We start from the raw sequence: 57671 nt of genomic DNA, 5'->3' as shown, positions 1-57671 counted from the left end.
ATAACTAACTTGACAATGCTTTCGCGATCTGGAGCTATTGGTTGAACCTCCCCCGTTACAGGATAACTGTATCGTGCCGGTACCGCTATATACTTCCTTTAAGGCATTGTGAAATGGGCAAAAGGGCTTTTAACTAATTTATTAATTTTTTAAAAGCAAAAAAAAATGTTCACAAACAATCTTGGCTACCCGCGTATTGGTAGCAACAGAGAGCTCAAAAAAGCCTGCGAAAACTACTGGGCAGGCAACACCACCCAACAAGAGCTACTGCACACAGCCCAACAGCTAAGGCTGCAAAACCTAAACCTGCAAAAAGAGGCGGGAATCGACCTTATTCCGTCTAACGATTTTTCGCTGTACGACCAGGTATTAGACCTTTCCTTAACCCTTGGGGCCATACCTAAAAGGTATAATGCACTGGGTACAGATAGCCTTACCGACCTGTATTTTGCCATGGCGCGCGGCTATCAGCAAAACGGGCTCGACGTTACCGCTATGGAAATGACCAAGTGGTTCGACACCAACTACCATTATATAGTGCCTGAGTTTTATAAAGACCAGGAGTTTACCTTCTTCTCAAAAAAAATAACCAACGAGTTTTTAGAGGCCAAAGCAAACGGCATTATTACCAAGCCGGTTATTATTGGCCCGGTATCGTACCTGCTGTTGGGTAAAGAAAAAGAAGCCGGTTTTGAGAGGATCGACCTTATAAACAAGCTACTGCCGGTATACCTCGAAATTATTACAGAACTGGTTGCAAACGGCGCACAATGGATTCAGTTTGATGAGCCTTTCCTGGCGTTAGACCTTACCGATAAAGATAAAGCGGCGTTTACGCATGTATATAACGAGATAAAAAATGCTTTCCCTAACCTAAAGGTTTTGCTGGCCACGTATTTTGAGGGCTTACGCGATAACACGCAGTTAGCGGTTTCGTTACCGGTATGCGCCCTGCATTTAGATTTGGTGCGCTGCCCAGAGCAGTTAGACGATGTACTGGCTATTGTGCCCGAAGGGCTAAGCCTTTCGCTTGGTGTGGTAGACGGGCGTAACATCTGGAAGAACGATTTTACGGCATCGCTTAAAATTATAGACCGCGTGGCCAGGAAAATCGGCAAAAGCCGAATTATCATATCGCCATCGTGCTCGCTGCTGCATTCGCCATGCGACCTCGGCCTTGAAACCAACGAGGCTACATTAAGTGCCGAAATCAAGCAATGGATGGCATTTGCCAGACAAAAAATAAACGAGGTTGTTGTGCTTAAACAACTGGCCAATAGCGATAATATTACCAATGCTGCCAACAGCCTTAAAGAAAATATTACGGCAAATGCTGCGCGTAAAACATCGGCCCTAATACACAACACTGCCGTTAAAAACAGGGTGGCTGCCATTACAGAAGATGATGCCAAACGCAACAGCCCGTACAGCATCCGTAAAAATATACAGGCACTTGCGCTGCAATTGCCATTGTACCCCACCACAACTATTGGGTCGTTTCCGCAAACGGCAGAGGTGCGCAGCTGGAGGGCACAGCTTAAAAAAGGCAGCATTACGCAAAGTCATTACGAAGAACTGGTTAAAAAAGAAACCGAAGAAACCATCCGTTTCCAGGAGTCTATTGGCATGGATGTGTTGGTGCACGGCGAGTTTGAACGTAATGACATGGTAGAATATTTTGGCGAACAGCTGCAAGGCTTTGCCTTTACCAAAAATGGCTGGGTACAAAGCTATGGCAGCCGCTGCGTTAAGCCACCGGTTATTTATGGCAACGTTTCGAGGCCTAAGGGCATGACGGTTCAATGGTCGGCTTACGCGCAATCGCTTACCAATAAAATAGTAAAAGGTATGCTTACGGGCCCAGTTACCATACTGCAATGGTCTTTTGTACGCAACGACCAGCCCCGCAGCACTACCTGTACCGAGATTGCACTGGCCATTCGCGATGAGGTTTCCGACCTGGAAACTGCGGGCATCCGGGTAATCCAGATCGATGAGCCGGCCATACGCGAGGGGCTTCCGTTGCGCAAAAACCAGTGGCGCGAATACCTGGACTGGGCGGTTAAAGCCTTCAGGATATCGGCATCATCGGTTAGCGATGCAACGCAGATACATACGCACATGTGCTACTCTGAATTTAACGATATTATTCAGGATATTGCCAATATGGATGCCGATGTAATTACGATAGAATGCTCTCGCTCTCAGATGGAATTGCTGGATGCTTTTGCCGATTTTAAATACCCTAACCAGATAGGTCCCGGCGTATATGATATTCATTCGCCACGCGTACCATCTAAAAATGAGATGGTTGCCCTTATGGATAAGGCAGCATTGGTTATACCGCAGGAGCAGCTTTGGGTTAACCCGGACTGTGGGCTTAAGACCCGCCACTGGCCCGAAACTAAGGAAGCGCTTACACAAATGGTAGCCGCGGCTAAAGATTTAAGGGCGAAACAATTAGCCATTTCCTGATATTTTGTTAATTCTGCCTGTATAGATTAGGCTATATGCAGGCAGAATTATTATCTTTATCGTTTTGAATACAAGACCAAGAACATGACACTAACAAATGCAGTAATTACTGCCGTGGGCGGATATGTGCCTGATACTGTTTTAGATAACGCCGCTCTGGAAAAAATGGTGGAGACTTCTAACGAATGGATAATTGCGCGAACGGGTATTAAAGAAAGACGAATTGCGTCAGATCCGCGCATGGCAACAAGCGATATGGCGGTTTTAGCCATTAAAAACCTTCTCGAAAACTACAATATCCAACCGGAGGAAATAGATTGCCTTATCTTAGCTACCTCTACCCCCGATTATATATTAGCCCCAACAGCCGCGCTGGTTTGCCACAAAGCAGGCCTGCTTAACGCTTTTGGTTTAGACCTTAATGCCGCCTGCAGCGGCTTTTTATATGCCCTTTCAACCGGGGGTATGTTTATAGAAAGCGGCAGGTATAAAAAAGTGCTTGTAATTGGTGCCGATAAAATGAGCAGCATTGTAAATTACGAAGACCGTAACACCTGTATACTTTTTGGCGATGGCGCCGGGGTGGTGCTTTTAGAGCCTACCCAGGATACTGCTACAGGCATACAAAATAATATTTTTATGACCGATGGCCTTGGCGGAAGCATACTATCTGTACCGGCCGGAGGATCTGAATTTCCTGCTACGGCAGAAACAGTTGCCGGTAAAAAACATTTTGTACAACAGGATGGGCGCACCGTTTTTAAAAATGCTATTAAAGGTATGAGCAATGCCTGCAAACAGGTGTTAGAAAAAAACAACCTTACCGCACAGGATATCGACTGGGTTATACCGCACCAGGCCAACCTGCGTATTATAGATGCAGTAGGCGAGAGGCTGGATATACCCAAAGAAAAAATTAAAGTAAATATAGAACGCTACGGCAATACCACGGCCGGCACACTGCCGCTTTGCCTGTGGGATTTTAAGAACGACTTTAAGCCGGGCGATAAAATACTTCTTACTGCCTTTGGCGCCGGGTTTACCTGGGGTGCTACCTATATGGTTTGGGGCGATGTAAGAAATAACTAAACAATAATAAATGACTTTAGAAGAAAAAATATTAGCCGCCGAAACCCACATTTTTAAGGCGGTTTTTCCTAATACTACCAATCATTACGATACACTTTTTGGGGGCGCTGCCATGCATTTAATGGATGAGGTTGCCTTTATTACCGCTACCCGTTTTAGCCGCCAGCGTGTGGTTACGGTTAGCAGCGACCGTATCGACTTTAAAAAGCCGATACCTGCCGGTACTTTTGCCGAGTTTATTGGTAAAGTAGGCCATATTGGCAACACCAGTATGCAGGTGCACGTAGAGATTTTTGTAGAAGATATGTATTCCCTAAAGAGGGAAAAAGCCATAACGGGTAACTTTACCTTTGTGGCCATAAACGAAAATAAAGAGCCAATATCTATTAACAGATAGTTACTGCGCTACATTAAATTCTAATCCAAGGCCCCGGTATCCAGTAATGGTAATACCGGGGTCTTCGTTAAAATACTTACGCAAACGGCTAATAAAAACATCCATACTGCGGCCCGAGAAAAAATCATCGCTGCCCCAAATTTCCGTCAATATGTCTTCGCGTTTAAGCAGGCGGTTGCGGTTGTTGTTCAGGTAGCTTATAAGGTGTACCTCTTTTTCGGTAAGGCGGTGTACAATATTATTAAAGCTAAGGGTGTAGTTTGCCGTATTAAAGGTATACCCACCAATAGTAATTTGCTGTTTATTGTTAGCGCTTACCGGCGCTGATCGTTGCGTACGCCTAAGTATGTTATTAATGCGCAATATCAGCTCGTCGGCCTCAAAGGGCTTAACCACATAATCATCAGCGCCAAGCTTAAGCCCCTTAATTTTATCTTCTTTTAATCCTTTTGCGGTTAAAAACACAATAGGCGTTTCAGGATAATCGGTAATGATATTCTCAGCCAGCGTAAAGCCATCCATTTTGGGCATCATCACATCAAAAACACAAATATCGGGCTGGGTAGCAGCAAAAACAGCCAGGGCTTCGGCACCATCTTTAGCCCATGTAACCCTAAAGCCGGATATCTCCAGGTATTGTTTTAAAATACTGGCATAATCAAAATCGTCTTCGGCTAAAAGAATGTGTTTCATGCTAACGGTATAGATAGTGTAAAGGTGCTTCCGTGGCCTTCATCGCCGGTAACGGCAACGCTGCCTTTGTAGGCTTCGGTAATCTGGCGCACATAGTGCAGGCCTAACCCCAGGCCTTTAGTGTTGTGAATGTTGCCCTTTTGCACGCGGTAAAACTTATCAAATATAACCGTTTTTTCTTTTTGAGGAATGCCCATGCCATCATCGGTTACAGAGAGTACCGCATTACCATCAACATCCTCCAGAGCTATTGTAATGTTGCTGCCGCCATATTTAACGGCATTATCCAGAAGGTTAATTAGCAGGGTAGCAAGATGAAAACGGTCTATATAAATAGTGGCATTACCATTAGGGCAATGGATGGTTACGTTGGGGCCAGAGAGCATAAAATCGTGCACTATCTGCTTAATGTCGTTGCAGTTTAAAGCCTCTGCATGAGAGGTAGGTATAACATCGGTTGCAACCGATGCCTGTGTAACCTGGCTAAACAGCTTTTGCATGCGCTGGTTTTGCCTGCTTATAATAGAAAGGGTGTTGTTAAACTGATCTGGCGTTAGCTCCTGCTCTTTGCGTTGCAGAGTTTTAACGGCAATATCCATAGCGGCTATAGGCGTTTGGAACTCGTGGGTAATGTTGTTTACAAAGTCGGTCTTTATATCGGCGGTTTTCTTTTGGGTAATAAGGTTTTTAATCGAAAAATAAAACAGCACCACCACAAAAGCCAGTAAAGCACCTGTAAAAATAAGCAGGCCAACCATTTTTGCAGCTACCTCTGTTTGCCAGTTGGCAATACTATAGGAGCGTTTGGTAATAACTTCAAAATCCAGGCTTACATCATCGGGACTGGCCTGCGGAATACTGCCATGCCAGTTAGACTGCGATGCATCCAGCTCTTCGGCATTTTCGGTATTGTTGCCATACAGCAGTATTTTTTCAGAAAACAGGGTATCGCCCTCCTTCTGGCAATCTCTAAAAAGTATAACATTATCTATATAATTGCTGTAGCTAACATTGTAACCTTCAAAAAAACGCTCCTTGATTATAAACCGCGACATAACCTTAGATAGCGAATCGCTTATTTTAGCAATGTTCGTTTTATATTGCTCTTTGGTGCTTTGCCCGCGGTGGTATTCGTCCATAAACCGGGAGGTGTTTTCCATCCACACCGCATTTATAGTGTCGAATTTTCCGGTGGTTTCCAGCTTTAGGAGCTGTTGCCGTATGGCGCCATCGGCCTCTTTAGCGTACAGCTTGTAGGTGTTAAATATAAAATAGCCCTGTATGCAGGCAAGTGCTGCTACGGTTATAATGCATCCGGTAATTAAAAGGGCAATTTTACGTTTCATTATACAGGCAAAAACAATATACAAAGCTACTGTATTATGGCACATGCCCTTTAAAAAATAATGCGTTAACCCATCGTTAACTCACAAAAGTGTAACACGGTTAATTTGATTGGCGCAAAATGGTTTACCGCCTTATTTTGCCCTGCCTATTAACCTGTTATTAACCCAGCATTAACCGTGCAACCCAATGTATTTGCAGAGATTTGCAACAATCAATCAAAACAATCATCATGGGTTCATCATCAATCAAAATCATTTTGTTACTGCTCTTTAGCCTCAGGGCTATGGCACAAAGCCCGGGCGTTTCGGGCAACGTAAAAGACGCTGCTAAAAACCCGGTGGCTTTTGCCGATGTGGTATTACTGCAGGTGCAGGATTCCGCAGTATATAAAGCTACGTTAACCACCGAGGCCGGCCGCTTTGCGATAACCGGTATTACACCCGGCAACTACATTTTAAAGATAAGCGCTTTGGGTTTTGCCGATTATAAAAAGCCCATTGCTATTGAAGGTGCTACCGAAGTGTCCGATGTTATACTGAACGAAACCGCAAAAGAACTTAACGATGTGGTTATTAACTCTAAACGCCCGGTGGTGCGCCGTAAAATTGACCGGTTGGAATTTGACGTGGAGAATTCCATACTATCATCTGACAATGCGTGGGAAATACTTAAAAAGACCCCCGGTGTTACCGTTGGTATGAACGGACTATCGATAAGGGGAAGCAGCGGCATCCTGGTTACCATTAACGATAAGAAGGTGTACCTTACAGGAACAGAGCTTAAAAACCTGCTGGAAAACACCAACGGCGAAGACATAAAATCGGTGGAGGTTATAACCACGCCGCCTGCCAAATATGAGGCGCAGGGCAGTGCGGTGCTCAACATAAAAATGAAAAAGAACGGGTCTAAGGGCTACAAGGCATCGCTATCGGGGGCTTACGTGCAAACCATGTATCCTAAAGGTGTGGTCTCTACCAACCATTACTATAAAAACAACAAGTTTTCGGTTTACGGGGGCTATATGTTTGGCTCCGGGCATTACTACAACGAGAGCGATACCGAGGTGCGGTATTCTGATGCGGCGGGCAACACGCAATCTATCTGGAAGAGCAGGGAAGAGGCCAATTACAGGGCCACATCGCAAAACAGTTACAACCTTACGGCAGAATACCAGCTGGATACACTAAACACCGTTAATGTGGGTGTAAACGGATTTTTCAGCCTTAAAAGTACCGCCCATTTTGATGGCAATACGTCTATATATGGCGCAGGCGGGCAGCTGGATTCTATCTATACTACCCACAACCACCGTGATTATCCTCAAAAAAATAATACCATTAACGGCTCTTTTGAGCACAAGTTTACCGATAAGAACAAGCTAACCTTTTCGTCGGATTTTACACGCCACTACTTTAACCAGGACCAGGGGGTATTGGCGGCTTTTTCATTACCGGGCTTAGATCCGTACCGTATCAATAACATTATTAGTGGCGATACAAGGCGCATTAGCCTTTTTTCTGCCCAGGCCGATTTTAACGGCGAGAAAGAAGGATATACCATAGAAGCCGGCCTGCGCTACGGACTGGTTAATGCCAAAAACCAGTTTAGTTATTTAAACGATTCGCAGTCGGACATGGCTATGGATAACCGCTTTTTGTATGATGAGTCGGTTTTTGCGGGCTATACCAGCCTTAATAAAGAGTTTGGTAAATGGAGCCTACAGGCGGGGCTTAGGGGAGAGTATACCCACCTTAAAGGCAATTCGGTTACAACGGCCGAGGTTAATAAGCAAAACTATTTTAAGGTGTTTCCAACCCTGTATGCCATGTATAAGGCTAATGATAATAACCAGATAGGGCTGTCGTACGGCAAGCGCATTATCCGTCCGCAATATTCGGCGTTAAACCCTTTCAGGCTGTATGCCAATCCGTATGCTTATAGTACGGGCGACCCACGTTTACAGCCGGCTATATCGCATAATTTCAGTTTGCTGTACACTTTAAAAGAGAAATATAATTTTGATGTGTACTACAACTACGAGAAAAAACCATCTATGGAAATTACTTACCAGGATTATGCCACCAGTACATTAGTAACACAGTTTACCAATATTAAAGATAACAGGGCGCTGGGGCTTAGCTTTAATACCAACATAGATGTTTTTGCCTGGTGGCAGCAGGGCTGGCAGGCCGATGTTAGCTACCTTGAGAATACTTTTCAGGGGCCGGACGGCGGGTTTTACACCAACAAAAAGTGGAATGCCAGTACCAGCCTAAACAACCGCTTTAACCTGAGCAGGAAAAAAGACTGGCTGGCAGAGGCTAATTTTTTCTACCAGTCGGCATCGGTGCAGGGTACAAATAACTACGGGCAAATTTCCAGCCTTAGCATGAGCCTTAAAAAGATTTTTTGGGAAGGCAAAGCCGAACTGGCCGTTATATTTTCTGATATTTATAAAGGGCAGCGCCAAACCATTACTACCCGCTATGCCAACCAGTATAGCTATACCGATAATTATGCCGACACCCAAACCTTTAGGTTACAGTTTAGGTACCGTTTTGGCAACCAGAAACTGGAGGGCAAGACTGCAAGGCAGGACAGCGAAGAGAAAGGGCGCTTGTAGTTAATTTAGCCACGAATTACACAAATTCCACCAATTTTTAATTAGTGAGATTCGTGTAATTCGTGGCAAATTTTACTAATCCTTAAAATAAAATTGATGGAATTAATTTACCTACACCATGTGAAGCATTAATTAAAAATTGGTGGAATTTGTGTAATTCGTGGCAAAAAAAAAGTAATGTAAGCTGCCTACCGGCAGGCAGGTTCGTGGCAAAGCTTAACTCTAAATTTTAAAAAAAGTTATAACGTACCCCTAAAAACATACGCCTGCCTTGTAACGATGCGTAGTTGTAGGTAGTATCAAATGTGTAGCCATTAGGGTTGGCAACAGGGTCATCTGCTGTTTTATTGAACGGGTCAAACGGACGCATAAGCGCATATTTAGGCACAAAGTCGAACACGTTTTTCATGCCGCCGTAAATTTCCAGACCGTAATCAAACTTTTTGGTAAACTGAATGTTGGCAACACAAAACCACGGCGAATATTCGGGCCTGTAATCGTTAGGCAAAATGGGCAGGCGCATGGGGCCGTACCAGTTGCCGGTAACATCTACACTATAATTTTTATTAAAGGTATAGGTGCCAATAAAGTTACCGCTCCACTTAGGGGCATGCAATTGCTGTATCTTATCTACGCCACCACCTGCACGTTCTTCCTTCTGAAAGACATCCATATATGATATACCTGCCATTAGCTTTAGCGGAAAGTTAAACTGCAAATCGGTATTTACAGATACCCCCTGCGATATGGCATGGCCGTTAAGGTTATCGTAGATAATCTTGGTAGGGTCGGTATCAAAATCGCCCACAATTTTATTGGTAAAGTAAGAGTAAAAGCCCGTAACATCCATACCCAAAACAAAATATTGGGTAGGCACTTTAAGCACATAATTAAGGTTACCGTTGTAGGTGCGCTCCGGGTTCAGGGCCTCGGCAATAATAACATCGCGGGCACCGGTAAGGGCGGCGTGGTCTTCGGTAAACAGGTTAACCACCCTAAAGCCCGTACCAAAACTGGCCCTGAAGGTGTTGTGCATATTGGGGCTAAACTTATAGGCCACCCGTGGCGAATGCACACCGCCGTGGTTTTTATCATAATCAAAACGGTAGCCGCCCAATACCTTGTGTTTACTGTTAATGGCCCACTCATCCTGAATAAACAATCCCGGCAGGGGGGTAACCTGAGGTTCGTTACTCAGGTCGGGGTTGGCGGTTGCAGGGGTGTTATCATCATAAACGGTGTAGCGCATTGCCGCACCCAGTAAAAAAGTATGGTTGTCGCCAAACTGCTTATCCCAATAGGTTTGTATAAAGCCCACCTGCTGGGTAGCCATATATGGGGTATCGCCATAATAGGAGTTCTGGTCGTGCCAGTTGTAGGAGAATTGGGTAAAAATCCTCTCGGTTGTAGGCAGTTGGTACAAGCCTATCAGTTCGGCACGGCGGGTATAGATGCTCTCGCCATAAATGCTGTCGCTGCCGCGCCATTGCTTGGTCCAGTTAAGTTCTCCGCCCCAACGGTCTTCGTACACATAGCGTCCTGCAAGGCTAAAAATGCGGTTGTCTTTACGGTCAAAGCTCCATTTATTAAAGATAGAGATACGGTTTTGCTGGGTAACATCGGTAAAGTTGTCGTTGTTTTTATCGGCCTTTACATTGTAATTAAAATAGTTAACCCCCAGTAACGATGTTGCCTTGCCGGCCTTTAGCTTAACCGCGGCATCCAGGCTTTGCTCGCCCCAGCTGGTTAAAAAATAGTCGGCACTAACAACGGGAGCTTTGTACGGCGTTTTGGTAATTACGTTAATGATGCCCCCCATAGCCTCCGACCCGTACAACGATGATGCCGGGCCTTTAACCACCTCTATACGCTCTACAATACTGTTGGGTATGCCGCTAAGGCCATATACGGTAGACAGCGAACTAACAATAGGCATACCGTCTATCAATATCATGGTGTACGGGCCTTCCATACCATTTATATGGATGTCGCCCGTGTTGCATACATTGCAGTTAAGTTGAGGCTGAACGCCGTTTATCATGCCCACGGCCTCAAATAAGCTTGGGGTTGGATTTTTTTTAAACAATTTTGGAGTGATAATCTCTACCGGTATCGAACTTTCAGACCGGCTTACCTCTTTCATGGTACCGGTAATAACTACTTCATCTAACGCCTGGCTGTCTTCCTGTAAAGCAATGTTAAGTGTTACCGGAGTTGCGCTGTTTACCGTTACTTTTTTACGGGTTGTTTTAACGCCAATGGCACTAAAAATAATTTCGTAACTGCCGTTAGGTATATTTTTAAAGGAATAGTTACCATCGGCATCGGCAACGGTGGTGGTACCAAGCGGAGAGAGAATAACATTAACAGATGGTATGGCATCGCGGCCACCGGTAATTTTACCGCTAATACTCCCTGTCTGGGCAAACCCAAACGAACTAACAAACAACAGAATGTAAAGATATATTTTCATTAGGTTAATTTACTTTTTTATAATTGCAAAACTATAAATTTAGATTAACCTAAAATAATATTTTATGTAAACTTTAAAAAATTATTTTAATACCTGAATAATTTGTTGCTGCCATTTTGCAATTTTCTCAGGCGTAGCGCGGTCTGCGCCATCAAAAAATAAGTGACTGATGATATCAAATCCGCAATAGGTGTAAATGCCGGTATCCGACGTTAAGCTTAGCGCCTTATCCATACCCAGGGCCTCATATTCTTGTTGCGATTTACCGTGGGTGTTAATTATAATGGCTTTTTTGCCCTTCAATAATCCCATTTGTACGCCCTTATCGTATTTGTATGCAAAGCCATAAGAAAACACCCTATCTATATAGCCTTTTAAAATGGCGGGCAGGCCAGTCCACCATATAGGGTAGATAAACGTAATGCAGCCGGCCCATTGTATGTGCTGCTGTTCTGCGGCAACATCGGGTGCAACGGTGCCGGCACGCTGGCCTTCCAGGTCTTGTAAAGATAATACGGGGTTAAAATTCAGGGTGTTCAGGTCGCGCACCACAACGCTGTGTCCGGCTTGTGTCAGAGCGGCAACAACGGTTTCTTTAAGGGTATGGTTAATACTTGCCGGGTTGGGGTGGGCATAAATAACTAAATGGTTCATAACGTTTGTAGTTTAAAATTATACTACAAACGTACTTTAAGAGGCTGTGCTAAAATTGGAAGAAAACGAAACTACCCCTGAACCTCAGACCTGCAAAACTCCTGTTGCAGCTTTATGTAGTTTAGGGGAGATAGGCCAATGTAGTATTTAAAATCGGCAATAAGGTGGCTTTGGTCGTAGTAGCCAAAAGCCTCGATAAAATCGAACCAGTTAATTTTTTCGCCTTTTGGCAGTGGCAGCGCTATGCTATCAAGCACTTTTTGAAAACGCGAAAACCGGCCAATTTCTTTAGCACTATACCCCAATTGCTTTTTGTAATGCAGCTGTATGCTCCTTTCAGACAAACCACTTTTTTGGGCAATAACCTTTATGGGGTTAAAATAGTCTGTATCTGTGGTATCGGTTATCATGCTGTGGCTATCGGCAATGTAGGCTTTGGCGTAATTAAGCAGGTAATTGATTTTGGCCTCGGGTTCCGGCAGTAGCAGGAGTTGCTCATGCAGTACCGAAAAGCAGTGGCTGCCAATAAGCTTATCGGGGTGGGTAAATAAAAATCCGGCAGGCATGGCGGTGCCGAAAAACCTGTAAAAAGCATCGTCTTTAAAACTGGCAACCAGTATAGAGCTGCTCGGTGCCATGCTGTATTGCAGTACTTTTTTAAGCGGGGCGGTAACGGTAACATCGTCTACAACATGCTCGCTATCGCCGTTTACTTTAAGGGGCTTGCCGAAGTTAAAAACCATAAGGGGTTTAAAATCGGGCAGTAAAATTTTATTAATGTCAGTATTACCTGAGTTTACGCCGTAATAAAAGTGGGTAAAAACGGTGGCCCAATCGTCTGGCACGGCAAAACGGTTGCCATAATAGTCTGATTTATGCGTGTTTTTATCCAAAATTTTTAAATATTAAGGGCGTGTTTCTCAAATTTACTAAATATAACATTGGTAGGGCTATTTATTTTTAAGATACGCCTGTAATTGCTATTTTTACCGCAAGCCTAACCGCCTTAAAGCATTGAAAACAAAGGGGAATTTTATAACTATTAAACCGCAGGACGAGCTGGTAGCAAAGTACATTGAGTGCTATTATTTTCACACATCTGATGATCCCGGTTTTAACAGCAGGTTTACCTTTTATCCTAACTACAAGCACGGGCTTACCATCTACAAAGATTCGGATGTTCGCTTTAGCGATACCAGCAGTATAGTAACCCCGGCTGAAGCCGAAAAATATATAGCTTTATATTCGGTTAATACCAACCAAAGCTTTGATGTAAGCCTTACCGGACGTTTTAATAAAATAGGTGTGGTGTTTAATCCCGTTGGCATTAACCATTTTATGAGTAAGCCTGTTAGCGATGTTTTTACTCCGGCTTTTGCCGAATTTACCTACTTTGAACCCGGCTTGCAAACGGCTGCAAATGCTGCTTTTGCCGAAACTAACATTACCTTAAAAGGCAGTTACCTTGATGCTTTTTTTAAGAGTGCTTATTGCGGGTTTGACGAGCCTGTAATTAAAAAAGCCGTTCAGGAGATACTGAACAGCAACGGGTCTGTTAGGGTAGAAGAATTGTCAGATCATACCGGGGTAAACCGTAAAACGCTGCTCAGGCTTTTTAAAAAGCATTTATGCACATCTGTAGAAGAATACAAAAAGCTGGTAATGTTCAGGAATGCCTTAAACTACTCGCAGCATGCCGGCGAAGATGCCACCCTTACCGATGTTGCCCTGTACAGCCTGTATTACGACCAGGCCCATTATATAAAACACTTTAAGGCATTTACAAAACAGTCGCCTAAAGAGTTGTTGTCTAAACTTACGCAGTTAGACAACCGCGATATTTACTGGCGTTTTGAAGATTAATCGGTGTGTCCCAATTTTACAATTTTTACATTTATATCCTCTCTATATTTGTTGTACAGATTAACCAAATCGAAACATCATGAAAACATCAAAAGGCTTATTCGGAATCGGAACTTCATTACTTTTTGTAATGTTAGGCGTTTACTTATTTACGGTAAAGGCACATAACCCTGCTACAGAAAATCCTGAACTGGTAAAATGGGTAGGTATAGCCTGCACTGCTTTTTTTGGCCTTGTAGCTTTGGCGGGCATCAAAATGCTTATTACCGGTTCTGCCAAATAGTAATTATATTGCATCGCTAACTATAAAACCTCCTATTTTTATGAAACCTTACCTAAAATTTATACTCCTTTTTGCTATAATTATGCTAATGGCATTTGTAATAGGGTTTATTGTACAGTACTTTTTTCATTACAAAATATATGTACCCCTTGTAATAGGCAGCGTATTCCCTTTACTATTGTCATGGAAAAAAATCAACAGTACTCCTGCTAATAATCAATAGTATGGCAAAGCTACTTTTACTAATAATAGAAAGTGTAGTATACCTACTATGCAAGTAGTGCGCGTATACTAAATTGAGTTAGTTATAAATTAAGCCGGAAACACTGTTTCCGGTTTTTTTTATGGCTTATATAAAAAAGTAAGGCCCCCTCAGTATGGAGAAAGGGGGCCGTACAAAAATATAAAACACACAACTAAATTTTTTTTCGAACTGTTTATGGGGGTTAATCAGAACAGTGTAAACTTATAAATAGTTTGTACACCAAAAAATACCCAATAATGGGTATTTTATATTTTTTTATAATTCAAATTTTAATTAGCGAATGACGAATTCAATTCGTCATTCGCTAATTAATCTGTAAGAAAAATACTCCACAATGGTTTGTTAAATCGTTATAGGTACAAAAGTAATTGATTTAGCTTTGCTTTCTATTACACTTACTACTACACATGAAGGTTAAATACATAGTTTACACACTATTAATTGTGGGCATTGGTGCGCTCGTTTACTACAGGATATCCGAAAATAAAAAGCAAAAAGCCGAACAATCGGGCGGTGGGGGCGGTAAAAAACCACCCATGGCTGTAAACGGCATTGTGGTTAATCCGCAGGAATTCTCAAACATTTTATCGCTATCGGGGTCTATAGAGGCTAACGAGCAGGTACAAATTACCAGCGAGGTTTCGGGTATTGCGCAATCGATTTATTTTCAGGAAGGCACCACGGTAAGCAAAGGGCAGGTACTGCTTAAAATAAACGATATCGAATTGCGTGCCCAGGCCGGGCAAACCAAAACGGCACAAAACCTGGCATCCGAAAATGAGCGCAGGGCAAAACTGCTGTTGCAAAAAGAGGCCATTAGCCAGGAAGAGTACGATATTGCCAGCGCCGACTTTAAAACCGCACAGGCACAAACCCAGTTGCTAAATGCACAAATTGCCAAGACCTCTATAAGGGCGCCTTTCTCTGGCACCATAGGCTTACGCAATATATCGCCGGGTACGTATGTAACACCGCAAACGCTTATTACTACGCTGGTAAACAGCAGCAAGGTAAAAATTACGTTCTCGGTTCCGGAAAAGTACGCCTCGCAAATAAAAGTCAGCTCTAAAATTACCTTTACCGTTGCCGGCACGAATGAAAAATATAACGCTACCATTTATGCCTTAGAGCCTGCTGTTGAGGTAGCTACCCGAACCCTGCGCATACGTGCCATTGCAGATAATGCCAATGGCAAATTATTGCCCGGCACTTTTGCCAATGTAGACCTGCCGTTAGATAAAACCCTTGATGCTTTTGTAGTGCCTACAGAGGCTATTGTACCGGTACAAAACGGTAAAAAGGTGTTTGTATCCAGAAAAGGCAAGGCGCAGGAGGTTATGGTTACCACCGGTACCCGTACCGATAAAGATATTGTGGTGCTGGAAGGCCTTAAAGCCGGCGACACCGTGCTTACTACCGGAGTGCTTACCCTTAAGAACGATGCCGACGTTAAGGTATCTGTAACACCCGTAAAATAATTATGAGCCTTTCTACATTAAGCATAAAACGGCCGGTACTTACCATAGTAATGAATGTGGCCATTATCCTGTTTGGGTTTATTGGCTATACCTTTTTGGGGGTTAGGGAATTCCCGTCTATCGACCCGGCGCAAATATCAGTACGTACCAACTATGCCGGTGCGAACTCTGATATTATTGAGTCGCAAATTACAGAGCCGTTAGAAAAAGCCATTAACCAGATCGATGGTATACGTAACATAACATCGTCCAGCAACCAGGGGTCGAGCAATATTACCATTGAGTTTGAACTCGAAAAAAACCTTGAAGAAGCCGCTAACGATGTGCGCGATAAGGTATCTCAGGCCACAAGCAGCCTACCGCAGGATATAGATGCCCCACCGGTGGTGAGCAAGGCCGATGCCGACTCTGAGCCTATTATTACCATGACGGTACAAAGCGCACAGCGCAACCCGTTAGAGCTTAGCGATTATGCCGAAAATGTAATTGCCGAACGCCTGCAAACCATACCGGGCGTTAGTAGCGTACAGATATGGGGCCAGAAAAGATATGCCATGCGCCTTTGGGTAGACCCGGTTAAGCTGGCGTCTTACGGCGTAACGGTTAGCGATGTGCGCGATGCGCTCGATGCCCAGAATGTAGAGCTGCCTACCGGTAAACTTACGGGTGCCAATACAGAGCTTACGGTTAAAACTATGGGTAACCTTTCTACGGCAGAGCAATTCAACAATATTATAGTAAAATCAGAGGGCGAAAAAATTGTGCGCCTTAGCGATGTTGGCCGTGCCGAATTAGGCCCGGAAAACCTGGAGACTAAAATGAGCAACAACGGCCAGCAGCTTGTGGGCCTTGCCATTATTCCGCAGCCGGGTACCAATTACATCGAAATTTCGGATGCTTTTTATAAGCAGTACGACCAGATGAAAAAAGAGCTCCCCGCCGATTTAAAGCTTAACATTGCCATAGACAATACGGTATTTATTAAAAAATCAGTGTTAGAGGTGGTAGAAACACTGGGCATCTCCATCTTATTGGTAACGCTTATTATCTACCTTTTCTTTAGAGACTGGGCCATAGCTTTAAGGCCGTTGCTGGATATACCCGTGTCGCTTATTTTTACCTTTTTTATAATGTATGCGTGCGGTTTCTCAATCAATGTACTAACACTGTTGGCTATTGTACTGGCAACGGGGCTTGTGGTAGATGATGGTATCGTGGTAACCGAAAACATATTTAAAAAAGTAGAAGAGGGCATGACCCCCATAGAAGCCGCCCTTAAGGGCAGTAACGAAATATTTTTTGCTGTAATATCCATCTCTATAACGCTTGCAGCGGTATTTTTGCCGGTTATCTTTTTAGAAGGTTTTGTGGGCAGGCTCTTTAGGGAGTTTGGGGTGGTAATAGCCTCGGCGGTACTGGTCTCGGCATTTGTATCGCTTACGCTTACGCCCATGCTTAATGCATATCTTATTAAAGGAGACGTTCATAAAAAATCAAAGTTTTACGATCTTACCGAGCCGTATTTCCAGAAACTAAACTCGGGCTACGCCGGCATGCTTACCACGTTTATGAAACGTAAGTGGCTAAGCTTCCCAATCCTGGTGCTTTGTATAGGGCTTATTGTATTATTCTATACAACATTGCAAAAAGAAACGGCCCCGTACGACGACAGGAGCTTTATAGGGGTTAACATTACCGGGCCTGAAGGTGCATCGTATGATTATATGGACCGTTTTATGATCGAAATGGAACAGTTGATAAATGATTCTATACCTGAGAAAAAAGTAAGCCTTGTTATAACGTCGCCGGGCTTTGGGTCGGCATCAGTAAACAGCGGCCGTATCAGGATAGCGCTGGTGCAGTCGGATGAAAGAAAGCGTTCTCAAAAAGAAATTGCGGCCAACCTTACCAAATGGTCTAAGCGGTATGCCGAGGCAAGGGTATCGGTATCAGAGCAGCCTACTATTGCTGTAAACCGCAGGGGAGGTTTCCCGATACAATACATTATACAGGCGCCCAACTTTGAAAAGCTGCGCGAAAAAATTCCGGAATTTATGGATGAGGTAGGCAAAGACCCTACGTTTGCCATGACCGATGTTAACCTTAAATTCAACAAACCCGAAATTAACGTAACCATTAACCGCGAAAAGGCAGAGAGCCTTGGGGTGTCTTTATTAGATGTTGCACAAACGTTGCAATTGTCGTTAAGCGGACAGCGTTTTGGTTATTTTATGATGAACGGCAAGCAGTACCAGGTTATGGGCCAGTTTGATAAACCCGATCGTTCCAAACCGTTAGACCTAACATCGTTATACGTAAAAAGCAACACCGGGCAGCTTATACAGTTAGATAACCTTGTAAGTGTTGAGGAGCAAAGCAGCCCGCCGCAATTGTACCACAACAACAGGTACATGTCGGCCACGGTATCGGCAGGCCTTGCACCGGGAATGAGCATTAGCGATGGTATAGAAGCTATGGAACGCGCCAAAACCAAAGTGCTGGATGATACGTTTACAACCGATCTGGGTGGCGAGTCGCGCGACTTTGTAGAGAGCAGCTCTAACACATTGTTTGCTTTTGGGTTGGCATTGCTGCTTATCTACTTAATATTGGCAGGCCAGTTTGAGAGTTTTATAGATCCGTTCATCATCATATTAACCGTACCTATGGCAGTTGCGGGGGCATTACTGTCGCTGTGGCTGTTTGGGCAAACATGGAACATCTTTAGCCAGATAGGCACCATTATGCTTATTGGCCTCGTTACCAAAAACGGTATCTTAATAGTAGAATTTGCCAACCAGCTGCGCGAAGAAGGCAAAGAAAAGTACGAAGCCATTATGGAAGCTTCGGAAAGTCGTCTTCGCCCTATATTAATGACGAGCCTTGCCATTGCCCTTGGTGCATTGCCCATTGCCATGTCGTTAGGTGCCGCCTCTACCAGCCGTATAGGCATGGGGGTTGTAATTGTGGGGGGTACCATATTTTCGCTGGTGCTAACGCTGTTTGTAATACCGTCTATTTATTTTATGTGGTCGCGCCCTAAAAAGCACCGCCCGGAGTTTGATAACATCAAAGACCTATAATTGTATACCATGAGGTTTTATTTATATACATTTTTCTGTTTTTTTACAATACTGTGTTCTGCGCAAGAACTGCTAACGGTAGAAGACGCCGTGGCCACAGCCCTTAAAAACAACTACGACATTAAGCTTTCGGCAAACGACCTTAAGATAGACGAGCAAAACGTAAGCCTTGCCAACGCAGGCCTGCTGCCCAATCTATACGGGTCGCTTTCGCAGAATAACAACATACAAAACTCTAAACAGGTACGTACCGATGGTACCGTGCAGGAGCTGGAAAACGCCAAGAACAACAGCCTGAGCTATGGCGTTAACCTGGGGTGGACCATTTTTGACGGCTTTAGGATGTTTGCCCGCTACGACCAGCTAAAAACGCTGGAAAAACTGGGCGAAACCGAATTGAAATTTACCATACTAACACGCGTTAGCGATGTTATGGGCACCTACTTTGATTTGGTGCAGCAGCAGCAAATGCTTAAAGCGCTGGATACGGCCATTGTAATATCCAATCAGCGTGTTACCACGGCCGATAACCGTTTTAAAATTGGTAAGGCGGCAAAGCTGGAGGTGCTTAATGCCCAGGTAGACCTTAATACCGACCAGACTAATTTTCTTCGACAGAAAGAATTGTATCAAAATACGAAGACTTTTTTAAATGAGCTGATGGCGCGTGATCTGGCTACTGATTTTAAAGTGGCCGACTCGGTTGTTACCGATGATAATCTTAAACTGGTAGATTTAATGGGATTGGCAGAGCAGCAAAACCCGCAGATACAAATTGCCCTGATTAATAAACGGATTGCCGAGCTCAACCTCAAGCAGGTAAAATCGGCCCGGTACCCGCAAATTGGGGTTACAACCGGCTATGTTTTTACCGATAGCGAATCGAGCCTTGGCTTTGCACGAACCAATAACTCCCGCGGACTTAATTATGGCGTTACGGCGTCTATAAACATTTTTAACGGCTTTTTGCAAAAGCGCAACGAAAAGATTGCCAAGATACAGATAGAGAGTAACGATTTGCTTATAAAGCAGCAAACGCAAAGCATTAACTCCCAATTAATGGCGGCTTATCAAACCTATCTTACCAATATAGAACTGGTAGAACTGGAAGCCAGAAATGTACAGATAGCCGAGCAAAACCTTGATATTACGATGGAAAAATACCGCATTGGTACCATAACCACTTTAGAGGTGCGCACCGCCCAGCTTAACTTTGTAAATGCTGCGGCACGTAACTTTACAGCGCAATACAATGCCAAAATATCTGAAGTTACCCTGCGCGAACTTGCGGGTAACCTTACGTTTTAGGATATTATGGGGTTATCTTAATAGGTACAAATACCACTTTATATTTTCGTCTGAAAAAGCCGTTAAATAAGGGGTTTCAGACGATTTTGGCTGAAATTTGCAAAATTATTATTTGGCGAAAGATTATCATTTGGTACTATGCGCTACTATTATACTATTGGTACTACCATTAAACCGTTTAACTGCTATAAAAACACCATTTAAAAAGTCCTTACAAAAAAAGGCTTATATTTGTATGCGTAATACTATTTACTATTAGTTGCTCAGGTAGTAAATTGAAGATTATGAGTAGGCCTTTAAAAAAGGAGAACCCTTACCGGGATGGTAAAGGCTCCGTAGACTATGCAAACGCAGGAAAGCTACTATACTATGTACTGCGAATTGCTGATTTTTTCAAATTGTTTGATTAAATCAAGACCGCCAAGACCCTGCCAGGGGTTGCGGCGGTTTTTTATTCTTGTACAAAGATAAGAAAAACAACAACAACAACATGCAAATAATACAAATAATGCAAATGATACAGAAGATGCAAATGACTTGACAGGATTAATAGCAGGTGTAATAGAAGTAACAGTAACAATATAAATACAAAAAACTCCAAAGTTGCCTTTGGAGTTTTTTGTAGGATTTATTTCAGTTTTTAGAAAGAAGCCAGTTTTTTAAGGCCGGCCACGGTAGCAACCGGGTCGGCCGCCCTAAACACGTAATTGCCGGCCACAAGCACATCGGCGCCGGCCTGTACAAGCTGTATGGCATTTTTATCGGTAACGCCACCATCTATCTCAATAAGGGTAGAAGCTCCGTTACGGGTAATAATTTCTTTAAGCTGTTTAATTTTATCGTATGTTTTCTCGATGAACGATTGTCCGCCAAAACCGGGGTTAACACTCATAAGGCAAACCAGGTCGATATCGTTAATAACATCTTCTAAAAGGCTTACGTTAGTGTGCGGGTTTATGGCCACACCGGCTTTCATGCCTTCAGCTTTAATAGCCTGTAGGGTGCGGTGCAGGTGGGTGCAGACCTCATAATGTACGGTAAGGTTGTTGGCACCAAGCTGGGCAAACGTTTTAATGTACTGGTCTGGGTTAACAATCATTAAATGCACATCGATGGTTTTTTTGGCGTGGCGGGCAATGGCCTCCAGCACCGGCATACCAAACGATATATTGGGTACAAAAACACCATCCATAATATCTACGTGAAACCAGTCGGCATCGCTGCTGTTAATCATTTCAATATCGCGTTGCAGGTTAGCAAAATCAGCCGCAAGTACAGAGGGTGCAATCAGGGTATTTTTCATTTGTAAGCTGTTGTGTTTTTTTACAAAGATAGAAATTAAGTAGCAAGTTTCAGAGTTACAGAGTTGCAGAGTTGCAATCTTTCAATGTAACAATGTAACAATGAATCAATGTAGCAATACATTAATTTTAAATCTTTAAATTTTTCAATTTTCAATTTTCTCCAATGCCTCTCCGCAAACATTATAGCTGTTTTATTGCTAACAAGAAATTTCCTGACAAAAAAATATGCCTTTTGCACAATTTATAAAAATTTGCGGCGTTAACTTACTGAGTTAGTTACTTAAGTTGCCTTGCGGGTTAGTAAAAACCGGTAGGAAAGCATACCCTATAAAACACAAAAAACTCCGGTAATCAGCCGGAGTTCAATCATCAATCAAAAAACGAACAGTTATTGAACTGTAAGTGCCATTATGTTTTTATAGGTGTACTGCATATTTGAACCGCCAAAATACAAATTTTATTTAAAATATGCACTTTTGGCGGTTCTTTTTTGCTGTAAACTAATTATCCTAAGTACGTTTTAAGGATCTTGCTGCGAGAAGTATGTTTTAACCTCCTGATAGCCTTTTCTTTAATCTGCCTAACACGCTCGCGTGTAAGGTCAAAAGTTTCTCCTATTTCTTCCAGTGTCATTGGGTGTTGGTCTCCCAAACCAAAATAAAGGCGAACCACATCGGCCTCACGAGGCGTAAGTGTTTCTAAAGCCCTTTCAATTTCTGTACGAAGCGACTCATGTATAAGCTCTCTGTCCGGGTTTGGCGACTCTCCGGAACGTAAAACGTCGTAAAGGTTAGAATCTTCACCTTCTACAAGTGGCGCATCCATCGAAAGGTGGCGGCCTGAGTTTTTCATGCTCTCCTTAACATCGTTAACAGTCATGTCCAGCTCTTTTGCAATTTCCTCGGCGCTTGGGGCGCGTTCGTTGCTTTGCTCAAGCAGGGCATACATTTTATTGATCTTGTTAATAGATCCAATTTTGTTAAGTGGTAAACGTACAATACGAGACTGCTCGGCAAGGGCCTGTAGTATCGACTGGCGAATCCACCAAACGGCATACGAGATAAATTTAAAACCACGCGTTTCGTCAAAACGCTGCGCAGCTTTTATAAGTCCTAAGTTTCCTTCGTTAATAAGATCGGGAAGTGTTAATCCCTGGTTTTGATACTGTTTTGCCACCGATACCACGAAACGTAAATTGGCCTTAGTCAATTTTTCCAACGCTCGTTGGTCTCCGGCTTTAATTCGTTGAGCTAACTCTACCTCCTCATCTGCTGTAATAAGGTCTACTTTTCCAATTTCCTGAAGGTATTTGTCTAATGAAGCAGTTTCCCTGTTGGTAACCTGCTTGGTAATTTTTAATTGTCTCATGTAAAAATTCCTGAGTTATTTTAAGTATTCAGGTAGTTATACGTAGCGAGTGCCCAAAAAGTTACAAAACGCTATTAAAAATTTTAATTTTAACAAAAGCCCCATGCTGTAAAAACAGTATGGGGCTTTATAATCAGGCAACTAAAAAATATTTGCTTGTTTATTTTTTTTAGAAATTAAAATTGTACTGCAACCCTATTTGTGCCCCAAAAGAGTACGGGTTAACATTATCTACGGTATTAAAGTAGTATTTAAAAATGGGTTCGGCATTTATTTGCAGGCTTGGCAGCAGCTTGTAGTAAAAACTTAAGCCCAGGTTACCGCTAAAGCTTACCTTATTAACGCCGCTTACGCTGCCCATGCGTAGCATTGGGCTGCCTGATTTTTGGGCATACACACTGTTTTCGGTAACAAAAAGGGTGCTTACGCCTGCGGCTATATTAAGCCCTGCCTTGTTGCCAAATACGTTGTAGGTAGCCTCTAAAGGCACCTCGATAAATTCCAGTTTTTGCTTGATGTTGTACACTAATGGGCCTTGCTGATTTTGCCCCAACGTTTGTAAGACTGACTCGTTAGATACGCCCGCAACATAATCTACACCGCTGTAATTGGCAGGGGGTATGCCGTTGGTTGTTGGGCTTGTTTCTATGCTGTCGTCATCCAACGTGTAAAATAACGAAGCGTTTTTTGTAACCTGCTCCAGTTTATTCCTGATTACGCCTGCGCGGATGCTCCACTTATCATTAAGGTTGTAGCCAATGTAGGCACCATAATTAAAGCTAAAATCTACGCTGGTGCTGTTGCCATTAAGCGAGGCATCTAATAACGACTCGTTATCGGGGAATTTATACTGCGTTGGTGCGGCATGGGCAAATGCATAAAATTTAGGAGCGTTGTTAGCTGTTATTGTAGTATCGGCGTAAGTTACCGGTGGTTTGCCACCCCTACTCCTAAAGCCAGGTACGGTGTCTTTTCTAGCAGCTTCTACGCTGTCTATAACCTGTAAAAGGCTGTCTACCGATTTACTTTTGTTGTTTCTATACTGTAGCCCGGTGCCTTTATTGTAAAGGTAGTTAGCGTGGTTTTTAGGGTCGTTGGCATCGGTAAGGGCGTTGTCTGGTTTGCCGCTTTTATTTTTGCTATTCTTAGAATTCTTACCGTTCTTGCCTTTAGCATCTTTGCCGCTTTTAGTATTGGTAACTCCGGCAATGGCCGCAGATGTACCTGTGCCGGACTGAACGGTACCGCTGTTTTTGCCGGCTTTACTGTTTCTGCGTTTGGTTTTGTTAGTACCTGTATTATCATTATCTGCTACAGCAGAAGTGCTTATTTTATTATCTCTCCTGGCTTTGCCCAATCTGGTTTTGCTGCCTTTGTTATTCGCATTTACATTAGAATCAGAATTATCATTAGAAGCACTGGCTTTATTAACCCTCGTGTTTTTATGTGATACCCCTGTTTTACTTCCCGAAGCTTTAGTATTTGATGGCCCTGAGTTTGCAGTACTGGCTTCGGCATCAAAATCATTTGCATTGCCGGTAGTGGTGCTGTTTTGGTTTGATGTAATTCCGGTGCTGCTATTGCCCGCTGCGTTATTGCTGTCAGCATTAGCATTAGTGCCGGTAGTAGTTACAGTATTGTTTGCGTCAGGGTTATTTATTTCTGAAGGGGTGGTAACAACCGGTGCCGATGCCGGGTAATTGTATATAGCCATAAAGGTAACAAACCCCACAAACAGCGCGGCAGCCATTACGGTAACGGCTTTAACGGTTATGGTAACATTGCCCCAAAACAGCGTTAAAAAGCCATTTTTCTTTTTGGGTAAATCGGCCTTAATGGCACTCCAGAGCGCATCCGGCGGCGACTTTTGCAGCCCGTCCAGCTTGTCGCGAAAGGCTTTCCCTATGTCATTTCTATTTTCCATGGCTTACGTTGTAATTGGGGGAGGGTTGCCTGTTAGTAATTTTTTCTTTTAATATAGCTTTGGCCCTGTGCAGGTTAGACTTAGAGGTGCTCTCTGATATCGATAATGCAGCAGCAATTTCTTTATGCGAAAATCCGTCGAGTTCGTACATTGTAAAAACAAAACGGTACTGGTCCGGCAATTGCTGCACCAGCGTTAGTATATATTCTGCCGAAAGGTTCATCTCATCGTCGCTCACATCGGTATCATCGGGCAGATTATCTTTTATAGGTATAAGCTGTATGTTTTTCCTGTAGCTGTCTATGGCCTTGTTTATGGTTATGCGTTTTAACCACCCTTCAAAAGAGCCGGTGTTTTTATAATTATCAATATTGGTAAAAATATCTACAAAGGCATTGTGCAGGTTGTCTTCGGCTTCGGCCTCGTTTCTGCAATATTTTAAGCTCAGCATGTACAGGGTGTCTTTATACAATAGGTATAGCTCCTCCTGGGCGCGGGGATTCTTTTTGCTACAGCCTTTTATAAGTTGCTCCTGGTTCAAGCGGTGTGTTAAGTTGGTTGGTAAAAATAAGGCATACCGGCTAAAAATTAACGCTTTAAAACCGTATTTTTCTTACTTTATAAATAATAGTCGCCAAGTTGCGAAAAAGGTTGCGTAAAAATGTAAAATTTTTAAAACCCGGGGTCTACCTCGGTTTGCATGCGTTGCACAGTTTAATGTTTTAATGTAGCGATTACTTAATGTAACAATGTGCGAATGTTTTAATGTAGCAATTACTTTGCTTGGGCAATGGTATTCAATTTTTGAATTTTCAATCTTTCAGTTTTTTAATTTGTTCCTCCAGTTTACTCATATCAGAGGGTGGGGCGGCATGCAGGGCGGCAATGGTACCGTTGGTGTTTACGAGCATGTACCAGGGTATGGCAATGCCGCCGGTACCATCGTACATTTTTTTAAGTTGGTCGTAAAACACCTTATTTGTACGGATGTGGTGGCCCTGCAATCCGTAGTGGCCTATCATTTTTTTCCAGCCTTCATCGCGGTTCTCGTCATCAACAGAAATGTATATAACCGTTATATTGTTGGCGGCAAGTAGTTTGTAAAGGGTATCTTTATACTTAAACTCGTCGCGGCACGGTCCGCACCAGGTGGCCCAGACATCAATGTACAGTTTTTTGCCGGCAAATTGTTTAAGCAGCTCATCCATTGTATTAACCTGTGCATAGTTGTTTACATAAGCTGCGCCCGTGGGCAGTGCGCTACTTTTGGCAAAAAACGAGATAAGGGGTGCCATTTCTGGCTCAAGGTATTTTATGTAGGTGCTGTTGGGGTAAAACTTTTTAAAATCAAGGTACGAGTCGAGGGCGTACTCCTGCAACTGGCCTTCAAACACGTTGTAGTGCTGTATTACCGCAAGGTAGTATTCGGCATTTTGGGCAGGCATATACTGCAGGCGTTCGGTGCGCTTTTCCTGAGTGGTTAAATTGTTATTCGGCATATTTTTTTTACTGTTAAACCCAACTGCCTCATACGTTTTAAAAAATTCATAATTTAACAGGAACCAGTACCCAAAAGGCAGTTTTTGTACCCATGTTTTGTCTGGTGCGGCTTTAACGTACAGGTTTTTCCATAAAGTATTAAAAGCATCGGCAACAGGTGGTGCGTTCTCATACAAAACATTGCCGTGCTTTACATTTATGGCAATGCTCATGGCTGTTGCATAAAAATACTCGCGCTCATGTATCAGGGGCAGTAAATAGTCGGTCTTTGTGGCTTTGGGTGCGGCGGCTCTAAGGGCATTGAGGTCGGCCAACAGCTTGTCGTCAAAAAAAGCTTTAAACTCGGCAGGCGACTCAATTTTAGAGGCCTCCTTGCCCAGGTCGTGCATTATGTTTATCCGGTATTTTGGCACCAGCTCGCTATACTGTTTTTGCAAACCGGCATTGGTACCGGTTATTTGGTGTGTAACCTTGCCGTCTCTTTCGGTAATGGTAAGGTTGTACTGCCCACCCGGTTCGGCCATGATGTTGCCGGCCCACTGATAGTTGTAAAAAACATCTATAAACGTTATCTCATCGGTATCTGTTAGAATCTCAAAATTGCCTTTAACATCTACCTTGGCAGTATAATAAATATCAAAGCCGGACACGCCATTTACCGGGGCGGAGTAGCGCAGGTTGTCGGGCACTTTGCCGTTTATATGGCCTTTAATAACTGTGGTTTTAGCCGAAGCAAATGCAGTAATGCACAAAAACAGGAATAGTAATTTTGATTTCATAAAGCAGGGGCTGGTTTTTTGGAAGTTTAAAGCTACGAAAAAACTTTATGCTGCTGCGCTATAGTGTGTTACTTATTGGGATATTTTTTGGGATTGAGATTGGTGTTAAAAACAGAATAGAATTATAACAGGTAGGGATCTTTGGTGACAAGCCAACTACAGACCATATTTTTGCCTTAGCATTGCCTGTGCTTCTTCTACCGGAATAAAATCGGCTTTGTTTTCAGACCGTAAACGCTCATCTAATAGTGTTTTTGCTAATTGGGGCAATTCGTAGTCGTTTTCTAAGTGATCAATATCGGTATGCCTGACTTTAATAATTTTCATAATGCAAACTTTTTATAAATATACAAAGAGTGATTTTATCCTTACTTGCACTTGGGTACTTTAAGCAGCATCATCTTAGGATCATCCATCTCCATCCATTTACAATAATCAATATATACCCATTTTCCGTTACGTTTTTCGAGCGATTGCGGTATGTTTGTAAATAAAGGCTCGGTATCGCCTTCATAATCAAAAGAACTTTCATTTATTCCAAAACTAAACATTTGGGTCCAGCTATTTTTGCAATACGAATAAATACGGCAGGTGTTAAGCATGCTGAAATCTAAAAGCACGGGCACTAATGCAATCTCATCGCGCTTATCGTCGTTAAGGTCGCCTATATTAATAAGGCAATACAAACCCAACGCCACGTGGTTATCTACGTTGGCAACGTTGCCATTTAGGGTAAAGGTATTTTGGTAGCCAAGTTTGCTGTAAAGTATAATATCTTCTTCGTATGTGCCTGCTTCAACAATATATTTCAGGGGTTTACCCAGGCTGTCGGTTACAAACTGGGCAAGGGTATCAGGCTTGCCGTCTCCGTTAAAATCTCCGGTTATAGATAGGGTTGGGGCTAACCTGTAACCATCGGGGATTTTATCCTGACCCGAAGCACAAAAAGTTGTAAAGGCTAAAACAAGCAGCAGTGTAATTTTGGTTGCCATAGTATTTTTTTAGGCGGACAAATAGTTCTGCAAAGTTAGGCATAGTTCTTTAAACATTTACTGAAGCCGTTATTGCAGTAAGTCATCAAGTCTTAAAGTCGTCAGGTCATAAAGTCGTCAGGTCATAAAGTCATCAGGTCGAAAGTCGAAGGTCGAAAGCTGTACTGGACATCCCTACCCCGGACTTTCGGCTTTGTGACTTTAAAAACTTTGGACAACGAAAGTCGAAGTCCAAAAGTGAAATATCAATGTTAAAATTCCGAATTTTAAGATTCAATTTTAAATCTGAATTCTGAAATTCTAAAATCTCAATTTTCCGAAAGTCGAAGTCCGAAAGTGAAATATCAATGTTAAAATTTCAAATTTCAAATTTCAAGATTCAATTTTAAATCTGAAATCTAAAATCTGAAATGATTTTACTGTGTTTGTAAAACAAAAAAACCTGCCACTTTTCAGCAGCAGGTTTTTTACGAATTAACCTTATCAGTAATTAAGATTCCTGAGGCGCATCGCCATTATTTTCATCGCGCGGGGCGTCGTTTCTGCGTTCTTCCCTTGGAGCACGGTCGCGAGAGTTGCGGTCGTCTCTACCGGGGCCACGATTATCTCTGCCATTGCCACGGTTGTCTCTAAAACCACCACGATCGTTATCCCTTGGGCGGTCATCACGCTCTCTTGGAACGTAGTTCTCGTCTCTTGGAGGCCTTGGTAACAGGGCTTTACGGGATACTTTCTCTTTACGGGTCTTAGGGTCTATGCCAATGTACTTAACATCAAACACATCGCCCATGTTAACAACATCGGTTACGTTTTCAGTACGTTCCCAAGCCAGTTCAGATACGTGTAGTAAAACCTCGTTGCCCGGGGCATCAAGATATTCTACAACGGCACCAAAATCAAGCATTTTTATAACCTTAACGCTGTATGTTTCACCAACTTGCGGTTTAAATATAATCGAGTCGATTTTGTTAAGCACTGCTTGTATGCCTTCTGGGTTGGTACCAAGAATTTCTACTTCGCCCTGCTCGTTAACCTCGTTAATAACAATAGTTGTACCGGTTGCTTTTTGAAGCTCCTGGATAACTTTACCTCCAGGGCCAATAAGCGCTCCAATAAAGGCACCAGGAATGGTAACTTTAATAATTTTTGGAGAGTGGCGTTTAACTTCAGTACGCGGAGTATCAATAACTTCGGTAAGTTTTCCTAAGATATGAAGACGACCGTCACGAGCCTGCGCAAGCGCTTTCTCCATGATCTCGTATTTAAGGCCTTCAATTTTAATATCCATCTGGCAGGCAGTAATACCATCGGCCGTTCCGGTTACTTTAAAGTCCATATCACCTAAGTGGTCTTCATCACCAAGAATATCAGAAAGAACAGCCCAACGGCCTGTTGCATCGTCAGATATAAGTCCCATTGCAATACCAGATACCGGTTTGATCATCTGGATACCGGCATCCATAAGGGCCAGTGTACCGGCACAAACCGTTGCCATTGAAGACGAACCGTTAGATTCCAGTACTTCAGATACGATACGTACCGTGTAAGGGTTATCCTGAGGGATCATGTTTTTAAGGGCACGTTGTGCAAGGTTACCGTGGCCTACCTCACGCCTTGATGTACCACGTAGCGGTTTAGCTTCGCCGGTAGAGAAAGGAGGGAAGTTGTAGTGCAGGTAAAATTTCTCTTCGCCCTGCTCTGTAGGTCGGTCTATAATGTTAGCCTCACGAGATGTACCAAGTGTTACCGTAGCAAGCGCCTGGGTTTCGCCCCTTGTAAATAAAGCCGAACCGTGTGTAGATGGAAGGTAATCTACCTCGCACCAAATTGGGCGTATCTCGTTGGTTTTCCTGCCATCAAGGCGAAGGCCAAGATCAAGGATAACGTTACGAACAGCTTCTTTATTTGTTTTAGAAAGGTATTTGCTAATAAGGTCGCCATTTTCAAGTAGCTCTTCATCAGTAAATAACGCTTTAACTTCTTCTTTAACAGCGCCAAATTTCTCTGTACGCTCATGTTTTGCAGAACCTTCTTTAGCAATAGCAAAATACTTATCGTAAGACAGTTCGCGAACTTTAGCTAAAATAGTATCGTCGCTGCGCTCTTCTTCGTAAGTTCTTACTGTTTTTTTGCCTACAGCGGCCTGTAGCCTTTCCTGTGCTGCAATCTGTACTTTAATAGCTTCGTGGGCAAATTTAATGGCCTCGATCATTTCAAGTTCAGATATCTCTTTCATTTCACCTTCAACCATGGCAATAGAGTCCATAGAAGCGCCAATCATCATATCGATGTCAGACTGCTCCAGCTGGGCTTTGCTTGGGTTAATGATAAACTGCCCGTCGATACGTGCAACACGTACTTCTGAGATAAGGGTAGCAAACGGAATGTCTGATATAGACAATGCTGCAGATGCTGCCAAACCGGCAAGAGCATCGGGCATAACATCATCATCATGAGACATTAGCTGGATCATTACCTGCGTTTCGGCATGGTAATCTTTAGGGAAAAGCGGACGCAATACGCGGTCTACCAACCTCATGGTTAGTACTTCGCCATCGCTTGGCCTGGCTTCGCGCTTAAAAAAGCCACCCGGAAAACGACCGGCAGCAGCAAATTTTTCGCGGTAATCCAGCGTTAGGGGTAAAAAGTCAATACCCGGGCTTGCGCTGCGTGCAGAAACCACAGTAGCAAGCAACATGGCATTACCCATTTGTACTACTACGGCGCCATCGGCCTGTTTGGCAAGTTTTCCTGTTTCGATTGAGATGCTTCTTCCATCTCCTAAATCGATGATTTCTTTAATAACGTTAGGAATCATAAAATCTAATTCTTTGATTAAACAATGGGTTTAGTGTGTTGTGTTGTGTAGTTGTTTGGGACCCAATGAAAAACCAAAACTTTTTTCTGCAATTTATTGTAAAAAACAAAAAGAGGCGCGCGGGCACCTCTTTTCATCTCGATTATTTTCGGATGCTTAGTTCTTTGATAATCTCACGATACCTGTTGATATCTTTCTTTTTCAGGTAATCAAGTAGGCTTCTTCTTTTACCTACCAGTTTTACAAGAGAACGCTCTGTATTGTAATCATGACGATTTTTTTTAAGGTGTCCTGTAAGGTGGTTAATCCTGAATGTAAATAGTGCAATTTGTCCTTCGGCAGAACCTGTGTTGGTAGCAGCCTGGCCATGTTTTGCAAAAATCTCTGCTTTAACTTCTTTAGTTAAGTACATGCTAATATTCTTTAAATAATTATTATGTAGATTAGGTTTATCCTAATTTGGGTGCAAAGTTAAACAAAAATTTTAATTACCGTTAAAAGTCGTAAAGTTTTTAAAGTCTTAAAGTCCAGTAACGTGCGTAAACTTTCGACTTTATGACCTTCGGCATTACGACTTTTTAGAAAATTTTCGCCACCTCTTCATTAACAAACTCTAAAAAGCGTTCGTCAAGATCAGTAAACGGGTCCAGTACGTTCGAGTCGATGTCTATCTGGCCAATGTTTTTGCCATCTACAAACATGGGTACCACAATTTCAGATTTTACCGTAAGGCTGCACGCAATATAGTTGTCCTGTGCTTTAACATCGGGCACTACAAAGTTTTTGTTAGATACCGCTACCTGGCCGCAAATGCCTTTGCCAAACGGTATAACGGTATGGTCTGTAGGTTCGCCTATGTACGGGCCTAATACAAGCTCTTCTTTATCGCCATTGCGAAAGTAAAAGCCAACCCAGTCGTAATAGTCAACGTTTTCTTCCAGCAGGCGGCAAATTTGCAGCAGTTTTTCATCACGAATTTTATCGTCGTGGTGCAGTATATCAAGTACTTTTGGTTTTAATTCTTCGAAGGTCATAGCGTTAAAATATAATTTGGTACAAAAGTATTTATTAAACCTGTTAGCTTTTGCATATTTTTGTTAAAAATATGCTATATGGGTATCCTGCAAAAAAACAGGACATTTTTTATCTTCCTCTTAAAATTCGGACTCAGTTACCTTGTGCTGTCCGGCCTGTACTGGCTGTTCCTTAACCAGTACGATGCGGCCCATTTTGAGCCCGATGGCATGACTACCCTTGTAGCCCACCAAAGCCGCGACCTGGTAAGCTTTTTAGGCGAAGATGCCGCTATTACCCCACACCCTAAAGAACCATCGTACTACTTTTACCTGCACGGCAAAAAAATTGCGCGCATTATAGAAGGGTGCAATGCCCTGAGTGTAATGATTTTGTTTGCTGCCTTTGTAGTAGCATTTTCTACCACTTTTAAACGCACGGCACTATATATTCTTGGTGGTATAATAGTATTGCATATCTTAAACATTATACGCATAGCCCTGCTAAGTATAGGGGTATACTATTACCCAGAGCAGGAAGAGCTGTTGCACGATATTGTTTTTCCGCTGTTTATTTACGGCGTTGTGTTTGTGTTGTGGGTGGCGTGGGTAACTAAATTTAGCCGCAATGCAAAAGGTTAATATAAAAAGCGCATTGGCTATAACAGTACTTTTAGTGCTGTTGGTAAGTGTGCGCATTTTTGAGCAAAAGCTGTTTTATGATCCGTTGCTTAACTTTTTTAAGTTCGGCGGTAAGGTAATTCCAAAATATAATGGCCTCAAATTATTCTTAGGGCTTACTTTTAGGTATGTGCTAAACACGGCACTGTCGTTGGGCATTATCTGGTTCTGTTTTAAAGATAAATCGGTTCTAAAGCTAACTACACTTTTGTACGTTATTTTCTTTGTGGTTTTAATTGGCATCTTTTTTGTTCTGCTCAATACCAGTAACCCAAGCCTCATGTTATTGTTCTACATAAGGCGGTTTATAATACAGCCACTTTTTCTTATTTTATTTGTACCGGCATTTTATTACCAAAAGCGGGTTAAGTAATTTTAAGGTAAAACCGTAGCTACTAAAGCTTAAAATGCATAATTTTGCAGCACTAAATGAAATTAACTAAGCACATAAGCACTGTTTTAAGCGCACTTATATTGTTTGCCAATATAGGGCTGGCACTTAATGTGCATTATTGCCATGGCCAAATTTCATCGGTATCGTTAGCTTACAAAACGGTAGAGCGTTGCAAAACGGCAAAACCGGAAACCAAGACCTGCTGCGGCAAAATGGTTGAAACCACTAAAAGCTGCTGCAAACACAACGTTATAAAACTACAGGATAAGACCGATACTGCCATAACCAAAGCATTTCAGTTAGATCTTAATGCTTTTTGCGCTGTAGGCTATACCAAACCTATACAGCTTTTTTATGCAGAGGCTGCAACTGTACAAAAAGAAACACCATCTTTTTACTGCGACTCTAATGCGCCGCCGCTCTTTAAACTCTATTGTCAATACGTTTTATACGCCTGATTTTTAATGTAATAAATTACTCTCAACATTTTGGGAGTGGCTATTTATTAACATTAAAAATTTTTTATGCATAAAATAATCATGTTTTTTTTACTGCTGTCTGCTCCATTTTTGCAGGCACAGGACACCGTTAGCGGTAAGGTGCTGGACGAAAACAGCCAGCCGCTGCCGGGGGCAGCTGTCTACTGGCAGGACACTACCATAAGTACATCATCTGCCCAGGATGGTACTTTTACTATACCATATAGTTCTGATAATATGTATCTTGTAATTAGTTATATTGGCTATACAGCCGATACCATACATGTACATACACCCCAATATATATCGCACAAAATGACACCCGATAGCGGCAGCCAGCTTAAGGAGGTAGTGGTAGATAAAACCCGTGCCAGCCTGTCGAGGTCGCAAACCAAGGCAGCCAATGTATCTACCATGGGTGCTAAAGAACTGCTTAAAGCGGCCTGCTGTAATATTGCCGAAAGCTTTGAAACCAACCCCTCTATAGATGTCAATTTTTCTGATGCTTTAACCGGGTCTAAGCAAATAAAAATGCTGGGGCTTACCAGTCCGTACCTTTTGATTGCCGAAGAGAACATACCTGCCGTTCGTGGGGCATCTCAGGCGTATGGGCTATCCTTCATACCCGGAACATGGGTAGAGAGCATCCAGATAACAAAAGGCGCAGGGCCGGTTATAAACGGTTACGAAAGCATATCGGGGCAAATAAATTACGAAATGCTAAAGCCGGCTAACGATATTCCTTTCTTTTTAAATGCTTATGGCGATACCGGGAGCCGTTTTGAGCTCAACACGCATTTCAACAAAAAAGTGTCGGATAAATGGAGTACCTCATTGTTCTTGCACGGCAATACCCGCGTATCTAAAAACGATATGAACCACGATCATTTTTTGGATAATCCCCTTGGCAAGCAGATAAATGTGCTTAACCGCTGGCAGTACACCAATGCCGAAAAAGGCTGGGTTAGTTTTTTAAACTTTCGCTACATGCGCGACGAAAAGCAGGCGGGCCAGGTAGATTTCGACCCCGATACCGACAGATACAGCGGCCACCACTGGGGCTCTGAAATTAATACTGATAAGGTAGATGTTTCGGGAAAGCTGGGTTATGTTTTTCCGGATATGCCCTACCAGAGCATCGGGCTTCAAACATCGTTTAACTACCATAACCAGGAGTCGTATTTTGGATTAAGAACCTATGATATCGACCAGAAAAGCTTTTATTCTAACCTGATTTTCAATTCCATCATTAGCAATACGCTCAACAAATTTGCCACCGGTTTAAATGTTACGTATGATAAGTATGGCGAATTTGTAAACACTACCGATTATAGCCGTACTGATAATTCGGTGGGTGTGTTTGGCGAGTACACGTATGATAATGTAAACAATTTTAGTATTGTTTTGGGTGGCCGATTTGATGTGCACAACCGCCTGGGTGCCTTTTTTACACCACGCCTGCACATGCGTTATAACCCTTGGAAAGATGCTACTTTCAGGCTTTCTGCCGGTAGGGGTAAGAGGGCGGCAAACATTTTTGCAGAGAACCAGTCGCTTTTTGGTAGCTCGCGCGCCTTTAATATTGCCGGTTCTGGCGGTAAACTGTACGGGCTTGACCCCGAAATTGCCTGGAACTATGGGCTGAGCTTTATCCAGAAGTTTCCGCTGTTTGGAAAGACCACCGAGTTTGTGGTAGATTTTTACAGGACCGATTTCCAAAACCAGGTAGTAACCGATTTATATGCATCGCCACAGCAGGTATTGTTTTATAATCTTAACGGAAAATCGTATGCTAACAGCCTTCAGGTAGAGCTTAATTACGAAATTACCATGCATTTTAATATCCGTACGGCATATAAGTATTACGATATTAAAACCGACTATACCACGGGTTCTTTTGAGAGGCCATTGCAAGCCAGGCATCGTTTTTTTGCCAACGTAGGCTACGAAACCCATATTGCCGAAAAAGGCAAACAGTGGAAATTTGATGTTACCTACAACTGGATGGGGCAGCAGCGTTTGCCATACACGGGCAGCAACCCTGTAGAAGAGCAAATGGGCACGTATTCGCCATCATTCTCGTTGGTAAACGCACAAATTACACGTACTTTCTCCAGTGTTTTTGAGATGTATGTGGGTGCCGAAAATATTGGCAATTACCGCCAGAACAAAGCCATTTTGGGTGCAAATGACCCGTTTGGCCCATATTTTGACAGCTCTATTGTATATGCACCTGTTTTTGGACAAATGTATTATGCAGGGCTGCGCTTTAAGATTAAATAATTTTCTTACATTTAAAAACTTTTAATACATAATAAATATGAAAAACCTAATTGTAGTTATGCTAATAATGCTTGCCGGATTTACTGTGCAGGCCCAGGAAAAAAAGAACAAAAATGCCAAATACGATGTTGAAGTTAAAGGCAACTGCGGGCAGTGTAAAGCCCGTATAGAAAAGGCGGCTTACAGTGTTAAGGGTGTTAAACAGGCTACCTGGAACGAAGAAAGCCAGGATTTACAGCTTATTGTAGATGAAACTAAATGTAGCGTTGCTGATGTTCGCGCAGCCGTTGCCAAAGCAGGCCATGATACGGATGAAGTTAAAGCCGAAGATACCGATTACAACAGCCTGCACTCGTGCTGCAAGTACGATAGGAGCTAACATGCTGAACCATTTATATTTAATGTCCCAAATTGTTTTGGGACATTTTTTTTTATAAAAAACAGACGCGATTTTAATTTTGCATTTTGTTTTTGCTATACCTTTGTATTAGAAATTCTAATCTTGAATGAACAGCATAAGAAAAATAGCAGAATGCAATAAAGGTTTTATAACCTTTTGCCTTGTTTTGTTTTTTCTTACCGCAGGCTTTGCCAAAAGTTTTGCGGCAAAAATGCCTGTACATTTTAAAAAAGAAACAGCCTTAAAAAATGCATCTAAGCATACTATAGGGCAACTTATTGATGCCGACGCTTCTTTAAATTTTACAGATTTGCTTAAAGACAGCGATGCCGATGATGCAGCGTTTGTATTATTTGGCCATCATAATAATTTTATTGCTCATAATACTATTTATAGAAACGTTAGCTTTTCAGAGTATTCTCCTATAGCAAAATATTATAAAATTTCCCTTTACAAATTGTATTGTAACTGGAAATTTGACCTCTCTTAAATTTAGATCCCTTTTCTAATAGGCATTGTTACAATGCCTGCAGAAAGCGATCATTAAATTAAATCATTACAATATAAGTTGTTAATTGCCCGGAATACCGGCGGTGATACTGCCTGTTTGCTGGCCGGTATTCCTTTTTTTTACTAGGCATTAGCATAAAGTAAAGGTGCTGTGGAAACACAGTGCCGGGTGTTTGTTAATTGGTTGATAATTAATGATAGCCCTCTTGCAAAGGGGGCTTTATTAAAACTATTGCATCGCCTTACAATATTAATAGTGTAGTAATACAGTATTAAGGTGTTTTTTAATTAGTTGGTAACTAAAAGCCCCACACCATTATTGGTGTGGGGCTTATGTTTTAGTGCCTGTGTGGGCTATTTTATTTTACGGTAATTACCTTTGTTTCAGATATCAGTTTACCATCGGCGCTAAAGCCTTCTATTAGTACTTTAATACTTTTTTGTGCTGTGTTAGGTATGGTAAGGTTGTAGGCGCCGTTTTCATCGGTCATTATATTGGCTTCCCAATCTATAACGCCAAAACTGGCAAAACCTTCATCTTCGGTAGTATTATAGATCACATTTTCGAAAGGCGTAATCCTTTCGAAACCATTTTTTACAATAATTTCCGGCAAGGCCTGCTGTGCTTTCGACTTAACGTTATGGTTAATGTATATTCTTATAATCCCCATAAAATTACGCACAGACGGCACAATGGCATGTGGGTTCATGTAAATCTCATCAACCTCGTTCATGGCTATGGTCCTTAAAATATCGTAATCCATAACCTGCATATTATCGATGTAAACAATAGGTTTTGGCGGTGCCGAATTAAGGGTTGTTGCAGTACGTGTAGACTGTATAGATACATTTACCTGATTATCGTTAACCACAAAGCTGCTGTTAAACTTAATAAAGTTTAGTACGGTATTAAACTTGTTAATCTCGGTTTGGGTTATTTTATAGCCCCTTAAGTTACCGTTGCCGCTTACTGTAGCATATTTTAGTGTCTTACCTTCAATTTTTACTTCGTCAAGCTCTATGTTTTCCTGGAAAACGTTAGGTGCTTTAACTGCGGTTTCGGCAGCGGCGGCATAACAACGCACCGGTGGCGTATACATCTGGAAAAACTTTCTGTTGGCATTAATCAGCTGAGGCAGCAATGTAAGCTCTTTTGGCTTTTCTCCTTTTCTCATAAACGAAAAATTTACAAAAGTAGAATCCGGCAATATAAGGTTGTTGTATACAAATTCGCCTTTATCATCAACATCAACAATTTCTTCTAATGCAGAGGATAGCGAGTATAGACGCACACGCGTATTTTTAGAATCTCCTGCCGATTTTGGTACTGCCCCTTTTAGGGTTAAGCCCATATCAAACGGAAATTTACTATCAGGTGCCAAACCTTTAATTTTTTGCCAGGCATATTTGCTTTTTTGGCAGCCTAAAAACAGGTCCAACTCGTACATTTTCCCTTTAGAAAAATTACTAAAATAGTATTTGCCTATAACCTTTTTGTGGCCATCTAAATAAGGTAGCAGTAATAGCGAGCTGTAAATATCGTTGGTCTCGTTCAGGCTTCGTGTATTTTCAGGCAGTACAGCAATACTTAAATTCATATTAGGATAAGCAACTTTACCCTGAAACTCTACATTTTCTACATTCTGGCCTATTTTAGAAAGCTCAGATGTAAGCGTCTGGTTACTGTTTTTGTATATAATCCTTTCGGCAATCTGGTTCATGTCGCCATCGATAATCCTAACAGTATTTACGCCGGCAAACAAGTCCTGGCTTGGCAGTGCCATAGTAATTTCGGGGTTACCTTTAAAATCAAGGTCGTAAATAAGAGCCTGCTCATCCTGGTGCACTACAAGGTATAAAGGTTTACCGGCATAGCTGTCCATAGTAAGTTTATTGGTTCTTACTTTTACAATGGTTTTATCTGCCACAGCATAATTATTAACCTCTAATGCTATGCCTTTTATTTGTGCAAAGGGCAAAGCCTGTTCGTGTTTAACGCCCTCTATGGTAACTACGGCTTTAAAACCCTGGCCGGTATTGGCAGGAAGTTCAAAACGGCCAAAGCCCAGTTTGTTAACCTGCACAGTTTTAAATAGTTTGCCAGAGCCATCTAAAATATCTACCGATGATGCTGCTAAAGGCTCATGGTTACAATCTGATATATTTAAGTTCATGCTGTTGGCGCAGCCGTTAACCATAGTGCCGCCTTCAGGATAAAAATCAATATTTATTTTAGAAGGGTCTGCTTTGGCAAGTGCATTACCGGCACCCGTAGTAGGGTTAATAACCGTAAGATCGTATACAACCGATTCGTCTTCGGCAAAATTGTTCATCCAGTTGGTATAAAATTGCAGGTAATATTTGCCTGATGCAAATTTACTGTTGAGCTTAAAACTGCCCGAAAAACTACCAATATTGGCGTAAAGTAATTTGGTTTCCAGTACTTTTCCGGACTCATCCATCAAAGCGGCATAAACATTTATAGTGGTAAAAAACGGAATGTTTTTTTGACGGTGAAAAACATAGCCTTTAAACCATATTTTTTCGTTAGTCATGTAAACGCTTTTGTTAAGCTGTACATGGATGTTTTCTCTTTCGAGAAAAAAGTAATCGGTAAGCGCTTTTGCAATAGCATCTTTTTTGGCGTCCTGGGCATGTAAAGTTACAGCCGACAGTAAGAACAGCAAAAGAAAAACAACAGTAAGGGAGGTTTTTTTCATGTGGCGTTTTAGATAGGGTTTTTTGTGCAAATATTTAGACGCTAAATATATACGTTTTGTTACAACTTTCCTTACGGGAAACCACATTTAATAAAAAAAGGAGCGAAAAAATCGCTCCTTTAAGTATAATGTATAAAAACTGATTACATCATTCCTGGCATACCGCCGCCCATTGGCATACCGCCCGGGTTATCTTCTTTAATATCTATAAGTGCACACTCTGTTGTAAGTATCATGCCTGCTACAGATGCTGCGTTTTCTAACGCTACACGGGTAACTTTTTTAGGGTCTATAATACCTGCACTAAGCATATCCACATACTCATCGGTCTTAGCGTTGTAACCAAAATCGCCAGAACCTTCGGCAACTTTAGCTACAATTACGGAGCCTTCAAGGCCTGCATTTTCTACAATAGTACGTAACGGAGCTTCTACTGCACGGGCGATAATTTGAATTCCAGTATATTCATCTGCATTTAATGCATCTATATTTTTTAAAGCGCTTTTAGCCCTAAGTAAGGCAACACCACCACCAGCAACAATACCTTCTTCTACAGCAGCCCTTGTAGCATGCAATGCATCATCTACACGGTCTTTTTTCTCTTTCATTTCAACTTCAGACGCTGCACCAACATAAAGTACGGCAACACCACCTGCAAGTTTTGCAAGGCGCTCCTGTAATTTTTCTTTATCGTAGTCTGATGTAGTAACCTCAATTTGAGCGTTGATTTCGTTAATACGGTTTTTGATGAATTCAGGTTCGCCTGCACCGTTAACAATAGTAGTGTTATCTTTATTGATAACTACTTTTTCGCACGTACCAAGCATTTCGATACCAGCATTTTCTAAATTATAACCCTGCTCTTCGCTAATAAGGGTACCACCTGTAAGGATAGCAATATCCTGAAGAAGTGCTTTTCTTCTGTCGCCAAAGCCAGGAGCTTTAACAGCAGCTATTTTTAATGCACCACGAAGTTTGTTTACTACCAATGTAGAAAGTGCTTCTCCGTCAACATCTTCAGCAATAATTAATAAAGGCCTGCCAGATTGTGCAACCGGCTCAAGTATAGGAAGGATTTCTTTTAGAGTAGAAAGTTTTTTGTCGTATAATAATACGTAAGGCCTTTCTAATTCGGCTTCCATTTTTTCTGAGTTAGTAACAAAGTAAGCCGATAGGTAACCCCTGTCAAACTGCATACCTTCTACTACATCTACATACGTATCTGTACCTTTAGCTTCTTCTACAGTAATAACGCCGTCTTTACCAACTTTAGCAAATGCAGTAGCAATAAGCTCGCCGATAGTTTCGTCGTTATTAGCAGAAATAGAAGCAATTTGTTTTATTTTTTCGCTGTCAGAACCTACAACTTTAGCCTGCTGAGACAAGTCGGCAACAATAGCTTCAACCGCTTTGTCTATACCGCGTTTAAGGTCCATTGGGTTAGCACCCGCTGCAACGTTTTTAAGGCCTTCTTTTACAATAGCCTGTGCTAAAACAGTAGCTGTTGTAGTACCGTCTCCGGCAAGGTCGTTGGTTTTAGAAGCAACCTCTTTAACCATTTGTGCACCCATGTTCTCTAAAGTGTCTGCAAGCTCAATTTCTTTAGCTACAGATACACCATCTTTAGTAACGGTTGGGCCACCAAACGATTTGCTGATGATTACATTACGGCCTTTAGGGCCTAAAGTTACTTTTACTGCATTAGCTAATGCATCTACACCGCGCTTTAAGCCGTCGCGTGCTTCAATATCAAATTTTATCTCTTTTGCCATGTTCGTGGTATATTATATGAATTCTAAATATTAAACTAATTATAGTATTGCAAAAATTTCTTCTTCCTTCATGATAAGGTAATCTTTACCTTCAAATTTCAATTCGGTACCTGCATATTTGCCATACAATACAGTATCGCCCACTTTTACGGTCATGTCATGGTCTTTAGTACCGTTACCTACGGCTACCACGATACCTTTTTGTGGTTTTTCTTTAGCAGTGTCCGGAATAAAAATTCCTGAAGCAGTTTGTGTTTCTGCGGCTACCGGCTCAACAAGAACGCGGTCTGAAAGTGGTTTAATGTTTAAAGACATATTTTCCTTTTATTATTTTGTTGTTTGTTATTAAAGTGACGCTTTCTGATTGTCAGAAATTGTGCCATTTTAGAAATCTGCCAAATTTACAGATATAAAAAATGCCAGCGTTGACAAGCTGGCATTTTTAAGATATTATTTTGTTTTTGTATACATTACTGTGCAGGCGTGGTTGCAGGGGCCGGGGCAGTTGTGCCTTGCGGTTGTGCAGCCGGTGCAGTAGTGCCGTTAACAGCAGGAGCTGGTGCAGCAGGTACAGCGCTTTCGTCTGTAATAGGAGTTTCTCCAGAAAATGATGTAGAGAAGCTTAAACTTGATAAAAGGATAAGTACTACTAATAGTGTAGCAAGTGTCCAGGTACTTTTATCTAAAAAGTCGGTGGTTTTTTGTACACCACCCATAATTTGAGGACCGCCGATTGAAGATGAAAGACCGCCACCTTTAGGGTTTTGTACCATAATTACTACCACTAAAAGAAAGCTTACTATTGTGATAAGTACTAAAAAGATTGAAAATTCCATTGTTCTTTATTTATTGTTTTTGTTGTAAAATCTTTATATCTAAAATACGGTCTGCAAAGAAAACACTTTTTTCCGGATATTTCAAAATTAAAATTTCATAAGCTTGTATTGCTTTTGTATATTTTTTTTGTTCCAGGTATACCCTTGCCAGGGTTTCGGTCATAAAGCCTTCGCTCTCGGGTATTGTTTTGCCAAGGTTTACCTGTATAGAGGTGTCGTTTTTAGTAGGCGTAATTTTAGGGTTGGCCTCTATAAACTTATCTATAAGTATAAATTTTTTAGCCGCAGGGGCTTCAGGTTCAGGTTGTTTTGGTGTTTCTTCGCGTTTGATGGGCGTTAGCTTAGACAGCTGCAGCCACTCTGCAAACGAGTGGGTCTCTGCTTCATCAAACTTTAAAGGCTTGCCAATAAGGGGTTCAGGGGCAAAGGGTTCTATCACCGGTTCCGGAATTTTAACCGATAATTCTTCAGCCTCAATAGCGGCTTCTTTTATAGAAAGTTTTATAGATTGCTCTAATTTATCCATTGGAGGGATAACTTCCTGGCTATTGTTTACCGTAATATCGCTTAATGCTTTCTCTTTTTCTTCAAGAATAGTCCTGTCGATACTCCTAAATTCTTCGGTAATGATAAAATCAAAAAGTACTGACCTGTCTGTTGTATAGGCGGCTGTTTTTTTAAGCTCTGTATTATACCTAAAACTATCGCTGTTATACAACCCCTTTAAATAAATGGCGCGCGCACTTTGCAGGTATGGAAATTCCGTTAAGATGCTTTCCAGCTCTGTAGTTTGCCTTTCGTTTAAAGAATAGGGCTTGTTTAGCAGGTATGTATAGTCTTTTGTAGTCAAATTTAGTTGTTGGTTGTTAGTTGTCGGTTGTTAGATTTAGCTGTGTGAGGAAGTTTCCATCAACCAACAACTAACAACCGATAACCAAAATTACCATTTAGCCAGCGAGGCGTTAAATATATCCTGTGTTATCCTTTCAAAAATTTCTTCTAATGCAGCTGTTAAAACCGACCCGGATGGCAACGAATCGCCACTAAAATCATAATAGAAAGAAAAAGACTTTTCAAAATCATTGTCCTCATGCTTTCTGTCGGTAAAACGTACATTAACGCTAATGCTTAATCTGTTTTGCGCGGCCCTTTGGTCGGCGGTTGCCGTCATAGGGCTAACCCTGTACTGGGTAATTTCGCCTTCGTAAATTAAATCGGCACCGGTATCGGTAATGCTCAGGTTGGTCTGGTTTTGTATCAGGTCGCGCAGCCTAAGGGTAAAAGTACGCTCAATACCCGGCTCAATAAGTTCGGCATTATTCTGAAAATAATTTACCTGAAAAGTTTCTGCATCAATTTTTCCGGTTCCGGTAAAGTTGTAAACGCTACAGCCACTAAGAGTAAAAAGCAGTGCCGTTACAAATAACAGCTTAAAAGGTTTTATAAAAGACTTATAAGTCATATTGTTTTATTTTTCGGTACAACGTCCTTTCAGATATTCCAAGTTCATCGGCAGCAGCCTTGCGCTTGCCTTTGTTACGTTCCAGGGCTTTTTTTATCAGCTCAATTTCTTTTTCGTCCAGCCTTAAGGTTTCTTCTTCCTCAACGGCTTCGGCAAAAAGGTAATGGTCATCGTCATCATCATCGTCATCATGCTCTACAACAGGCTCAGGGCGATTAACTTTTTGCGGGGCATACATCTCGGTATTACGGGGCAGCTCTTCAAACTCGCGGTGGTTTTCTTCCTGGCCATAAATGCGCTGTATAAGGCCCTTGTTGGTTTCCTGTACTTTAGAGCTGTTGCCGTTTTGCATAAGCTCCATGGTAAGCTTTTTAAGGTCGTTAAGGTCGCCGCGCATATCAAAAAGCACTTTGTAAAGTATTTCGCGCTCGTTGCTAAAATCGCTTTCGGGCTTTTTATCGCGCACAACGGCAGGCAGGTTGCTGCCTTCCTGCGGGAGATAACCCGTTAACGATGCCAGTGTAATATTGCGGTTAGCCTCTAAAACAGAAATTTGCTCGGCCACATTGCGCAGTTGCCTTATGTTGCCACCCCAACGATATTTTTGCAGTAAAACAACTGCATCATCATCCAGTTTTATAGGGGGCATTTTGTATTTATGGGCAAAATCTGACGAGAATTTGCGGAATAGTAAATGAATGTCTTCTTTACGCTCGCGCAATGGCGGAAGCATGATCTCTACTGTGCTAAGGCGGTAGTAAAGGTCTTCTCTAAACTTGCCTTTTTCTATGGCGTCGAACATATTAACGTTTGTAGCTGCTACAATACGCACATTGGTTTTTTGTACCTGAGACGATCCTACCTTAATAAACTCGCCATTTTCGAGCACGCGCAGCAGCCTTACCTGGGTGGTAAGGGGTAGTTCGCCTACTTCATCTAAAAAAATGGTACCGCCATCGGCAACTTCAAAGTAGCCTTCGCGGGTATTGGTGGCACCGGTAAAAGCGCCTTTTTCGTGGCCGAAAAGTTCACTATCAATAGTGCCCTCTGGTATTGCGCCACAGTTAACGGCAATATACTTGCCATGCTTTCTGTGCGAAAGGGCGTGTATTATTTTCGGGATGCTCTCTTTACCTACACCGCTTTCTCCGGTAACAAGTACCGAAATATCGGTAGGGGCAACCTGTATGGCTTTTTCTACGGCGCGGTTAAGTTTTTGGTCGTTACCAATAATCTCAAACCGCTGCTTTATGGCTTGTACGCTTTCCATATATTATTGTTTCCATGAAATATTCATGGTATTATCTGTGTAATTCGTGGCTAAACCTCCTTAATTCATGTCAGAATATCCTATTGCTTCTCCTATCAATGTAGCCGATGTAAAATCGGTTATAAGTACGTTTACAAAATCGCCGGCTTTGTAATCTCCCTTCGGGAAAACCACCATTGTGTTATGCGCACTACGGCCTGACCAGTCCAGGTTAGATTTTTTAGAATCTTTCTCTATCAATACCTCTACAACCTGGCCTTTAAAGCGCCCGGTTCTTTCCCAGCTTAATTTTTGCTGCATGTCTACCACTTCCTGCAGGCGGCGTTTTTTAGTCTCCTCGGGCACATCGTCTTCCATTTTACGGGCGGCAAGTGTTCCGGGCCTTTCAGAATAGGCATACATATAGCCAAAATCGAACTTAACATGCTCCATAAGGCTAAGGGTGTCTTTATGGTCTTCTTCCGTTTCGGTAGGAAAACCAATAATCATATCCTGAGAGATAGAGCAATTGGGAATAATGGCCTTGATTTTATCTATAAGCGCAATATACTCTTCGCGGGTATGCTGGCGGTTCATTTCATTCAATATACGGGTACTGCCGCTTTGCACAGGCAGGTGAATGTAATCGCACACATTTTTATAACGGGCAATAACATGCAGTACACTCTCGTGCATATCCTGCGGGTTCGAGGTGCTAAAGCGAATGCGCATTTTAGGGAAGGCTTCGGCAGCCATAGCAAGTAACTGTGCAAAATCTACCGCGGTAGCCTTTTGCATTTCAGATGCTTTAACGTAGTCCTTTTTGAGTCCGCCGCCGTACCAAAGGTAGCTGTCTACGTTTTGGCCCAGCAGGGTAACCTCTTTATATCCACGGCTCCACAGGTTGGCAATTTCGTCCATAATACTATGAGGCTCACGGCTGCGCTCGCGGCCACGGGTAAAAGGCACTACGCAAAAAGTGCACATATTATCGCACCCACGGGTTATAGATACAAACGCGGTAACCCCGTTGCTGTTAAGGCGTACAGGGGCAATATCGCCATAGGTTTCATCTTTAGATAAAATTACGTTTATGGCGTCGCGGCCTTCTTCTACCTCTTTTAAAAGGTTGGGCAGGTCTTTATAGGCATCGGGGCCTATAACCATATCTACAATTTTTTCTTCTTCTAAAAACTGGCTTTTTAAGCGTTCGGCCATACAGCCTAAAACGCCCACCTTCATTCCGGGATTAATCCTTTTAACGGCATTATATTTTTCGAGCCTTTTGCGCACGGTTTGCTCTGCCTTATCTCTAATAGAGCAGGTGTTTACCAGTACCAAATCGGCTTCTTCTAAAATTTGTGTAGTGTTATACCCCTCGTTAGCAAGTATAGAGGCCACCACTTCGCTATCAGAAAAATTCATGGCACAGCCATAACTCTCTATAAATAATTTTTTGGTGTTGCCTGCCTTTTGTTCCAATACAAGGTTTTGGCCTTGTAGTTTTTCATCAATTATCTTTTCCATAATACACTACTGCACATGCTTTTTTGAATGGGCAAAGATAATTATAAATTCGATACTCTGACAAGTTGACAGCCGATGTTTACGCTAAAATTTTTGCCCTACTCCTATATATATAGTATATATATAATGCGCCCCAAATGGTTAAACTTTGACAAAATGTGCACAAATTGGTTAAATGTAAAATCAATATTTAAAAAAAACATATACTTTTGCGACCAAAGAAATGTATGATGGCAAAGAATTTAGTGATTGTTGAGTCGCCTGCTAAGGCAAAAACCATAGAAAAATTTTTAGGGAAAGATTACCAGGTAGAGTCCAGCTACGGCCACATTGCCGACCTTCCGTCTAAGGAAATAGGGGTAGATGTGTTAAACGGATTTAAACCAAAGTATGAAGTTTCTCCTGATAAAAAGGCTTTGGTTAAAAAGCTCAGGGATCTTTCTAAATCGGCCGAAACCGTTTGGTTAGCAAGCGATGAAGACCGCGAGGGTGAGGCAATTGCGTGGCACCTGGCGGAAGAATTAAAACTTGATAAGAGCAAAACAAAACGTATTGTTTTTCATGAAATTACTAAAACGGCAATTTTAAAAGCAATAGAAAATCCAAGGAGTATTAATTACGACCTGGTAAATGCACAGCAGGCCCGTAGGGTGTTAGACAGGCTGGTTGGCTACGAACTTTCGCCCGTGCTTTGGAAAAAAGTACGCAGCGGTTTATCTGCCGGAAGGGTACAATCTGTTTCAGTTCGATTAATTGTAGAGCGCGAACGCGATATTACCAACTTTAAAGCCGAAGCTACCTACAGCATTACTGCCGAGTTTACTAACGAGGCCGGTAAAACGTTTAAAGCCAAGCTGCCTAAAAATTTTGCTACAAAACAAGAGGCACACGATTTTTTAAATAAAAACATAGGCTCGCAGTATAAAGTGGCCGACCTTGAAACTAAGCCTGCCAAGAAATCTCCGGCGGCACCGTTTACCACATCTACACTACAGCAGGAGGCTGCCCGTAAGTTGTATTTGCCGGTTGGTGTTACAATGATGCTTGCACAAAGGCTGTATGAGGCCGGACTTATTACTTATATGAGAACCGACAGCGTTAACCTTTCTAACGATGCTATGGCTGCCGCCGAGGCTGAAATTATCCGTTCTTACGGTAAAGAATTCAGCAAGCGTCGCACTTACAATACAAAAAGTAAAGGTGCCCAGGAGGCTCACGAGGCCATCAGGCCAACTGATATGTCTCAGCACACTGTAAATATAGACCGCGACCAGGCAAGGCTGTACGACCTGATCTGGAAACGTACACTGGCATCTCAAATGAGCGATGCCGAACTGGAACGTACCAATGTAAAAATTGAGGCCAACAACCATAAAGAAATCTTTACAGCATCGGGCGAGGTGTTAATGTTCGAAGGTTTCTTAAAGGTATATCTTGAAGGCCATGACGACGACGATGAAGAACAGGAAGGTATGTTGCCGGCACTTAAAGTAAGCGAAAGACTTGTTAATAATTACATAACAGCTACAGAACGTTTCACCAGGCCATCGGCTCGATACACCGAGGCATCGTTGGTAAAAAAACTGGAAGAGCTTGGAATAGGCCGTCCGTCTACCTATGCACCAACAATTTCTACAATTATTAGCAGAAATTATGTTGAAAAAGGAAATTTTGAAGGTCAGCAAAGAAAATTCTCGCAATTAACGTTAAAAAGCAGTACTATTGCCGAACAGGAATTAAACGAGAACGTTGGGTCTGATAAAGGCAAGCTGGTGCCAACAGATATTGGCACCATTGTAAACGATTTTCTTGTTAACCATTTTGATACAATTCTTGATTATAACTTTACCGCTAAGGTAGAACAGGATTTTGATGAGATAGCATCCGGTAACGAAGACTGGACCAAGATGATGTCTAATTTCTACGATCATTTTCACCCAAATGTGGTAGACGTAGAAAAAAATGCCGAGAGGGAATCGGGCGAAAGGATATTGGGTACCGATCCTAAAACGGGCAAGCCGGTAAGTGTACGTTTGGGTAAATTTGGCCCAATGGCACAAATAGGCGAGCCGGACGACGAGGTTAAGCAATTTGCAAGCCTGTTGCCGGAACAAAATATTGGCACCATTAGTTTAGAAGAGGCTTTAGGGTTGTTTATGCTTCCTAAAAACCTTGGCGAATACAATGGCGAAGAGGTAGAGGTTAACAACGGCCGTTTTGGCCCGTATGTTCGTTTTGGTAAAATGTTTATATCGTTACCAAAAGGCGAAGACCCGCTTGATGTTACTTTAGAGAGGGCACAAGAGCTGATTAATGAAAAACAACAGGCCGACGCACCTATTGGCACCTATAAAAACGAGCCGATACAAAAAGGGGTGGGGCGTTTTGGCCCATTTATTAAATGGAACGGCATGTTTATCAATGTTAGTAAAAAATACAATTTTGATAAGCTTTCGCAGTCAGATCTTGTAGAACTGATAGAAGACAAGCTTCAGAAAGAAGTAGATAAGGTTATCCATAATTGGGAAGACGAAGGTATTAAGGTAGAAAAAGCACGTTGGGGCAGGTCGGTTATCCTTAAGGGTAAATTAAAGATCGAGCTAAACAAGGATGTTGATGCTTCTAAGCTTACCTTAGACCAGGTTAAGGTTATGGTTGCAGAAAAAACACCGGCTAAAAAAGCAGCAGCCCCTAAAAAGGCGGCGGCTAAAAAAACTACTGTTAAAAAGAAATAATTAGATATGGCTTTTGATTTTTTACAGCCGGTAGATACGGCTATATTAGATTTTATTGATGGCCTGTCGGCACAGGCATTAGGCAAAAAGGCTGTATTTCATACCGCAGAAAATTTTCCTGATCTGGAAGATGTGTCTATTGCGATAATTGGTGTTCTGGACAACAGGGGCCAGAACGATACTAAAGACCACGTACACCTTAATTATATAAGGAAAGAATTTTACAGCCTTTTTCCGGGCAACTGGGTAAGGCATATTGTAGACCTTGGAGATATTGCCCCGGGCGAAACCCAGCAGGATACCTATTATGCTGTTAAAAGCGTGGTGGCAGACCTTGTAAAGGCCAGGGTTATACCCATTGTGCTTGGCGGTTCTCAGGATCTTGCTTATGCGGTGTACAGGGCTTATGATAAGCTGGAGCAGATGGTTAATTTTGTAGCCATAGACAACAGGTTCGATTTTGGGAAGGAAGATGATGCTATGTCGGCACGGTCGTACCTTACCCGCATGATAGTAGAGGAGCCTCACAACCTTTTTAACTACAGTAACATTGGTTACCAAACGTACTTTAATTCGCAGGAAGAGATCGACCTGATCGAAAAATTGTACTTCGATGCTTACAGATTGGGCGAAGTTTGCAATGATACAACAATTGCTGAACCTGTTTTTAGGGACGCCGACCTTGTTTGTGTTGATATGAGTGCCATAAAATCAAGCGATTCGGGAAATATTGTTAAATTTATGCCAAATGGTTTTGATGGCAAAGAAATTTGTACATTAGCACGCTACGCAGGTATTAGTGATAAAGTGAGTTCCTTCGGGATTTTTAACCACGACGATACGCGTCAGGAATCGGTCCTGATAGCGCAAATACTGTGGTATTTTATAGAAGGTGTACATTATCGTTCTAACGAATATCCTTTTGGCAGCAGGGAGCATTATACTAAATATATAGTGGCTACCGAAGACGAAGAACTTGTATTTTACAAGAGCGACAGGACAGACAGGTGGTGGATAGAGGTTTCTGCAGCCGCTGGTAATGATAATAAAGTAAAAAAGAATACGTTATTACCATGTGGATACAATGATTACCTAAGCGCCTGTAATAACGAGTACCCTGAAAGATTATGGAAAGCTCAAAGAAAAAACATAATTTAACATTTTTGTTATAAAAAAACATTGTTTTTGAATAAGTTATGAAATGTTTATGTTTGTGTGAGGTTTTTTTATGAAAAAAATTGTTTTTTTGAAAATAAATAAATAGGTTTACGCCCTTAAAATAGAATTACATTAATAACCCAAATTTATGAAGAAGTTCATTGCATTAACAGCAACTTTATCATTACTAATCAGCTGTGGCTCTAGTGACAGAGGAGAACTGGTAGGTGTTAAAGGAAAAAAGTGGAGGCCTGAAAAGCCTTATGGTATGACTTTAGTTCCTGGCGGCGCTTACATTATGGGTAAGTCTGACGATGATTTGGCTAATGTTCAGGATGCTCCTACAAAGACGGTAACGGTACGTTCATTTTACATGGACGAGACGGAGATTACAAACACTGAATATCGCCAGTTTGTAGAATGGGTTAAGGACTCTACTATTAGAACAAGGCTTGCTATCCTTGCGGATGAGCAGGGGCAAACACCGGGAAGCGGTGGTATAGGCGACTATGCTTTTAAAGATCAGGAAACTGAGGAGAAATCTCCTTATGATACTTATATGTATGAAAATTACTGGAGCCTTGGCGACGGTGATGATATATATGCCGGTAGAAAACTTAATCATAAAGCAAAGCTTATCAAAGATCCGCAAAAGTATCCGGATGAGTTTTATGTAGAGGTTATGGATTCTATGTATCTTCCTGAGTCTGAATCATACAATGGTTTAAGAACTATTGATGTTTCTAAACTTGTATTTGGTTACAAATGGATGGATATACAATCTGCAGCTAAAGATAAATCTAAAAACACAAGGGAAAAAAGGAGTAAATACCTGATTTCTGAAAAAGTACAGGTGTATCCTGATACTACAGTGTGGATAAAAGACTTTTCTTACTCATACAATGAGCCTATGCATAACGATTACTTTTGGCACGAAGCTTACGGTTTATATCCTGTAGTGGGTGTAAGCTGGGGTCAGGCAAAAGCATTTTGTGCGTGGAGAACATTATACAAAAATGGGTATCAGAAAGATAAGAAAAGAGAGCAGGTAAACTCTTTCCGTTTGCCGACTGAGGCAGAGTGGGAATATGCTGCACGTGGTGGTATACAATCAGGTACATTCCCTTGGGGTGGCCCGTATGCTAAGAACGACAGGGGTTGTTTCCTTGCTAACTTTAAACCAAACAGGGGAGATTATGCTGCCGATGGTGCTCTATACACTGTAGAAGCAGACTCATTTGACCCTAACGATTACAACTTGTTTAATATGTCTGGTAACGTTGCAGAGTGGACAGATTCTTCTTATGATGCAAACTCATACGAATATGTTTCTACAATGAACCCTAACGTGACTGACAGGGCTAACAACCGTAAAGTAATTCGTGGTGGCTCGTGGAAAGATGTTGCATACTTTTTACAAACAAGCACCAGGGATTGGGAGTATCGTGACTCTGCAAGAAGCTACATAGGTTTCAGGACAGTTCAGGATTACATGGGTACTCAGAATACCGGAAACGGAAACTAAAAATTTATTGAACCAACTCGAATTTTTTTTTGAATATTTAAATTAATTAACTTAACTAAAAACTAAATTATTTTTATTATGGCACTACCTAAAAAAGTTATGAATTTCACCTACGGTATGGGTGCGGCAGTAGTTATTATCGGAGCTCTTTTTAAATTAATGCACTGGCCAGGAGCGAGCGCGATGCTAATTATTGGTTTAGGTACAGAAGCTTTCATTTTCGCGATTTCTGCTTTCGAACCAGTAGACAAAGAACTTGACTGGTCATTGGTTTATCCTGAATTAGCTGGTGGAGAAGCTAAGAAAAAAGACGTTAAAAAAGAAAACCCTACTGAAGCTCAGGGATTACTTTCTCAAAAACTTGACACTTTACTAAAAGAAGCTAAAATCGACGGCGAACTTATGTCAAGCCTTGGTAACAGCATCAAAAATTTCGAATCTGCTGCAAAAGGAATTGCTCCTACTGTAGATTCTATTTCTTCTCAGAAAAAATACAGCGAAGAGATGTCTATGGCTGCAGCACAAATGGAGTCATTAAACAGCCTTTACAAAGTACAATTGGATAGTGCGTCTCGTAACGCTGAAGCTAACAGGGTTATTGCAGAAAATGCAACTAAGCTACAAGCTGAGATGACTGCTATGACTAAAAACATTGCTTCTTTAAACAATGTTTACGGTGGTATGCTATCTGCAATGGGAAACAGAGCCTAATTATAGCTAATTAGTAATTAAAACATATTTTTTAACAAAACAACAATACTAATTAGAAATGGCAGGAGGAAAATTAACCCCCAGGCAAAAGATGATTAACCTGATGTATCTGGTTTTCATCGCTATGTTGGCGCTAAATATGTCTAAAGAGGTTTTATCCGCTTTTGGACTAATGAACGAACAATTTGAAGAGTCTAATAAAAATGCTACTGTTAGCAACAAAACTTTATACGACGGGCTTGCTGCAAAAGCAGGTGAGTCGGGCGGAGAGTTTGCTGCTGCTAAAGTAATAGCCGATAAGGTTAAAGCAACAACAGCGGGTTTTACAGCTTACATTGAGTCTTTAAAAGGTGATATCACTAAAGATATTGAAAGAGAAGAAGGAAAATTGCCTTATGAGGCTATGGACAAAGGAGACAAAATAGATGAAGGCTGGTTTGCAGGCGACGGATATTCTGCAAAAGGTAATGAGATTATCGCTACTATCGAAAAGTATAAAAGCGATATTAAAACTGCGGTAGGTAATAATCCAAAGTACAAATCTATTATAAGTGAGGTTGATAGTAAATTTTCAACTGCCGATGTTAAAGATGGTGAAGGTGTTACTAAAAAATATCTTGATTATCACTACAAAGGATTCCCTTCTATTGCATCGTTAACAAAGCTTTCTGCTCTACAAAACAGTGCTAATGTTATTGAAACTAACGTATATAATGCTGCATTAGGAAATGCTGCGATATCTACTGCGTCAATGTCAAAATATACTGCAATAGTAGTGCTTGACAAAAATGCTTACTTTCAAGGTGAGCAGGTTACTGGTAAGGTAGTACTTGGTCGATATGACCCTGATACTAAGCCTACATCATTTAAAGGTCCTGGTAAACTTGAAAACGGCCAAGCAATTATTAACATGACTGCAGGAGGAATTGGTGAGCAAAACATCAACGGTGAATTTACATTCCTTGAAGATGGTAAAACTATTCCATTAAAATTTGAAGGTAAATATGTTGTAGTTCCTCGTCCTAACGAAGCTACAATCTCTGCTGATAAAATGAACTCTGTATACCGTGGTGTTGATAACCCAATGACAATTTCGTTTGCAGGTATATCTGATAACGCTGTAACTGCAAATGCTTCTGGTGGTAGCTTCCGTAAAGGATCTAAACCAGGCCAGTACAACTGGAATGTGTCTAGTGCTTCTGGTACTACTGCTGTAGTTAACGTTACAGGTAAAATGAGTGATGGTAAATCTGTTACTTCTAAGAAAACATTTAATGTACGTCCTATCCCTGCTCCGGTACCTTCATTAAGAGGTAAAGCTGGTTCTGGTAAAGGTAACAAGAATGACCTTTCTTCATCAACAATCGCTATTGCTTTCCCTGATTTCGTGTTTGACGTTCAAACGTCAGTTAAATCTTTCGAGGTTTATGTTCCGGGTAGCCCAGCTATGATTGTAAACGGAAACAGGTTTGACTCTAAAGCTTTAGCTGCAATTGCTAAAACTAGAAGGGGAGATGTTGTTACTATTAACAATGTTGAATTTGATCTTGTAGGCGCTGGCGGTTACAAACCACCAAGGTCTAGTTCTTTCGCTTGGGAAGTACAATAATTTATTTAAAAGAACGTTTTTCTTTTACAGTTTAAAATTAAGATAATGAATAGTAGAAATTTTATAATAGCGGCTTTGTTTTTCACGGGTATGACTACTGCTTTTGCACAGTCTAACCTTCTGAATGCTAAAACACCGGATGAGATAGGTAAGAAAACCGCAGCGCAGGATTCATTGGATCACGATAAGCCTTTGCCTTATGGTTATGTTGGAGACAGAGACGTGTTATTTTCTAAAAAAGTTTGGGAAGTAATTGACCTTGACCAGCGTATTAATTTCCCAATGTATTTTCCTGTTGAAGAAAATCTGGGCGACGATAGAAGGTCACTATTCAGTGTTTTAATATCTTCGATTAAAGATGGTAAACTTACAGAAGTTTATGATGATTCTTATTTCACAACAAAAAAGACCGGCGAAGATATACAAAGTGTATTTTTCTTTAAAGAGCTTAATGATTTTGGACGTGAAGTTATGAACCAGAACCCAGGTAAAGATGAGGCTTCATTAAAATCTGCTGGTATCTTAACCGAAGAGCACTATTCAACTTCTCAGGTTTCTGCACAGGATGTTACCAAATATAAAATAGTTGGTACATGGTACTTTGACAAAAGACAAGGTGAGCTAAAATACAGAATTTTGGGTATTTGCCCAATGGCTGTAGATGCACTTACATTGTTAAGGTCGGGTCCGGATGCAGATCCAATCGAATTGTTCTGGGTATTTTACCCGGCAGCCCGTGAGATTTTGCATACTGCTAAATCATTTAACGAACGTAACTCTGCAGTGCCAATTACATTCGATCACCTTCTTAACTCAAGGCGCTTTAGCAGCACTATTGTAAAAGAAGAGAACGTTTATGGCGACAGGCTTATAGAGCAATACATGAAAGAAAATTCGCAATTACAACTTCTTGAGGCAGAACGTATCAAAGATAAGATACGTAACTTTGAGCAGGATATGTGGAATTACTAGCATTTTGTTCCAAAATACTAAAAACTCTTACCCTTGTGGTAAGAGTTTTTTATTTTTATACCCATGAAAGATTTTATTATTGTTGGAGGTGGCCTTGCAGGTATTTGCTTTGCCGAGACGGCCTTTTTAAACAACAAAAGTTTTGTTTTACTATCAGATGCTTCGCAAAACTCAAGCGTAGTGGCTGCGGGTTTGTATAATCCGGTTATACTTAAGCGGTTTAGCTTGCCCCAGGATTCTAAAGTTCATTTAGAATATATGAAGCCATTCTATAAAACTATTGAGGATCGCCTTGATATTAAATTTGATTTCGATCTTCCGGTTTATCGCAAATTTGCCAGTATCGAAGAGCAAAATATGTGGTTTGAAGCCGCAGATAAACCTGCTTTAGAGCCATTTTTGCTTCCTAAAGTAATTCATACCAAATATCAATATTTGCCGTCTCCTTTTGGGTTTGGACAGGTATTGCATACGGGTTATGTAGATACCAATGTTTTACTGGACGGATATCACTCATCATTAAAAAATCAGGGTAATTTATTGCAGGAGACTTTTGTTTATGATGATCTTGTGGTAGAAGATGATTCTATATCTTATAAAGGCATCAAAGCCAAGCATATTGTTTTTGCGGAAGGTTTCGGCATACATTCCAATCCTTATTTTAAATATTTGCCGCTGGATGGAACTAAAGGGGAATTGCTGATTATTAAAGCTCCTGATCTTAACTTAGACATAGCTGTAAACGGTGGGGTATTTATGCTGCCATTGGGTAATGATTTGTATAAAGTTGGCGCTACTTACGAGTGGTATGATAAAACACCTGCTACAACCGATGCCGGTAAGCAGGAACTTTTAGAAAAACTTAACGAACTTATTACCTGCAACTACGAAGTTGTTAACCATTTAGCAGGTATTAGGCCCACTACAAAAGACAGAAAATGCCTTATAGGTACCCACCCAAAATATAAAAACGTACATTTGCTCAATGGTTTAGGTACGCGGGGTGTTATGCTGGGGCCTGCAATGGCTAAAGAGTTGTACGACTCTATAGCAACAGGTACGCCCGTAAGGCGCGAAATTAGCCTTGCCCGCTTTAAGGTTTAGGAATGTCTTTCCAGTCTTTACGGTACGATACAAAAAAGTTTATCCAGATGTTTCTGGATATTCGCATGTCTAACGGCATAAGCAGTATTAGCGTAGCGATAATTGCTATAAACGATGTTTTTAGGCTCGCACCAATAAACACAAACGAAACTATAAAAGCGGCAACGCTTAAGGCTACACCAAGGCCGTAGCTAACATACATGGCGCCATAAAAAAACGATGGTTCTATTTTATAATGCAAGCCGCAGTGGCTGCATTTTTCGTGCATTTTGTATACATTGCCAAGATTGTACGGATTTTGATCCAAATACATGCTTTCCTGGTGGCAGCGCGGACAGGTTCCTGTTAAAATGCTATATAGTTTGGATCCTTTTTTTAACATTTGCAAAAAATTTGTGTTCTCACAAATTTACGACTAAAATAAGATAATAGAATAATGCTTAACATACATAATTTGTCGGTATCCTTTGGAGGTACATATTTATTTGAAGAAGTTACTTTTAGGCTTGGCGCTGGCGACAGGGTGGGCCTTGTAGGTAAAAATGGTGCAGGAAAATCGACCATGCTAAAGATACTTTCCGGAGACATTCCGCCTGATACAGGTGTAATAGCAACGGAGAAAGAGGTAAGGATGGGCTTTTTAAGGCAGGATATAGATTTTATTCCGGGCCGTACCGTGCTCGACGAAGCATACCAGGCTTTTGTGGAGATTAAAAAGGCTGAGGCCAAGATCGAAGAGATCAACCACCAATTGGTTACACGTACTGATTATGAAAGCGATTCTTATTCTAAATTAATTGAAGACCTAAGCGAGTACAGCCATCATTACGAAATATTAGGTGGGTATAACTACCAGGGCGATACCGAAAGGATATTACTTGGGCTTGGTTTTAAACGTGAAGATTTTGACCAGCTAACCGATACTTTTTCGGGTGGATGGCGTATGCGTATCGAACTGGCTAAGCTATTGCTACAGTCTAACGATATATTATTACTGGATGAGCCAACCAACCACCTGGATATTGAGAGTATTATCTGGCTGGAATCGTTCTTAAAAACATATCCTGGCGTTGTGGTAATTGTATCACACGATAAAATGTTTTTGGATAACGTTACTAACCGTACTATTGAAATCTCGTTAGGTAAAATCTACGATTTTAGTAAATCGTACAGCGAGTATTTAGAGCTCCGTGGCGAAATAAGGGAGAAGCAATTGGCTACCCAGAAAAACCAGCAAAAAAGCATTGAGCATACAGAGAAGCTTATAGAAAAATTCAGGGCTAAGGCCAGTAAGGCATCTATGGCGCAATCGCTGATGAAAAAACTGGACAAGGTTGAGCGTATTGAGGTGGACGAAGATGATAACTCTGTTATGAATATTTCGTTCCCCGTTTCTATGACTCCGGGCCGTGTGGTTATTGAAGCCGAAGAAGTGACTAAAAAATATGGCGAAAAGCTGATTTTAAAAGATATTGATTTATTGATAGAACGCGGCAGTAAAGTAGCATTTGTGGGTCAGAATGGCCAGGGTAAGTCTACATTTATGAAGGCCATTACTAAAGATATCGATTATACTGGCAGCATTAAACTGGGGCACAACGTACAGTTGGGGTATTTTGCACAGAACCAGGCAGAGCATCTGGATGGCGAAATTACCCTTTTGCAAACGATGGAAGATGCCGCTACCGATACCAACCGTAGTAAAGTGCGCGATATGCTGGGGTCTTTCCTGTTTAGGGGAGACGATGTAGAGAAAAAAGTAAAAGTACTATCGGGTGGAGAGCGTAACCGCCTTGCCCTTTGTAAACTTTTATT

At 41.7% G+C, this 57671-nt stretch carries 47 protein-coding genes and 1 riboswitch (2 of these 48 running past the window's edge); of the genes, 23 read left to right on the top strand and 24 right to left on the bottom strand.

What is annotated here, in order from left to right; genetic code table 11:
* Positions 1-17, top strand: a riboswitch (cobalamin riboswitch); it begins 170 nt to the left of the window's first position.
* Between the two features lie 148 nt (positions 18-165).
* The 3 genes from metE (at position 166) to G509_RS0104920 (ending at position 3961) form a co-directional block, all read left to right on the top strand.
* Entirely contained in the window at positions 166-2475 is a 2310-nt protein-coding gene (gene metE / locus G509_RS0104930; protein ID WP_026990508.1) for a 5-methyltetrahydropteroyltriglutamate--homocysteine S-methyltransferase, read from the top strand.
* A gap of 84 nt (positions 2476-2559) precedes the next feature.
* Positions 2560-3564 (top strand): beta-ketoacyl-ACP synthase III, encoded by a 1005-nt coding sequence (locus G509_RS0104925; protein ID WP_026990507.1) that lies wholly within the window; start codon positions 2560-2562, stop codon positions 3562-3564.
* Positions 3565-3574: 10 nt separating this feature from the next.
* Positions 3575-3961 carry an acyl-CoA thioesterase gene (locus G509_RS0104920; protein ID WP_026990506.1) on the top strand — a complete coding sequence of 129 codons (387 nt, stop codon included), beginning with the start codon at positions 3575-3577 and terminating at the stop codon, positions 3959-3961.
* On the opposite strand, the gene G509_RS0104915 is transcribed toward G509_RS0104920, so the two are convergent.
* Both G509_RS0104915 and G509_RS0104910 read right to left on the bottom strand, forming a co-directional pair.
* A complete protein-coding gene (locus G509_RS0104915) occupies positions 3962-4654 on the bottom strand; it encodes a response regulator transcription factor (protein WP_026990505.1) in 693 nt (230 codons plus the stop codon).
* Complete coding sequence (locus G509_RS0104910) at positions 4651-6000, bottom strand: sensor histidine kinase (RefSeq protein ID WP_026990504.1); 1350 nt, start codon at positions 5998-6000, stop codon at positions 4651-4653. Before G509_RS0104910 ends, G509_RS0104915 begins: the two co-directional genes overlap by 4 nt.
* Before the next feature lie 230 nt (positions 6001-6230).
* Here G509_RS0104910 and G509_RS0104905 point away from each other — a divergent pair, with 230 nt between their 5' ends.
* Positions 6231-8624, top strand: a complete 2394-nt coding sequence (locus G509_RS0104905) for a TonB-dependent receptor (RefSeq protein WP_035738492.1) — start codon at positions 6231-6233, stop codon at positions 8622-8624.
* Between the two features lie 229 nt (positions 8625-8853).
* Here the strand turns inward: G509_RS0104905 and G509_RS0104900 are convergent, their stop codons facing one another.
* From G509_RS0104900 to G509_RS21460, 3 genes are all read right to left on the bottom strand, one after another.
* The gene (locus G509_RS0104900) at positions 8854-11097 is read right to left on the bottom strand and encodes a TonB-dependent receptor (RefSeq protein WP_081663239.1); all 2244 of its coding nucleotides are present in this window, start codon (positions 11095-11097) and stop codon (positions 8854-8856) included.
* An 81-nt stretch (positions 11098-11178) separates the two neighbouring features.
* The gene (locus G509_RS0104895; RefSeq protein ID WP_026990501.1) at positions 11179-11751 is read right to left on the bottom strand and encodes an NAD(P)H-dependent oxidoreductase; all 573 of its coding nucleotides are present in this window, start codon (positions 11749-11751) and stop codon (positions 11179-11181) included.
* A 71-nt stretch (positions 11752-11822) separates the two neighbouring features.
* Positions 11823-12644, bottom strand: a complete 822-nt coding sequence (locus G509_RS21460; protein ID WP_051199944.1) for a helix-turn-helix domain-containing protein — start codon at positions 12642-12644, stop codon at positions 11823-11825.
* Between the two features lie 121 nt (positions 12645-12765).
* Between G509_RS21460 and G509_RS0104885 the strand changes: the two genes are divergently transcribed.
* From G509_RS0104885 to G509_RS0104860, 5 genes are all read left to right on the top strand, one after another.
* Positions 12766-13614 carry a helix-turn-helix domain-containing protein gene (locus G509_RS0104885; protein WP_026990500.1) on the top strand — a complete coding sequence of 283 codons (849 nt, stop codon included), beginning with the start codon at positions 12766-12768 and terminating at the stop codon, positions 13612-13614.
* 79 nt (positions 13615-13693) lie between these two features.
* Entirely contained in the window at positions 13694-13897 is a 204-nt protein-coding gene (locus G509_RS23290) for a hypothetical protein (protein ID WP_035754789.1), read from the top strand.
* A gap of 672 nt (positions 13898-14569) precedes the next feature.
* Positions 14570-15640 carry an efflux RND transporter periplasmic adaptor subunit gene (locus G509_RS0104870; RefSeq protein ID WP_026990498.1) on the top strand — a complete coding sequence of 357 codons (1071 nt, stop codon included), beginning with the start codon at positions 14570-14572 and terminating at the stop codon, positions 15638-15640.
* Positions 15641-15642: 2 nt separating this feature from the next.
* Positions 15643-18723, top strand: a complete 3081-nt coding sequence (locus G509_RS0104865; RefSeq protein ID WP_026990497.1) for an efflux RND transporter permease subunit — start codon at positions 15643-15645, stop codon at positions 18721-18723.
* A 9-nt stretch (positions 18724-18732) separates the two neighbouring features.
* On the top strand, positions 18733-20031 hold the full coding sequence (locus tag G509_RS0104860) for a TolC family protein (protein ID WP_026990496.1): 1299 nt from the start codon (positions 18733-18735) through the stop codon (positions 20029-20031).
* A gap of 640 nt (positions 20032-20671) precedes the next feature.
* On the opposite strand, the gene rpe is transcribed toward G509_RS0104860, so the two are convergent.
* The 10 genes from rpe to G509_RS0104810 form a co-directional block, all read right to left on the bottom strand.
* Positions 20672-21334, bottom strand: coding sequence for a ribulose-phosphate 3-epimerase (rpe, locus tag G509_RS0104855; protein ID WP_026990495.1), 663 nt, complete (start codon positions 21332-21334; stop codon positions 20672-20674).
* A 505-nt stretch (positions 21335-21839) separates the two neighbouring features.
* Positions 21840-22703, bottom strand: a complete 864-nt coding sequence (locus tag G509_RS0104850; RefSeq protein ID WP_020212501.1) for a sigma-70 family RNA polymerase sigma factor — start codon at positions 22701-22703, stop codon at positions 21840-21842.
* A 169-nt stretch (positions 22704-22872) separates the two neighbouring features.
* Entirely contained in the window at positions 22873-24627 is a 1755-nt protein-coding gene (locus tag G509_RS0104845) for a hypothetical protein (RefSeq protein ID WP_026990494.1), read from the bottom strand.
* The gene (locus G509_RS0104840) at positions 24617-25168 is read right to left on the bottom strand and encodes an RNA polymerase sigma factor (protein WP_026990493.1); all 552 of its coding nucleotides are present in this window, start codon (positions 25166-25168) and stop codon (positions 24617-24619) included. The genes G509_RS0104845 and G509_RS0104840 overlap by 11 nt, the downstream gene beginning before the upstream one ends.
* Positions 25169-25439: 271 nt before the next feature.
* On the bottom strand, positions 25440-26906 hold the full coding sequence (locus tag G509_RS0104835) for a redoxin family protein (protein ID WP_026990492.1): 1467 nt from the start codon (positions 26904-26906) through the stop codon (positions 25440-25442).
* Between the two features lie 156 nt (positions 26907-27062).
* The gene (locus tag G509_RS23285) at positions 27063-27233 is read right to left on the bottom strand and encodes a hypothetical protein (protein WP_154657762.1); all 171 of its coding nucleotides are present in this window, start codon (positions 27231-27233) and stop codon (positions 27063-27065) included.
* 41 nt (positions 27234-27274) lie between these two features.
* Complete coding sequence (locus tag G509_RS0104825) at positions 27275-27898, bottom strand: hypothetical protein (protein WP_026990491.1); 624 nt, start codon at positions 27896-27898, stop codon at positions 27275-27277.
* Positions 27899-28388: 490 nt separating this feature from the next.
* Positions 28389-30716, bottom strand: coding sequence for a polyribonucleotide nucleotidyltransferase (locus tag G509_RS0104820; RefSeq protein WP_026990490.1), 2328 nt, complete (start codon positions 30714-30716; stop codon positions 28389-28391).
* Between the two features lie 142 nt (positions 30717-30858).
* Positions 30859-31128, bottom strand: coding sequence for a 30S ribosomal protein S15 (gene rpsO / locus G509_RS0104815; protein ID WP_026990489.1), 270 nt, complete (start codon positions 31126-31128; stop codon positions 30859-30861).
* 166 nt (positions 31129-31294) lie between these two features.
* Positions 31295-31750, bottom strand: coding sequence for a GAF domain-containing protein (locus G509_RS0104810; RefSeq protein ID WP_026990488.1), 456 nt, complete (start codon positions 31748-31750; stop codon positions 31295-31297).
* Between the two features lie 78 nt (positions 31751-31828).
* Here G509_RS0104810 and xrtF point away from each other — a divergent pair, with 78 nt between their 5' ends.
* The 6 genes from xrtF (at position 31829) to G509_RS0104780 (ending at position 36456) form a co-directional block, all read left to right on the top strand.
* A complete protein-coding gene (gene xrtF, locus G509_RS0104805; RefSeq protein ID WP_035738489.1) occupies positions 31829-32371 on the top strand; it encodes an exosortase family protein XrtF in 543 nt (180 codons plus the stop codon).
* Positions 32358-32783 carry an exosortase F system-associated membrane protein gene (locus G509_RS0104800; protein ID WP_026990486.1) on the top strand — a complete coding sequence of 142 codons (426 nt, stop codon included), beginning with the start codon at positions 32358-32360 and terminating at the stop codon, positions 32781-32783. Before xrtF ends, G509_RS0104800 begins: the two co-directional genes overlap by 14 nt.
* A 56-nt stretch (positions 32784-32839) precedes the next feature.
* Positions 32840-33262, top strand: coding sequence for an HYC_CC_PP family protein (locus G509_RS0104795; RefSeq protein ID WP_026990485.1), 423 nt, complete (start codon positions 32840-32842; stop codon positions 33260-33262).
* A 66-nt stretch (positions 33263-33328) separates the two neighbouring features.
* Positions 33329-35566 (top strand): TonB-dependent receptor, encoded by a 2238-nt coding sequence (locus tag G509_RS0104790; protein WP_026990484.1) that lies wholly within the window; start codon positions 33329-33331, stop codon positions 35564-35566.
* A 37-nt stretch (positions 35567-35603) separates the two neighbouring features.
* Entirely contained in the window at positions 35604-35945 is a 342-nt protein-coding gene (locus G509_RS0104785) for a heavy-metal-associated domain-containing protein (RefSeq protein ID WP_026990483.1), read from the top strand.
* A gap of 127 nt (positions 35946-36072) precedes the next feature.
* Positions 36073-36456 carry a hypothetical protein gene (locus G509_RS0104780; protein WP_026990482.1) on the top strand — a complete coding sequence of 128 codons (384 nt, stop codon included), beginning with the start codon at positions 36073-36075 and terminating at the stop codon, positions 36454-36456.
* Between the two features lie 379 nt (positions 36457-36835).
* Here G509_RS0104780 and G509_RS0104775 read toward each other — a convergent pair whose 3' ends face one another.
* The 8 genes from G509_RS0104775 to miaB all read right to left on the bottom strand — a co-directional run bounded on the left by G509_RS0104775 (position 36836) and on the right by miaB (position 46042).
* On the bottom strand, positions 36836-39196 hold the full coding sequence (locus G509_RS0104775; protein ID WP_026990481.1) for a hypothetical protein: 2361 nt from the start codon (positions 39194-39196) through the stop codon (positions 36836-36838).
* Between the two features lie 143 nt (positions 39197-39339).
* On the bottom strand, positions 39340-40968 hold the full coding sequence (gene groL / locus G509_RS0104770; protein ID WP_026990480.1) for a chaperonin GroEL: 1629 nt from the start codon (positions 40966-40968) through the stop codon (positions 39340-39342).
* A 39-nt stretch (positions 40969-41007) separates the two neighbouring features.
* Complete coding sequence (locus G509_RS0104765) at positions 41008-41283, bottom strand: co-chaperone GroES (RefSeq protein ID WP_026990479.1); 276 nt, start codon at positions 41281-41283, stop codon at positions 41008-41010.
* Positions 41284-41438: 155 nt separating this feature from the next.
* Positions 41439-41804, bottom strand: a complete 366-nt coding sequence (gene secG / locus G509_RS0104760) for a preprotein translocase subunit SecG (protein WP_026990478.1) — start codon at positions 41802-41804, stop codon at positions 41439-41441.
* Between the two features lie 10 nt (positions 41805-41814).
* Complete coding sequence (locus tag G509_RS0104755) at positions 41815-42654, bottom strand: tetratricopeptide repeat protein (RefSeq protein WP_026990477.1); 840 nt, start codon at positions 42652-42654, stop codon at positions 41815-41817.
* A gap of 90 nt (positions 42655-42744) precedes the next feature.
* The gene (locus tag G509_RS0104750) at positions 42745-43266 is read right to left on the bottom strand and encodes an LptE family protein (protein ID WP_026990476.1); all 522 of its coding nucleotides are present in this window, start codon (positions 43264-43266) and stop codon (positions 42745-42747) included.
* On the bottom strand, positions 43256-44536 hold the full coding sequence (locus G509_RS0104745; RefSeq protein ID WP_026990475.1) for a sigma-54 interaction domain-containing protein: 1281 nt from the start codon (positions 44534-44536) through the stop codon (positions 43256-43258). Before G509_RS0104745 ends, G509_RS0104750 begins: the two co-directional genes overlap by 11 nt.
* Before the next feature lie 60 nt (positions 44537-44596).
* Positions 44597-46042 (bottom strand): tRNA (N6-isopentenyl adenosine(37)-C2)-methylthiotransferase MiaB, encoded by a 1446-nt coding sequence (gene miaB / locus G509_RS0104740; RefSeq protein WP_026990474.1) that lies wholly within the window; start codon positions 46040-46042, stop codon positions 44597-44599.
* A gap of 230 nt (positions 46043-46272) precedes the next feature.
* On the opposite strand from miaB, the gene topA reads away from it, so the two are divergent.
* The 7 genes from topA to G509_RS0104700 all read left to right on the top strand — a co-directional run bounded on the left by topA (position 46273) and on the right by G509_RS0104700 (position 55856).
* Complete coding sequence (gene topA, locus G509_RS0104730) at positions 46273-48777, top strand: type I DNA topoisomerase (RefSeq protein ID WP_026990473.1); 2505 nt, start codon at positions 46273-46275, stop codon at positions 48775-48777.
* A gap of 6 nt (positions 48778-48783) precedes the next feature.
* Positions 48784-49935: a formimidoylglutamase gene (locus G509_RS0104725; RefSeq protein ID WP_026990472.1), complete on the top strand. Its 1152-nt coding sequence runs from the start codon at positions 48784-48786 to the stop codon at positions 49933-49935.
* Between the two features lie 148 nt (positions 49936-50083).
* The gene (gene porK, locus G509_RS0104720) at positions 50084-51460 is read left to right on the top strand and encodes a T9SS ring complex lipoprotein PorK/GldK (protein WP_026990471.1); all 1377 of its coding nucleotides are present in this window, start codon (positions 50084-50086) and stop codon (positions 51458-51460) included.
* Between the two features lie 75 nt (positions 51461-51535).
* Positions 51536-52171 (top strand): type IX secretion system motor protein PorL/GldL, encoded by a 636-nt coding sequence (porL, locus tag G509_RS0104715; protein ID WP_161627167.1) that lies wholly within the window; start codon positions 51536-51538, stop codon positions 52169-52171.
* Between the two features lie 58 nt (positions 52172-52229).
* Positions 52230-53780, top strand: a complete 1551-nt coding sequence (gene porM, locus G509_RS0104710) for a type IX secretion system motor protein PorM/GldM (RefSeq protein WP_026990469.1) — start codon at positions 52230-52232, stop codon at positions 53778-53780.
* Positions 53781-53825: 45 nt separating this feature from the next.
* Positions 53826-54752, top strand: a complete 927-nt coding sequence (gene porN / locus G509_RS0104705; protein ID WP_026990468.1) for a type IX secretion system ring subunit PorN/GldN — start codon at positions 53826-53828, stop codon at positions 54750-54752.
* A gap of 63 nt (positions 54753-54815) precedes the next feature.
* Positions 54816-55856, top strand: coding sequence for an NAD(P)/FAD-dependent oxidoreductase (locus G509_RS0104700; protein ID WP_026990467.1), 1041 nt, complete (start codon positions 54816-54818; stop codon positions 55854-55856).
* Here G509_RS0104700 and G509_RS0104695 read toward each other — a convergent pair.
* Positions 55846-56238 carry a DUF983 domain-containing protein gene (locus G509_RS0104695; protein WP_035738488.1) on the bottom strand — a complete coding sequence of 131 codons (393 nt, stop codon included), beginning with the start codon at positions 56236-56238 and terminating at the stop codon, positions 55846-55848. The genes G509_RS0104700 and G509_RS0104695 overlap by 11 nt on opposite strands.
* Before the next feature lie 54 nt (positions 56239-56292).
* On the opposite strand from G509_RS0104695, the gene G509_RS0104690 reads away from it, so the two are divergent.
* Positions 56293-57671 carry the 5' portion of an ABC-F family ATP-binding cassette domain-containing protein gene (locus tag G509_RS0104690; RefSeq protein ID WP_026990465.1) on the top strand. The gene runs 529 nt beyond the window's last position, so only the first 1379 of its 1908 coding nucleotides appear in the window; its start codon is at positions 56293-56295; its stop codon lies off the right edge, out of view.

Source organism: Flavobacterium subsaxonicum WB 4.1-42 = DSM 21790, from assembly GCF_000422725.1.
Classification (GTDB): Bacteria; Bacteroidota; Bacteroidia; order Flavobacteriales; family Flavobacteriaceae; genus Flavobacterium; species Flavobacterium subsaxonicum.
Note: the sequence above shows the minus strand (reverse complement) of the source record. Positions and strands in the feature narration are given on the sequence as shown.

What these genes read in the sequence shown, in the direction of transcription:
- G509_RS0104695 (WP_035738488.1), bottom strand. Translation starts at nt 56,238, where the DNA reads ATGTTAAAAAAAGGATCCAAACTATATAGCATTTTAACAGGAACCTGT.
- G509_RS0104900 (WP_081663239.1), bottom strand. Translation starts at nt 11,097, where the DNA reads ATGAAAATATATCTTTACATTCTGTTGTTTGTTAGTTCGTTTGGGTTT.
- G509_RS0104865 (WP_026990497.1), top strand. Translation starts at nt 15,643, where the DNA reads ATGAGCCTTTCTACATTAAGCATAAAACGGCCGGTACTTACCATAGTA.
- G509_RS0104845 (WP_026990494.1), bottom strand. Translation starts at nt 24,627, where the DNA reads ATGGAAAATAGAAATGACATAGGGAAAGCCTTTCGCGACAAGCTGGAC.
- G509_RS0104920 (WP_026990506.1), top strand. Translation starts at nt 3,575, where the DNA reads ATGACTTTAGAAGAAAAAATATTAGCCGCCGAAACCCACATTTTTAAG.
- G509_RS0104895 (WP_026990501.1), bottom strand. Translation starts at nt 11,751, where the DNA reads ATGAACCATTTAGTTATTTATGCCCACCCCAACCCGGCAAGTATTAAC.
- G509_RS0104915 (WP_026990505.1), bottom strand. Translation starts at nt 4,654, where the DNA reads ATGAAACACATTCTTTTAGCCGAAGACGATTTTGATTATGCCAGTATT.
- porM (WP_026990469.1), top strand. Translation starts at nt 52,230, where the DNA reads ATGGCAGGAGGAAAATTAACCCCCAGGCAAAAGATGATTAACCTGATG.
- topA (WP_026990473.1), top strand. Translation starts at nt 46,273, where the DNA reads ATGGCAAAGAATTTAGTGATTGTTGAGTCGCCTGCTAAGGCAAAAACC.
- G509_RS0104790 (WP_026990484.1), top strand. Translation starts at nt 33,329, where the DNA reads ATGCATAAAATAATCATGTTTTTTTTACTGCTGTCTGCTCCATTTTTG.
- G509_RS0104910 (WP_026990504.1), bottom strand. Translation starts at nt 6,000, where the DNA reads ATGAAACGTAAAATTGCCCTTTTAATTACCGGATGCATTATAACCGTA.
- G509_RS23290 (WP_035754789.1), top strand. Translation starts at nt 13,694, where the DNA reads ATGAAAACATCAAAAGGCTTATTCGGAATCGGAACTTCATTACTTTTT.
- G509_RS0104750 (WP_026990476.1), bottom strand. Translation starts at nt 43,266, where the DNA reads ATGACTTATAAGTCTTTTATAAAACCTTTTAAGCTGTTATTTGTAACG.
- G509_RS0104765 (WP_026990479.1), bottom strand. Translation starts at nt 41,283, where the DNA reads ATGTCTTTAAACATTAAACCACTTTCAGACCGCGTTCTTGTTGAGCCG.
- G509_RS0104745 (WP_026990475.1), bottom strand. Translation starts at nt 44,536, where the DNA reads ATGGAAAGCGTACAAGCCATAAAGCAGCGGTTTGAGATTATTGGTAAC.
- G509_RS0104700 (WP_026990467.1), top strand. Translation starts at nt 54,816, where the DNA reads ATGAAAGATTTTATTATTGTTGGAGGTGGCCTTGCAGGTATTTGCTTT.
- metE (WP_026990508.1), top strand. Translation starts at nt 166, where the DNA reads ATGTTCACAAACAATCTTGGCTACCCGCGTATTGGTAGCAACAGAGAG.
- rpe (WP_026990495.1), bottom strand. Translation starts at nt 21,334, where the DNA reads ATGAAAAATACCCTGATTGCACCCTCTGTACTTGCGGCTGATTTTGCT.
- G509_RS0104785 (WP_026990483.1), top strand. Translation starts at nt 35,604, where the DNA reads ATGAAAAACCTAATTGTAGTTATGCTAATAATGCTTGCCGGATTTACT.
- G509_RS0104925 (WP_026990507.1), top strand. Translation starts at nt 2,560, where the DNA reads ATGACACTAACAAATGCAGTAATTACTGCCGTGGGCGGATATGTGCCT.
- G509_RS0104905 (WP_035738492.1), top strand. Translation starts at nt 6,231, where the DNA reads ATGGGTTCATCATCAATCAAAATCATTTTGTTACTGCTCTTTAGCCTC.
- G509_RS0104800 (WP_026990486.1), top strand. Translation starts at nt 32,358, where the DNA reads ATGCAAAAGGTTAATATAAAAAGCGCATTGGCTATAACAGTACTTTTA.
- G509_RS0104780 (WP_026990482.1), top strand. Translation starts at nt 36,073, where the DNA reads ATGAACAGCATAAGAAAAATAGCAGAATGCAATAAAGGTTTTATAACC.
- G509_RS23285 (WP_154657762.1), bottom strand. Translation starts at nt 27,233, where the DNA reads ATGAAAATTATTAAAGTCAGGCATACCGATATTGATCACTTAGAAAAC.
- G509_RS0104870 (WP_026990498.1), top strand. Translation starts at nt 14,570, where the DNA reads ATGAAGGTTAAATACATAGTTTACACACTATTAATTGTGGGCATTGGT.
- G509_RS0104850 (WP_020212501.1), bottom strand. Translation starts at nt 22,703, where the DNA reads ATGAGACAATTAAAAATTACCAAGCAGGTTACCAACAGGGAAACTGCT.
- G509_RS0104795 (WP_026990485.1), top strand. Translation starts at nt 32,840, where the DNA reads ATGAAATTAACTAAGCACATAAGCACTGTTTTAAGCGCACTTATATTG.
- G509_RS0104825 (WP_026990491.1), bottom strand. Translation starts at nt 27,898, where the DNA reads ATGGCAACCAAAATTACACTGCTGCTTGTTTTAGCCTTTACAACTTTT.
- miaB (WP_026990474.1), bottom strand. Translation starts at nt 46,042, where the DNA reads ATGGAAAAGATAATTGATGAAAAACTACAAGGCCAAAACCTTGTATTG.
- G509_RS0104775 (WP_026990481.1), bottom strand. Translation starts at nt 39,196, where the DNA reads ATGAAAAAAACCTCCCTTACTGTTGTTTTTCTTTTGCTGTTCTTACTG.
- xrtF (WP_035738489.1), top strand. Translation starts at nt 31,829, where the DNA reads ATGGGTATCCTGCAAAAAAACAGGACATTTTTTATCTTCCTCTTAAAA.
- rpsO (WP_026990489.1), bottom strand. Translation starts at nt 31,128, where the DNA reads ATGTACTTAACTAAAGAAGTTAAAGCAGAGATTTTTGCAAAACATGGC.
- groL (WP_026990480.1), bottom strand. Translation starts at nt 40,968, where the DNA reads ATGGCAAAAGAGATAAAATTTGATATTGAAGCACGCGACGGCTTAAAG.
- G509_RS0104860 (WP_026990496.1), top strand. Translation starts at nt 18,733, where the DNA reads ATGAGGTTTTATTTATATACATTTTTCTGTTTTTTTACAATACTGTGT.
- G509_RS0104725 (WP_026990472.1), top strand. Translation starts at nt 48,784, where the DNA reads ATGGCTTTTGATTTTTTACAGCCGGTAGATACGGCTATATTAGATTTT.
- G509_RS0104820 (WP_026990490.1), bottom strand. Translation starts at nt 30,716, where the DNA reads ATGATTCCTAACGTTATTAAAGAAATCATCGATTTAGGAGATGGAAGA.
- secG (WP_026990478.1), bottom strand. Translation starts at nt 41,804, where the DNA reads ATGGAATTTTCAATCTTTTTAGTACTTATCACAATAGTAAGCTTTCTT.
- G509_RS0104835 (WP_026990492.1), bottom strand. Translation starts at nt 26,906, where the DNA reads ATGAAATCAAAATTACTATTCCTGTTTTTGTGCATTACTGCATTTGCT.
- porN (WP_026990468.1), top strand. Translation starts at nt 53,826, where the DNA reads ATGAATAGTAGAAATTTTATAATAGCGGCTTTGTTTTTCACGGGTATG.
- porK (WP_026990471.1), top strand. Translation starts at nt 50,084, where the DNA reads ATGAAGAAGTTCATTGCATTAACAGCAACTTTATCATTACTAATCAGC.
- G509_RS0104810 (WP_026990488.1), bottom strand. Translation starts at nt 31,750, where the DNA reads ATGACCTTCGAAGAATTAAAACCAAAAGTACTTGATATACTGCACCAC.